This window comes from uncultured Acinetobacter sp., assembly GCF_947626835.1.
Lineage (GTDB): Bacteria > Pseudomonadota > Gammaproteobacteria > Pseudomonadales > Moraxellaceae > Acinetobacter.
Genome location: NZ_CANQTS010000006.1, coordinates 1 through 57,671 on the forward strand (window position 1 = coordinate 1; position 57,671 = coordinate 57,671).

At 41.2% G+C, this 57,671-nt stretch carries 57 protein-coding genes and 1 other RNA gene (1 of these 58 running past the window's edge); 37 read left to right on the forward strand and 21 right to left on the reverse strand.

Annotated elements, in window-relative coordinates; all coding sequences use genetic code 11:
* The first annotated feature begins 462 nt into the window (after positions 1–462).
* From Q0Z55_RS04495 to Q0Z55_RS04510, 4 genes are all read left to right on the forward strand, one after another.
* On the forward strand, positions 463–1,470 hold the full coding sequence (locus Q0Z55_RS04495; RefSeq protein WP_297424732.1) for an AraC family transcriptional regulator: 1,008 nt from the start codon (positions 463–465) through the stop codon (positions 1,468–1,470).
* A gap of 68 nt (positions 1,471–1,538) precedes the next feature.
* The gene (zapE, locus tag Q0Z55_RS04500; RefSeq protein ID WP_297424735.1) at positions 1,539–2,675 is read left to right on the forward strand and encodes a cell division protein ZapE; all 1,137 of its coding nucleotides are present in this window, start codon (positions 1,539–1,541) and stop codon (positions 2,673–2,675) included.
* A gap of 273 nt (positions 2,676–2,948) precedes the next feature.
* Complete coding sequence (locus Q0Z55_RS04505; protein WP_297424738.1) at positions 2,949–5,114, forward strand: malate synthase G; 2,166 nt, start codon at positions 2,949–2,951, stop codon at positions 5,112–5,114.
* 127 nt (positions 5,115–5,241) lie between these two features.
* On the forward strand, positions 5,242–5,913 hold the full coding sequence (locus tag Q0Z55_RS04510; RefSeq protein WP_297424741.1) for an SOS response-associated peptidase family protein: 672 nt from the start codon (positions 5,242–5,244) through the stop codon (positions 5,911–5,913).
* On the opposite strand, the gene Q0Z55_RS04515 is transcribed toward Q0Z55_RS04510, so the two are convergent.
* A complete protein-coding gene (locus Q0Z55_RS04515) occupies positions 5,910–6,374 on the reverse strand; it encodes a MarR family winged helix-turn-helix transcriptional regulator (RefSeq protein ID WP_297424743.1) in 465 nt (154 codons plus the stop codon). The two genes, Q0Z55_RS04510 and Q0Z55_RS04515, sit on opposite strands and share 4 nt — an antisense overlap.
* 415 nt (positions 6,375–6,789) lie before the next feature.
* Here Q0Z55_RS04515 and Q0Z55_RS04520 point away from each other — a divergent pair, with 415 nt between their 5' ends.
* Positions 6,790–8,313, forward strand: coding sequence for a TerC family protein (locus tag Q0Z55_RS04520; protein ID WP_297424747.1), 1,524 nt, complete (start codon positions 6,790–6,792; stop codon positions 8,311–8,313).
* Between the two features lie 38 nt (positions 8,314–8,351).
* Here the strand turns inward: Q0Z55_RS04520 and Q0Z55_RS04525 are convergent, their stop codons facing one another.
* Both Q0Z55_RS04525 and brnQ read right to left on the reverse strand, forming a co-directional pair.
* Positions 8,352–8,570, reverse strand: a complete 219-nt coding sequence (locus Q0Z55_RS04525; RefSeq protein ID WP_297424750.1) for a hypothetical protein — start codon at positions 8,568–8,570, stop codon at positions 8,352–8,354.
* Between the two features lie 258 nt (positions 8,571–8,828).
* Positions 8,829–10,121, reverse strand: coding sequence for a branched-chain amino acid transport system II carrier protein (gene brnQ, locus Q0Z55_RS04530; RefSeq protein ID WP_297424753.1), 1,293 nt, complete (start codon positions 10,119–10,121; stop codon positions 8,829–8,831).
* 351 nt (positions 10,122–10,472) lie between these two features.
* On the opposite strand from brnQ, the gene map reads away from it, so the two are divergent.
* On the forward strand, positions 10,473–11,279 hold the full coding sequence (map, locus tag Q0Z55_RS04535) for a type I methionyl aminopeptidase (protein ID WP_297424755.1): 807 nt from the start codon (positions 10,473–10,475) through the stop codon (positions 11,277–11,279).
* A 14-nt stretch (positions 11,280–11,293) separates the two neighbouring features.
* Here the strand turns inward: map and Q0Z55_RS04540 are convergent, their stop codons facing one another.
* The gene (locus Q0Z55_RS04540; protein WP_297424758.1) at positions 11,294–12,202 is read right to left on the reverse strand and encodes a LysR substrate-binding domain-containing protein; all 909 of its coding nucleotides are present in this window, start codon (positions 12,200–12,202) and stop codon (positions 11,294–11,296) included.
* Positions 12,203–12,359: 157 nt separating this feature from the next.
* On the opposite strand from Q0Z55_RS04540, the gene Q0Z55_RS04545 reads away from it, so the two are divergent.
* Positions 12,360–12,686 carry a hypothetical protein gene (locus tag Q0Z55_RS04545; RefSeq protein WP_297424761.1) on the forward strand — a complete coding sequence of 109 codons (327 nt, stop codon included), beginning with the start codon at positions 12,360–12,362 and terminating at the stop codon, positions 12,684–12,686.
* 38 nt (positions 12,687–12,724) lie between these two features.
* Here the strand turns inward: Q0Z55_RS04545 and glnG are convergent, their stop codons facing one another.
* Together glnG and glnL are read right to left on the reverse strand one after the other, a co-directional pair.
* On the reverse strand, positions 12,725–14,194 hold the full coding sequence (glnG, locus tag Q0Z55_RS04550; RefSeq protein ID WP_297424764.1) for a nitrogen regulation protein NR(I): 1,470 nt from the start codon (positions 14,192–14,194) through the stop codon (positions 12,725–12,727).
* Entirely contained in the window at positions 14,181–15,290 is a 1,110-nt protein-coding gene (glnL, locus tag Q0Z55_RS04555) for a nitrogen regulation protein NR(II) (protein WP_297424767.1), read from the reverse strand. Before glnL ends, glnG begins: the two co-directional genes overlap by 14 nt.
* A gap of 354 nt (positions 15,291–15,644) precedes the next feature.
* Here glnL and rimO point away from each other — a divergent pair, with 354 nt between their 5' ends.
* The 12 genes from rimO (at position 15,645) to lpxA (ending at position 27,796) form a co-directional block, all read left to right on the forward strand.
* Entirely contained in the window at positions 15,645–16,985 is a 1,341-nt protein-coding gene (gene rimO / locus Q0Z55_RS04560) for a 30S ribosomal protein S12 methylthiotransferase RimO (protein WP_297424770.1), read from the forward strand.
* Positions 16,986–17,024: 39 nt separating this feature from the next.
* Complete coding sequence (pyrH, locus tag Q0Z55_RS04565) at positions 17,025–17,756, forward strand: UMP kinase (RefSeq protein ID WP_297424773.1); 732 nt, start codon at positions 17,025–17,027, stop codon at positions 17,754–17,756.
* A 62-nt stretch (positions 17,757–17,818) separates the two neighbouring features.
* Positions 17,819–18,373, forward strand: a complete 555-nt coding sequence (frr, locus tag Q0Z55_RS04570) for a ribosome recycling factor (RefSeq protein ID WP_297424776.1) — start codon at positions 17,819–17,821, stop codon at positions 18,371–18,373.
* 3 nt (positions 18,374–18,376) lie between these two features.
* On the forward strand, positions 18,377–19,126 hold the full coding sequence (gene uppS / locus Q0Z55_RS04575; RefSeq protein WP_297424779.1) for a polyprenyl diphosphate synthase: 750 nt from the start codon (positions 18,377–18,379) through the stop codon (positions 19,124–19,126).
* Positions 19,127–19,129: 3 nt separating this feature from the next.
* Complete coding sequence (locus Q0Z55_RS04580) at positions 19,130–19,957, forward strand: phosphatidate cytidylyltransferase (protein WP_297424782.1); 828 nt, start codon at positions 19,130–19,132, stop codon at positions 19,955–19,957.
* Positions 19,958–21,151, forward strand: a complete 1,194-nt coding sequence (ispC, locus tag Q0Z55_RS04585; RefSeq protein ID WP_297424785.1) for a 1-deoxy-D-xylulose-5-phosphate reductoisomerase — start codon at positions 19,958–19,960, stop codon at positions 21,149–21,151.
* 3 nt (positions 21,152–21,154) lie between these two features.
* Positions 21,155–22,507 (forward strand): RIP metalloprotease RseP, encoded by a 1,353-nt coding sequence (gene rseP / locus Q0Z55_RS04590; RefSeq protein WP_297424788.1) that lies wholly within the window; start codon positions 21,155–21,157, stop codon positions 22,505–22,507.
* Between the two features lie 38 nt (positions 22,508–22,545).
* Complete coding sequence (bamA, locus tag Q0Z55_RS04595; RefSeq protein ID WP_297424791.1) at positions 22,546–24,927, forward strand: outer membrane protein assembly factor BamA; 2,382 nt, start codon at positions 22,546–22,548, stop codon at positions 24,925–24,927.
* Between the two features lie 27 nt (positions 24,928–24,954).
* Positions 24,955–25,440: an OmpH family outer membrane protein gene (locus Q0Z55_RS04600; RefSeq protein WP_297424794.1), complete on the forward strand. Its 486-nt coding sequence runs from the start codon at positions 24,955–24,957 to the stop codon at positions 25,438–25,440.
* 3 nt (positions 25,441–25,443) lie between these two features.
* Entirely contained in the window at positions 25,444–26,514 is a 1,071-nt protein-coding gene (lpxD, locus tag Q0Z55_RS04605; RefSeq protein WP_297424797.1) for a UDP-3-O-(3-hydroxymyristoyl)glucosamine N-acyltransferase, read from the forward strand.
* Between the two features lie 11 nt (positions 26,515–26,525).
* Entirely contained in the window at positions 26,526–27,011 is a 486-nt protein-coding gene (fabZ, locus tag Q0Z55_RS04610) for a 3-hydroxyacyl-ACP dehydratase FabZ (RefSeq protein ID WP_297425027.1), read from the forward strand.
* Entirely contained in the window at positions 27,008–27,796 is a 789-nt protein-coding gene (gene lpxA / locus Q0Z55_RS04615; RefSeq protein ID WP_297424801.1) for an acyl-ACP--UDP-N-acetylglucosamine O-acyltransferase, read from the forward strand. The genes fabZ and lpxA overlap by 4 nt, the downstream gene beginning before the upstream one ends.
* A 39-nt stretch (positions 27,797–27,835) precedes the next feature.
* Here lpxA and Q0Z55_RS04620 read toward each other — a convergent pair whose 3' ends face one another.
* A complete protein-coding gene (locus Q0Z55_RS04620) occupies positions 27,836–28,669 on the reverse strand; it encodes a YbgF trimerization domain-containing protein (RefSeq protein ID WP_297424804.1) in 834 nt (277 codons plus the stop codon).
* 241 nt (positions 28,670–28,910) lie between these two features.
* On the opposite strand from Q0Z55_RS04620, the gene ffs reads away from it, so the two are divergent.
* Positions 28,911–29,007, forward strand: an RNA gene (ffs, locus tag Q0Z55_RS04625) — signal recognition particle sRNA small type.
* A 41-nt stretch (positions 29,008–29,048) separates the two neighbouring features.
* Here the strand turns inward: ffs and Q0Z55_RS04630 are convergent.
* The 4 genes from Q0Z55_RS04630 to Q0Z55_RS04645 all read right to left on the reverse strand — a co-directional run bounded on the left by Q0Z55_RS04630 (position 29,049) and on the right by Q0Z55_RS04645 (position 31,967).
* Positions 29,049–29,636 (reverse strand): regulatory protein RecX, encoded by a 588-nt coding sequence (locus Q0Z55_RS04630; protein ID WP_297424807.1) that lies wholly within the window; start codon positions 29,634–29,636, stop codon positions 29,049–29,051.
* Positions 29,637–29,692: 56 nt separating this feature from the next.
* On the reverse strand, positions 29,693–30,733 hold the full coding sequence (gene recA, locus Q0Z55_RS04635; RefSeq protein WP_297424809.1) for a recombinase RecA: 1,041 nt from the start codon (positions 30,731–30,733) through the stop codon (positions 29,693–29,695).
* A 126-nt stretch (positions 30,734–30,859) separates the two neighbouring features.
* Positions 30,860–31,300 (reverse strand): S4 domain-containing protein, encoded by a 441-nt coding sequence (locus Q0Z55_RS04640; RefSeq protein ID WP_297424812.1) that lies wholly within the window; start codon positions 31,298–31,300, stop codon positions 30,860–30,862.
* Positions 31,293–31,967, reverse strand: coding sequence for an HAD hydrolase-like protein (locus Q0Z55_RS04645; RefSeq protein ID WP_297424814.1), 675 nt, complete (start codon positions 31,965–31,967; stop codon positions 31,293–31,295). The genes Q0Z55_RS04640 and Q0Z55_RS04645 overlap by 8 nt, the downstream gene beginning before the upstream one ends.
* A gap of 170 nt (positions 31,968–32,137) precedes the next feature.
* Here Q0Z55_RS04645 and Q0Z55_RS04650 point away from each other — a divergent pair, with 170 nt between their 5' ends.
* Both Q0Z55_RS04650 and Q0Z55_RS04655 read left to right on the forward strand, forming a co-directional pair.
* Positions 32,138–32,989 (forward strand): 3'(2'),5'-bisphosphate nucleotidase CysQ, encoded by an 852-nt coding sequence (locus tag Q0Z55_RS04650; RefSeq protein WP_297424816.1) that lies wholly within the window; start codon positions 32,138–32,140, stop codon positions 32,987–32,989.
* 54 nt (positions 32,990–33,043) lie between these two features.
* Complete coding sequence (locus Q0Z55_RS04655) at positions 33,044–33,775, forward strand: phosphoglycerate mutase family protein (RefSeq protein WP_297424819.1); 732 nt, start codon at positions 33,044–33,046, stop codon at positions 33,773–33,775.
* A 38-nt stretch (positions 33,776–33,813) separates the two neighbouring features.
* On the opposite strand, the gene rpsT is transcribed toward Q0Z55_RS04655, so the two are convergent.
* The gene (rpsT, locus tag Q0Z55_RS04660; RefSeq protein ID WP_053580135.1) at positions 33,814–34,080 is read right to left on the reverse strand and encodes a 30S ribosomal protein S20; all 267 of its coding nucleotides are present in this window, start codon (positions 34,078–34,080) and stop codon (positions 33,814–33,816) included.
* 214 nt (positions 34,081–34,294) lie between these two features.
* On the opposite strand from rpsT, the gene Q0Z55_RS04665 reads away from it, so the two are divergent.
* The 10 genes from Q0Z55_RS04665 to Q0Z55_RS04710 all read left to right on the forward strand — a co-directional run bounded on the left by Q0Z55_RS04665 (position 34,295) and on the right by Q0Z55_RS04710 (position 45,481).
* The gene (locus Q0Z55_RS04665; protein ID WP_297424827.1) at positions 34,295–34,963 is read left to right on the forward strand and encodes an NAD-dependent epimerase/dehydratase family protein; all 669 of its coding nucleotides are present in this window, start codon (positions 34,295–34,297) and stop codon (positions 34,961–34,963) included.
* Between the two features lie 16 nt (positions 34,964–34,979).
* Positions 34,980–35,486 carry a ribonuclease E activity regulator RraA gene (gene rraA, locus Q0Z55_RS04670; RefSeq protein ID WP_297424830.1) on the forward strand — a complete coding sequence of 169 codons (507 nt, stop codon included), beginning with the start codon at positions 34,980–34,982 and terminating at the stop codon, positions 35,484–35,486.
* A 134-nt stretch (positions 35,487–35,620) separates the two neighbouring features.
* Positions 35,621–35,977 (forward strand): hypothetical protein, encoded by a 357-nt coding sequence (locus tag Q0Z55_RS04675; protein ID WP_297424833.1) that lies wholly within the window; start codon positions 35,621–35,623, stop codon positions 35,975–35,977.
* A 94-nt stretch (positions 35,978–36,071) separates the two neighbouring features.
* The gene (mfd, locus tag Q0Z55_RS04680) at positions 36,072–39,539 is read left to right on the forward strand and encodes a transcription-repair coupling factor (RefSeq protein ID WP_297424836.1); all 3,468 of its coding nucleotides are present in this window, start codon (positions 36,072–36,074) and stop codon (positions 39,537–39,539) included.
* A gap of 146 nt (positions 39,540–39,685) precedes the next feature.
* On the forward strand, positions 39,686–40,120 hold the full coding sequence (locus Q0Z55_RS04685; RefSeq protein WP_004976660.1) for an HIT family protein: 435 nt from the start codon (positions 39,686–39,688) through the stop codon (positions 40,118–40,120).
* Between the two features lie 25 nt (positions 40,121–40,145).
* Complete coding sequence (locus Q0Z55_RS04690; protein WP_297425030.1) at positions 40,146–41,630, forward strand: adenylate/guanylate cyclase domain-containing protein; 1,485 nt, start codon at positions 40,146–40,148, stop codon at positions 41,628–41,630.
* Positions 41,631–41,820: 190 nt separating this feature from the next.
* On the forward strand, positions 41,821–42,324 hold the full coding sequence (locus Q0Z55_RS04695; protein ID WP_297424853.1) for a low molecular weight protein-tyrosine-phosphatase: 504 nt from the start codon (positions 41,821–41,823) through the stop codon (positions 42,322–42,324).
* 7 nt (positions 42,325–42,331) lie between these two features.
* Positions 42,332–43,366, forward strand: a complete 1,035-nt coding sequence (murB, locus tag Q0Z55_RS04700) for a UDP-N-acetylmuramate dehydrogenase (protein ID WP_297424856.1) — start codon at positions 42,332–42,334, stop codon at positions 43,364–43,366.
* A gap of 6 nt (positions 43,367–43,372) precedes the next feature.
* Positions 43,373–44,452 carry a YdcF family protein gene (locus tag Q0Z55_RS04705; RefSeq protein WP_297424859.1) on the forward strand — a complete coding sequence of 360 codons (1,080 nt, stop codon included), beginning with the start codon at positions 43,373–43,375 and terminating at the stop codon, positions 44,450–44,452.
* Positions 44,453–45,481 (forward strand): alpha/beta hydrolase, encoded by a 1,029-nt coding sequence (locus Q0Z55_RS04710; protein WP_297424862.1) that lies wholly within the window; start codon positions 44,453–44,455, stop codon positions 45,479–45,481.
* Positions 45,482–45,506: 25 nt separating this feature from the next.
* On the opposite strand, the gene Q0Z55_RS04715 is transcribed toward Q0Z55_RS04710, so the two are convergent.
* From Q0Z55_RS04715 to Q0Z55_RS04730, 4 genes are all read right to left on the reverse strand, one after another.
* A complete protein-coding gene (locus tag Q0Z55_RS04715) occupies positions 45,507–47,177 on the reverse strand; it encodes an FMN-binding glutamate synthase family protein (protein WP_297424865.1) in 1,671 nt (556 codons plus the stop codon).
* A 161-nt stretch (positions 47,178–47,338) separates the two neighbouring features.
* Positions 47,339–48,508: a cupin domain-containing protein gene (locus Q0Z55_RS04720; protein WP_297424868.1), complete on the reverse strand. Its 1,170-nt coding sequence runs from the start codon at positions 48,506–48,508 to the stop codon at positions 47,339–47,341.
* 191 nt (positions 48,509–48,699) lie between these two features.
* Complete coding sequence (locus tag Q0Z55_RS04725) at positions 48,700–49,290, reverse strand: Maf family protein (RefSeq protein ID WP_297424871.1); 591 nt, start codon at positions 49,288–49,290, stop codon at positions 48,700–48,702.
* Positions 49,290–49,673 (reverse strand): DUF2237 domain-containing protein, encoded by a 384-nt coding sequence (locus tag Q0Z55_RS04730; RefSeq protein ID WP_297424873.1) that lies wholly within the window; start codon positions 49,671–49,673, stop codon positions 49,290–49,292. Before Q0Z55_RS04730 ends, Q0Z55_RS04725 begins: the two co-directional genes overlap by 1 nt.
* A gap of 141 nt (positions 49,674–49,814) precedes the next feature.
* Between Q0Z55_RS04730 and Q0Z55_RS04735 the strand changes: the two genes are divergently transcribed.
* The 4 genes from Q0Z55_RS04735 (at position 49,815) to Q0Z55_RS04750 (ending at position 53,479) form a co-directional block, all read left to right on the forward strand.
* The gene (locus Q0Z55_RS04735) at positions 49,815–51,002 is read left to right on the forward strand and encodes a phosphoglycerate kinase (RefSeq protein WP_297424876.1); all 1,188 of its coding nucleotides are present in this window, start codon (positions 49,815–49,817) and stop codon (positions 51,000–51,002) included.
* A 129-nt stretch (positions 51,003–51,131) separates the two neighbouring features.
* The gene (locus Q0Z55_RS04740) at positions 51,132–51,389 is read left to right on the forward strand and encodes a hypothetical protein (protein WP_297424879.1); all 258 of its coding nucleotides are present in this window, start codon (positions 51,132–51,134) and stop codon (positions 51,387–51,389) included.
* A 119-nt stretch (positions 51,390–51,508) separates the two neighbouring features.
* Complete coding sequence (gene fba / locus Q0Z55_RS04745; RefSeq protein ID WP_297424888.1) at positions 51,509–52,549, forward strand: class II fructose-bisphosphate aldolase; 1,041 nt, start codon at positions 51,509–51,511, stop codon at positions 52,547–52,549.
* Between the two features lie 78 nt (positions 52,550–52,627).
* Positions 52,628–53,479: a DMT family transporter gene (locus Q0Z55_RS04750; RefSeq protein ID WP_297424891.1), complete on the forward strand. Its 852-nt coding sequence runs from the start codon at positions 52,628–52,630 to the stop codon at positions 53,477–53,479.
* Here Q0Z55_RS04750 and Q0Z55_RS04755 read toward each other — a convergent pair.
* From Q0Z55_RS04755 to Q0Z55_RS04775, 5 genes are all read right to left on the reverse strand, one after another.
* On the reverse strand, positions 53,442–53,672 hold the full coding sequence (locus tag Q0Z55_RS04755; RefSeq protein WP_297424893.1) for a hypothetical protein: 231 nt from the start codon (positions 53,670–53,672) through the stop codon (positions 53,442–53,444). The two genes, Q0Z55_RS04750 and Q0Z55_RS04755, sit on opposite strands and share 38 nt — an antisense overlap.
* Positions 53,673–53,778: 106 nt before the next feature.
* Positions 53,779–54,432 (reverse strand): oxygen-insensitive NAD(P)H nitroreductase, encoded by a 654-nt coding sequence (gene nfsB / locus Q0Z55_RS04760; protein ID WP_297424896.1) that lies wholly within the window; start codon positions 54,430–54,432, stop codon positions 53,779–53,781.
* Between the two features lie 246 nt (positions 54,433–54,678).
* Positions 54,679–55,140 (reverse strand): super-infection exclusion protein B, encoded by a 462-nt coding sequence (locus Q0Z55_RS04765; protein WP_297424899.1) that lies wholly within the window; start codon positions 55,138–55,140, stop codon positions 54,679–54,681.
* A gap of 19 nt (positions 55,141–55,159) precedes the next feature.
* Positions 55,160–55,882, reverse strand: coding sequence for a UDP-2,3-diacylglucosamine diphosphatase (locus Q0Z55_RS04770; protein WP_297424902.1), 723 nt, complete (start codon positions 55,880–55,882; stop codon positions 55,160–55,162).
* 87 nt (positions 55,883–55,969) lie between these two features.
* The gene (locus Q0Z55_RS04775; RefSeq protein WP_297424905.1) at positions 55,970–56,479 is read right to left on the reverse strand and encodes a peptidylprolyl isomerase; all 510 of its coding nucleotides are present in this window, start codon (positions 56,477–56,479) and stop codon (positions 55,970–55,972) included.
* A gap of 168 nt (positions 56,480–56,647) precedes the next feature.
* On the opposite strand from Q0Z55_RS04775, the gene Q0Z55_RS04780 reads away from it, so the two are divergent.
* Positions 56,648–57,671, forward strand: partial view of a glutamine--tRNA ligase/YqeY domain fusion protein gene (locus Q0Z55_RS04780; RefSeq protein WP_297425032.1) — the 5' portion only. It continues 686 nt past the right edge of the window; only the first 1,024 of its 1,710 coding nucleotides appear in the window; its start codon is at positions 56,648–56,650; its stop codon lies off the right edge, out of view.

A 57,671-nucleotide genomic window follows, 5' to 3' on the forward strand; every position in this document is an offset into this window, starting at 1 on the left:
AGGACAATAGAAATCTCCCACAAGCCTTAGACATTGCATTTAACTTAATGTAGCTTATGTTTTTTATTTAGCTATAAAAGATAAAGTCAGTGCAGGAATGAGTAAAGTCCAAGGATTGGAGATCGAATTTAGTACTTGAGAAAACTCGATAGCAATGGCGACTAAAATTAAATAGCTGCAATAAGGCAGCAGTTTGAAGGCATATTGTTTAAATATCTGAGGCAGATAGTGTGAACTGAGAAAGCCTAAACTCAAACAGAGTAGTAATTGTAAAATCAGCCCAATGGATTGCATAACATACACAGATAAACACGCTGCCGCCATGATACGTCGCTTTTGGTCTAAATCGAATAGATTTAGGCATATCATCTATAGCTTTAACTGCAAAGTGATCATTTCGGCAATGTTCAAACGCAATGAAATAGCGTAAAAACGTGATAGTTGTGGGGCAATGGCAAGATTATGAAAAGATCTATTTTAGGACTGATGTACTTAATTCAAGGGATGCGTAAAGCTGGTCTTGAGGTGGATCCTAAATTACAGGCAGTGGGTTTGCGAAGTGAAGCTTTAGACAGTGGTGCTGTGATTCATCCAAGTTTAGAATGGAATTTGCTCGAAGTGATAGGTAGAAATGTCAACCCTGCACTGGGTTTATGGATTGGACAGCACTATACCTTGGTCGGCTATGGCCCATTATTAATGCTCTTAGTAACCAGTCCAAATGTTGATATTGCACTGAACAAAGCTGTGCAATATCAAAGACTCACCCATTTAACAGGTGATTTAAGTTTAAAATTTGAAGATCATCGCGTCGGGCTATGTTATCAACCTGAGAATTTAGATACCGATTTAGGTTTATTGCGTGCGCATTGTGAAATATCCAGTACATTTAAATTTTTATCTGATTTATATAAAACCATGGGACTTAACGTACCTGAATTGAGCATTGAGTTGCCATTTTTTGCACCAGAAACTGATGATCTGATGGAAAACTATGCTGCTGTGTATGGGGATCATGTGCTATTTGACGCAGAAGCAGCCATTTTTTGGTGTGATCGTAAGGTATTAGACAAAGCTATTCCTTCGGCCGATGCGATTACCTTTAAGGCTTATGAGCATAAATGCTTAACTGAAATGCATCGTTTGCGTATTGATACAAAAATTCCTGTGCTATTACAACGGGTGTACGATTATTTAGAATTACAACAAGGCATGTTACCCAGCATGGCACAAACTGCACAAGTATTACAAATGCCTGAGCGTACCTTACGCCATCAGTTGCAGCAGTTGGGCAGCAGCTACAAAGAAATTCGTGAACAAATCATGAAAGATAAAGCCTTACGTTTAATTGAATACAAAGAGTATTCCATTGAAATGATTGCAGAATTATTGGGATATTCAGAGCCTGCGGCTTTTAATCATGCCTTTAAACGTTGGTTTGGGCAAAGCCCACGCCAGTATCATAAATAATCCAAAGTGTTATAGCACCATGCTCAATCTTGGTTATACTCTTGTAAGCTCAAAACAGTATGAATGATATGTCTGACTTAAATTCAAACCCATTATCGCCCGCAGAGCGCTATGCCCAAGCACTCGCATCTGGGCAATTTATGCCTGATGAGGCACAAGCACAGGCCGTGCATGAGTTAGATCGTGTTTGGCAAGAACTCATACAGCGCTATAAAGCGGCAAAAAAACCGTTTGCGCGTTTTCGTCGTCAAACACCACCACAAGGAGTATATATGTGGGGTGGAGTTGGACGGGGTAAAACATGGCTCATGGATCAATTTTATAATTCAGTGCCATTTCGTCGTAAAACGCGCATGCACTTTCATCACTTTATGCAATATGTACATAAAGAGCTGAATAAATTATCGGGTCAACAAAATCCACTTGATACTGTGGCAGATCAAATTTATAAAGACGCAGTGATTATTTGTTTTGATGAATTTTTTGTCTCCAATGTCACCGATGCCATGATTTTAAGTGATTTATTTCAAAAACTCTTTAAGCGTGGCATTACTTTGGTGGCAACGTCTAACATTGCACCCGATGGTTTATATAAAAATGGTATTCATCGTGATCGCTTCTTGCCAACCATTGAAATGGTCAAGCAAAACTGTGTGATTTTAAACGTGGATGCTGGTGTGGATTATCGTTTACGCGTCTTAAAACAAGCACAACTGTTTAAATATCCATTAAATGCAGATAATCAAGTATGGATGCAACAGCGTTTTGATGCGTTGACGCAAACCCAAAGCAAATCAAGTGATGATATCACCATTAATAATCGTCAAATTACCACCATTTCGCATACAGAAGATGTGTTGTGGTGTGATTTTGCTGATTTATGTTTAAAGCCACGTAGCCCTGCAGACTTTATTGAAATTGCCAACATTTATAACACCGTGTTGGTGAGCAATATTCCGCACCTGACTGATTATTTAGCTGACGGTACACGTCGTTTTATTTATCTGGTTGATGAGTTTTATGATCGTGGTGTCAAGCTATTATTAACCTCAGAAGACAATATTATTGACATCTATAATGGTGAAAAACTCGCCTTTGAGATTGAGCGAACCCGCTCACGTTTGCTTGAAATGCAGTCGGATGATTACTTAAATTCAGCACACCGACAGATTCAAGATAGTCGCCCTGAAAAAGCAGAAATTTAAAATGAAGCGTCCTCGGACGCTTTTTTATACACAATTCAACGCAAAAAAATGCTTTCGTTGTTTTTTTAAACGAAAATCTGAACTTAAGTCTAATTTAGACATTTCAAAAACTTTATACACTATAAAAGAGCATTCATTCTGATGATGTTAGTAAACAAATACTGTGTTTAAAAAATGCCCATTATTTTGTTTATTAATAATCCTATTCAGAACAGTATAAATGGGTATACTCAGAAGCTCTTGGAATAAAAAATAGCAATATCAGGAAAGACAATGACTGCACGTATTCAAAAAGGCAAGTTAGCGATTGCTAAAGAACTGTATGATTTCATCGAAAATGAAGCACTACCAGGTTCAGGTCTCGACAGCGAGACTTATTGGAGCAACTTCGAACAAGTCGTTGTCGATCTTAGTCCAAAAAATACAGCACTCTTGGCTAAGCGTGACCAAATTCAAGCACAAATTGATGAATGGCACCGTAATAACACATTTGAATTAGAAGCTTATAAAGCCTTCTTAACTGAAATTGGCTACTTATTACCAGAAGTAGAAGATTTCCAAATTACGACAGAAAATGTAGACGAAGAAATTGCACTGATTGCAGGTCCACAGTTGGTGGTACCTGTACGTAATGCGCGTTACTGCTTAAACGCAGCCAATGCGCGTTGGGGTTCTTTATACGATGCCCTTTATGGCTTTGATGTGATCTCTGATGAAGATGGCGCAGAAAAAACCAAAGGCTACAATCCAAAACGTGGCGAAAAAGTCATTGCGTTTGCAAAGAACTTCTTAGATGAAACTTTCCCACTTGCGGCAGGTTCACATGCCGATGCAACTCAATATGCTGTTGAAGGTTCAGCTTTGGTGGTCAGCTTAAAAGATGGTTCAACGACCACTGTCGCAGATGCATCTAAATTTGTAGGTTACAACGGTGAAGCTGCAGCACCAACAGAAGTAGTGCTTAAAAACAATGGTTTACATGCCATCATTCAAATTGATGCAACAAGTGCGATTGGTCAAACTGACGCAGCAGGCGTTAAAGATGTTGTATTAGAAGCGGCAGTCACCACGATTCAAGATTTAGAAGATTCGGTTGCAGCAGTAGATGCTGAAGAGAAAGTTGAAGGCTACCGTAACTGGTTAGGCTTAATGCGTGGCGACTTACAAGAAGCGATTGAAAAAAATGGCAAGACAGTAACACGTACTTTAAATGCTGACCGTAGCTTTAAAAATCTTGAAGGCGGTGAAACTAAAGTTCACGGTCGTTCACTGATGTTACTGCGTAACGTGGGTCACCTCATGACGAATCCTGCCATCCTTGTAGACGGTCAGGAAATCTATGAAGGCATCATGGATGCATTGGTTACACCGTTATTAACACTTGCAGATATTCGTGGTGAAAACACCATTAAGAACTCGCGTAAAGGTTCAATGTATATCGTTAAACCAAAAATGCATGGTCCTGAAGAAGTGGCATTTGCAGTTGAATTGTTTGAGCGTGCTGAACAAGCGCTTGGATTACCTGCAAAAACGTTAAAAATCGGTATCATGGATGAAGAGCGTCGTACATCTGTAAATTTAAAGAACTGTATCGCGCAAGCTAAAGATCGTACTATCTTTATTAATACTGGTTTTATGGACCGTACCGGTGATGAAATCCATACCTTTATGGAAGCTGGTCCATTTGTGCGTAAAGCTGAAGTGAAAGCCCAAATTTGGTTCCCAGCGTATGAAAACCGTAATGTCATGGTGGGTCTACAAACGGGTCTACGTGGTAAAGCACAGATTGGTAAAGGCATGTGGCCAAAGCCAGATATGTTGCGTGACATGTACAATACTAAAGCTGAACATCCGCAGGCAGGTGCAAGCTGTGCATGGGTACCATCTCCAACAGGTGCAGTAATCCACGCGATTCATTATCATCAAACAAGTGTGTCAAATCGTCAGCAAGAATTGTTGTCTGAAGAGGCACTACCACTAGATGATTTATTAACGCCACCACTTGCAACCAATACCAATTGGACAGAGGAAGAAAAGCGCAAAGAGCTTGAAAACAACTGCCAAGGGATCTTAGGTTACGTAGTACGTTGGGTAGACTTAGGTGTAGGTTGTTCAAAAGTACCCGATATCAATGATGTGGGCTTAATGGAAGACCGTGCCACATTACGTATTTCTTCACAACATGTGGCTAACTGGTTGCGTCATGGCGTGGTCACACGTGAGCAAGTTGAAGAAGTGATGCAACGTATGGCAAAAATTGTAGATCAGCAAAATGCCAATGACCCACTTTATACCCCAATGGCGTCTGACTTTGACAACAATATTGCTTTCCAAGCAGCATCTGATTTGATCTTTAAAGGTGGCGAGCAGCCATCAGGTTATACAGAGCCGCTATTGCATGCAGCACGTTTAAAGTTAAAAGGTTATACAGGTGACTAAGCCTGTGACTTAAAAAAAAGCGCCTACGGGCGCTTTTTTTATGCTTCAAGGTATCGCCAAAATTTAAGCCAGCTTCAACTGCTTCAGGTTATAATAAAACCTGCTTTGTGATTGAGGTGGCGAAACAATGTGTGCAAATTTTAAACCTTTAACGCGTAGCCAACAGCAAGCCTTAAATTTGCCTGAAATTACTTTTGAGTATCGTGAGGAAGTTTATCCCAATTATAGTGCGCCTTTATTATTTCAAGCTCAACATGGCCTAGAATGGCGTGAAGTGAATTTTGGTTTAATTCCTAAATGGGCGGAAGATAAGACCATTGCCACGCGCACGTATAATGCCCGTAATGAAACTTTACTACAAAAACCAAGCTTTGCCGAAGCTGCTGCCAAATGTAAATTTGGTGTCATTGCTGTAGATGAATTTTATGAATCAAAATACATTGATGGTAAACCACAGCGTTGGGGAGTACGCCGCCGTGACGGGCAGGCATTTTATATTGCTGCTTTATACGAAATTTGTAGACTGGGTGATGAGGTGGTGCGCTCAGCCAGTATGATTACCATGGATGCCATTGATCATGCTATGATGAAAGACTTTCATGAACCAGGACCGATTAAACGCTCGGTGATTGTCATTCCGCATGCTCGTTTAAATGCTTGGCTTAATTTAAAGCAGCCCAACTTACACGATTTTGTGTTGGGTTTTCCAGTAGAAGAATTTGAATGTTCACATGTTCCCAAAGCGAAAATCGAAAAAGTGAGTCCGCAACTCAACTTTTTCGATAGTGGACAGGCTTAATGGGCGAGGTTTTTGAAAATTTGTTTTAAGCTTTCCATCATTTTTTCAATCTGGAGCGGTGTAAGACCTTCAAAAGATTGCTCCAGTACAATACCAGTTAAATCATTAACTTTTTCGGTCATCTCTTCGCCTTTTTTGGTCAAAATGACCCGAGTAATACGCGCATCATCCTCACACGAATAGGTGTCAACTAAACCTTCATCTTTTAAGCGGTAAATGATTTTGGTGGTGGTTGACATTTTAGACACCACCATTTGCGACAGATCAGACACGCTGGCATTGGGTTTACTTTGCAGTGCCACTAAAATACGACGGCGTGAATTATCAAGTCCATATTTTTTTAAGGCATGATCAACATTATTCACATATTGTGCATGCACTTGCATAATCCAATAAAAAGGAAAATCTTCAAAATGCGTATTTTGAGCAGAGGGCAAAAATTTTGAATATTTTTTAGTCATGTGGTGTTCTTCCTGTTACCTAATTTTAATTTTAATTGCATCACAATTATTTGTTATTTTATGTGAAAACTCAAGTTGCCTGATCTGTTTTTTATTTGTTTCAAGCAGTTTTACTGGGTTTTAAACTGTATAAATATAATACTATAAAAATAGCTTTAACCTGTAAGTAAATATCATATAACCATATAGCCAGAAAAATATCGCGACATAACGCCATGACTTAAAAATCGAGTATAAAAATGTTGACTACATCACCTAGATCAACAAAAAATATCAAAAAATTAATTACAACGACATGAGTTTGTGCATAATGAAATTATCTTAAGTTACATAGGTCAGATTAAATGGATCCGTCGTCGGGGGCAAAGTTGCTCGCATTTACGATTTCGCTAACTCACGCAGGAGTGATTAACTAATGGAATTTTTATTAGATCCTGGCATTTGGGTTGGTTTAATTACTTTAATTATATTAGAAATCGTATTAGGTATTGATAACCTAGTCTTTATTGCTATTTTGGCTGATAAACTTCCCCCAGAACAACGTGACAAAGCACGTGTTCTTGGTCTAACGCTCGCCTTGATTATGCGTTTAGGTTTGCTGTTTGCCATTTCTTGGTTGGTCACCTTAACCCAGCCACTCATCACCATTTTCGAACATAGTTTTTCAGGACGTGACCTCATCTTATTGGGTGGTGGTTTATTCTTATTGTATAAAGCTGTGTCTGAATTGCATGAGATGATGGAAGGTAAGCCTGAAGTTAAAAGTACAAACAGTAAAGTCGTTTATGCAGGGTTTGCCGCTGTTGTTGCACAAATTGTTGTACTCGATGCTGTATTCTCACTCGATTCGGTGATTACAGCCATTGGTATGGTCGATGATATCCGAATTATGATGGTGGCGATGGTGGTTGCCATGGTGGTGATGTTAGTGGCATCTAAACCCCTAACCACATTCGTGAATCGTCATCCAACTGTGGTCATTTTATGCTTAAGCTTCTTGTTGCTGATTGGTATTAGCTTAATTGCCGAAGGTTTTGGTTTCCACATTCCAAAAGGTTATATCTACTCAGGTATTGGTGTTGCCATTTTAATGGAAGGCTTTAATCAGTATCGTTTACGTAATACCCAAAAACATGCTGCGAAAATTCCATTGCGCCATCGTACTGCTGATTCAATTTTAAAATTGATGGGTGGTAAGCTAGAAACTGAAGATCAATCAAGCAACTCACAAGCACAAGAAACATTTGCCGACGAAGAGCGTTATATGATTGGTGGAGTGTTGACTCTTGCTGAGCGTTCAGTAGCCTCAATTATGACGCCACGCAGTCAAATTTCATGGGTAGATCTCAATGATTCAGCTGAAGAGATTCGTGAAAAGATTTTATCCGTACCACACAGCTTATTTCCAGTATGTCGTGGTAGCTTAGACAAAGTTATTAGTATTGTACGTGCCAAAGAATTATTGGATGTATTAGACGATGAAGAGCAAATGAAAGCTTTAATTCGTATGCATCGTCCAATTTATATCTTTGAAACCATGAAAGTGATTGATGCGATTAATACGCTACGTAGCTCAAAAGGCTCATTGGTATTGGTCAGTGATGAATTTGGTAATGTACAGGGCTTGATTTCACCGTTGGATGTATTTGAGGCCATCGCGGGTGAATTCCCTGATGCAGATGAACAGCTTGATTTAATTAAGCTTGAAGATGGTCAGTGGAAAGCCACCGGTATGCTGGATTTATATCAACTTGAACTTGAGTTGGGGATGTTGGATTTGGTAGAAGAAGATGCCAATTATATTAGTGTTGCAGGCTTAATTTTGGATCAAACCCAAGGTGAAGTGACAGTGGGCACTGAATTAGATTATAAAGGCGTACATTTTACCGTGACTGAACTCGATGGAAATCGAATCAAAACAGTGATGATTCAACACTAAATAAAAAGCCTCACTACTGTGAGGCTTTTTTTATGCATTTATTTGCGATAGCTATGGTCAATGGCAGCCCATATAAAAAACACCAAAGACACGACTAAGGCATAAATGAAATATTCGGCTTTGAGATTACCTTGAATACTGCCATAAATGATCAGTGTGAGCATTAAAGCCACGGTGGTGCAGATATAGATAAGGCGGTCGCTATGATGCTTAAGCGCTTGGTTGAAGACTGTTTTTGTAAAATGTTGAACTGACATCTCCACGTCTCCTTGTTGGATAAACCCTATTGTTTTAGTTGGTTAGGTTTATATGGTTGTACGTGGATTTTATTAAAATTGCAAGTGTCTTTTGTTTAAGTGGTGATACTACGCAATGTTGCTGATTTACAGCGCTATGCACATGCTGAAAATGGAGTAAAACAATAAAAGCCCGTTTGGGTAAAACTTGACCATTATTGCAAGATGACCATATGAGGTTTGGGTAAAACCACCATGGTAAAACGTGTGAAAAAAAGCTTATTTTTTCACTTTATCGATCACAATACAGATCACCAACACCATGATAGAAGGAATCAACCATGCTAAGTTCTGTGCACTTAAAGGTAAATTTGCTAATGCAGTAGGTAATGCATCGCCAAAGCCTGCCACTTTTAAGCCATCCAAAATACCAAAGAGTAAGGCAACTGCTGTTACAGGCGCAATGACACGACTAGGTTGATGGAAGAAATTCCAACAAAAGCCCAATAAAATCACGGTAATTGCAGGCGGATAAATGGCACTTAATACTGGTACAGACACTGCAATTAATTTAGTTAAACCTAAATTTGAAATCACAAATGCAAAGCCAACTAAAATTAACACCCACGCTTTATAGCCAAGTTTGGTAATACGTGAAAAATATTCAGCACACGCACATGTTAAGCCAATTGCAGTGACCATACAGGCAATAAAGATCATCGCGCCTAAAAATACTGAACCTAAGTCACCAAAGGCATGTTGTACATAAGCGTGTAAAATAACTGCACCATTGCTGGCATTGGCTGCAATGTCATGACTGCCTAAGCCGAGTTTAAATAAGCTTAAGTACACCAAGGTTAAGCCAATACCCGAAATTAAACCGGCAATCACTGCATATTTGGTAATTAATTTTTTATCAGTCACACCACGTGAGCGAATGGCATTAATAATTACAATACCAAACACCAAAGCGCCTAAAGTATCCATGGTCAGATAACCATTGACAAAACCTTCAGACACCGGACTATTCACATAATTACCCACAGGTTCGGCAATAAAGTTGGCAGGAATCAAAACAGCACTGCCCCCTAAAACCACCAAAGATAAAATTTTAAGTGGTGATAATACATAGCCAACCGTATCTAAAATTTTGTTTGGATATAAAGACACTAAGGTGACAAAACTAAAGTAGATCGCACTATAAATAAATAAACTTAAAGACGATGTACCAAAGTAAGATGAAAAACCAATTTCATAAGATACCGTTGCAGTACGTGGCGTTGCAAATAATGGTCCAACAGCTAAGTAACACACAATCGTCAATAGCAAACTTGCGACTTTACCTAAAGGTGAACTTAATAATTGAATCGAACCTTCTACACGCGATAGGGCAATAATGGTCAGTACAGGTAGACCAACTGCCGTGATTAAAAAGCCAAAAGCTGCGAGCCAAACATGGTCACCGGCTTGTTGTGCAACAATGGGTGGGAAAATAATATTGCCCGCACCAATAAACAGTGCAAAGGTCATAAACCCTAAAGCAATAATGTCCCGAGTACGTAAGTGAGTCATAAGGGGAGAATGCAAGTAGAAAAAGGAAGCAATTTTAGAGCAAAGTTGGCTTTTTTGGTGATTAATTTTATATCACCTATCAGTGGTTCTGATATAAGGCATGTTGATTTTATTCAAGTGATCTATTTTGGTTTAATTTATAAGTTTGATTAAAGAGTAAAAAAAATGAAAAACTCAATTTTTAACGAATAGTGATTTGCCAAACGGTTAAAGATAATTAAATGATCAGATGTACAATAAATCATCACATATAAAATGAAGTGCCTGAATGTTAAACGATTAAAAGCCAAGCACTGTATGGCATGTCAAAAAGGTCTATACTCATTGCACCCTTAAAGAGGACAATAATTGATGCGAGCCCCTGCTATAACGCTTAAAAATGAACAAGACTTAGAACACTTACGTATTTCTGGCCGTTTGGCTGCACAAGTTTTAGAAATGATTGCGCCCTATGTAAAACCCGGTGTTAGCACAGAATATTTAGATGATTTGTGTTATGACTTTATTGTCAATACCTTAAACGTAACACCTGCCAATATTGGTTACTATGGTTACACCAAAACCACCTGTATTTCGCCCAATCAAGTGGTCTGTCATGGTATTCCTGCTGCGAATATCATCTTGAAAGACGGTGACATCATTAATATTGATGTGGCAATTATTAAAGACGGTTATTTTGGTGATACCAGTCGCATGTACTTTGTAGGTGAGATAAAACCCGAAGCAAAACATTTGGTCGAAACCACTTATGCTGCCATGCTTGCCGGTATTCATGCTGTAAAACCAGGCGCCACCTTAGGTGATGTAGGACATGCCATTCAAACGGTGGCAGAACGTGAGGGTTATAGCATTGTGCGTGAATATTGTGGGCATGGGATTGGCCGTATTTACCATGAGCAACCCAACGTGGTGCATTATGGCCGAGCAGGGCAAGGTCTTAAATTAGAAACGGGCATGGTGTTTACCATTGAACCGATGGTCAATGCCGGCGGTGCAGGGGTCAAAGAGTTGGCGGATGGTTGGACGGTGGTCACGCGTGATGGTAATTGGTCAGCACAGTGGGAACATATGGTAGCAGTGACTGAAACAGGCTTTGAAGTTTTATCGCCGTGGCCTGAGGGTACAGGTGATTATCCTAGTCTTGACTTAGAAAACTAAAGTCAAAAAGCTGATCATTGATCAGCTTTTTTTTCACTTAAATGTTCAACTAAATAATTAATAAATACTCGCACTGCCGGCAATTGCCCACGTCTTGATGGATACACTGCATGGAAAATCCCATGAGCAGCACTCCATTCGGGTAAAACCCGTACTAATTCACCCGATGCCAAATAATCTTTGACGATACTATCTGGTAACAGCGCAATCCCGCAGTTTTGACAGGCAAGTTGTGCCAATAGCATCAGATCAGAGCCCATAACCGTTGGATTGACTTTAATTTTCTTTTGTTGCCCTTGATGATGCACCACAATATATTGATCTAAATGTTCATCCGACATACTTAAAATATGATGCTGCATCAAATCTTCAGGTATTTTAAGTTCACCAAATTGATTTAAATAGGCTTGACTGGCAAACAGGTGTTGTTGGATATGGGTAAATTGGCGAATGATCAGGTTGGGGTCAGTGTCTAAATTAGAGCGTACCCGTAGCGCGACATCAATGCCCTCATTAATTAAATCAACACGTCGATTGCTGACCAATAACTGTACTTTGATTTCAGGATACATCTTTAAAAATTGCGGTAAAATCTTGGCGATTTCATTTTGCGCAATGGATACAGGTAAACTGACTTTAATCACACCGCGTGGTTGAACGCTTAAATGATCCACCAAATCATGCGCAGCTTGTGCAGCATTGATCATCACTTGTGCATGCCGATAGATGTTCATCCCAATGTCAGTCACTGCAAAATGACGTGAACTGCGTTGGATTAAACGTACCCCTAAGCGTTCTTCAAGTTGATAAACGCGGCGACTGAGTTTAGATTTAGGAATATCAGTGGCACGCTCGGCAGCGCTAAAACCACCATGTTCTACCACTTGAGCAAAACAATAAAAATCATCGAGATCGGATAACATAGCTTATGCCATTTATGCAACAATACTTTGATTAAATGTTGATTGTTGCAAATTGTCAATTTAATTTAAGCCCTTAAAATAGCCTAAGTGTTATTTTATGATGTTTATCAGGCTTCATTCGTTTTAAACTAATCTGGTTTTTATTTGAGTCTTTATTATGGCCTATCAACTAATTCAACTTGAGCATCAAGCCACAGATTCGATTCAATGCCCACATTGCGGTCATTGGGTGATCAATTGGCAAGAAGAGCAATATGTGCAACCGTGTGAACATACTTTATTTATTGCCATGGATATTGGCTTTGAATATATCACCGACGAATTTGAAGCCACGATGGCACATAGCGTAGATGAGTTACATGCCAATGACGATCAAATGAATATGTTTGATGCTATTAAAGCTGCCGATTATCCACAATTTTTGGTGCTACAAGCCGATTTAGGTCTGCAAGGCTATTCACGCTATTTAGGTTTTAGCATGTAAGATCGCTATAAAAAAAGCACCCTAGGGTGCTTTTTTGTTTAACCGTCAATTTCTTCTTCAATCTCATCTTCGGCAGTGTCCATGCCCAGTTCTTTGAGTTTGCGGGTGAGGGTGTTGCGACCCCAGCCTAAAAGCTCTGCAGCATGGCGTTTACGACCGCGGGTTTGTTGCAGGGCAGCATTAATTAAGGTGCGTTCAAACATAGGTGTGGCAATGTCTAAAATTTTCATTTCGCCATTTTTAAGTTTTTGTACCGCCCACTGCGCCAAGAGTTCATCCCAATGATGGATGGCCAAACGATCCAAAGCAGCTTGACCTTCACCCAATTTATCAATCGGAATTTGTTTAAGTTCAGAAGGTAAATCTTCAGGATATACTTCACGACCGGTGATCATCACCGTCAGCCAACGACAGGTATTTTCAAGCTGACGTACATTGCCTTGCCATGGTAATTGCTGCATATATTCTTGCGTTTCACGGCGTAAAATTTTTGGACTCACGCCCAACTCTTTGCCAGCGCGAGCTAAGAAATGCTGTGCCAACATCGGAATATCTTCAGCACGGTGGGCCAGTTTTGGAATATGAATGCGAATCACATTCAGGCGGTGATATAAATCTTCACGGAAACGACCGTCATGCACCAACTTTTCTAAATCTTGATGGGTAGCCGCCACAATGCGTACATCAACTTTAACAGGAATATGACCGCCCACACGATAAAATTCACCATCGGCCAAGACACGCAATAAGCGAGTTTGGGTTTCAAATGGCATGTCGCCAATTTCATCTAAAAATAAAGTCCCACCATTGGCTTGTTCAAAACGCCCTTGACGTTGCGTATTGGCACCGGTAAAGGCACCTTTTTCATGCCCAAACAATTCAGTTTCAATTAAATCTTTGGGAATGGCGGCCATATTTAAAGCAATAAATGGCTTGGCACTACGCGGTGAATGGCGATGCAGCGCATGTGCCACCAACTCTTTACCTGTACCTGATTCACCGTTAATCAGTACCGTAATATGCGATTGCGACAAACGACCAATCGCGCGAAATACTTCCTGCATGGCAGGTGATTCACCAATAATTTCAGTCGACTGAATCGGTGGCGCAGTTTTAGCCGATTCTTGTTGTTGTAATTTATTGAGATGCAAAATTGCACGGTTCACCAAGGCTAAGGCTTCATCAATATCAAAAGGCTTAGGCAGGTATTCAAAAGCGCCCGTTTGATAGCTCGATACTGCCGACTCTAAATCTGAATGTGCGGTCATAATAATGACCGGTAAATCGGGATGACTGGCTTTGACTTTGCCTAAAAAGGCCAAACCATCCATCCCCGGCATACGAATGTCGGTTAAAATCACATCTGGGGCTTCTTGGGTCAGCTGATCAAGCGCAGATTGTGCTTCTTCAAAACTGGTAACATCTAAACCTTCTTCTTTAAAGGTTTTTTCCAAGACCCAGCGCATGGCGCGATCATCATCAATCACCCAAATTTTATTTCGCGACATGGTTTGACTCCCAAGGTAAATATAAGCTAAATGTGGTTTTGCCTCGCATCGACTGACATTCGATCATGCCTTGATGCTGATGCATAATATTTTGCGCAATGCTCAAGCCTAGGCCTGTACCTGCGGCACGACCAGTGACCAATGGATAAAACACCGATTCAACAATGTCTTCAGGTACCCCTGGTCCATTGTCTTCAATATCAATCCGCACCATAGAACGATGAATGACACCATTAATGGTGACTAAGCGTTGAATACGGGTTCTTAAAATCAGTTCAGGCTGGGTATCAACAAAAAATTCTTTATTTTCATTCATGGCCTGTACAGCATTGACGCTGATATTGAGCATCACTTGAATCAGTTGATCACGATCGGCCAACACCTCTGGTAAGGATAAATCGTAATCGCGGGTGAGTTTGACCCGTTTTTTGGTTTGATTGGCAATTAACGAGCGCACCCGTTCAAGTGGTTCATGAATATTGACGGGTTGGTAACTTGGCAATTGGCGTGAACCGAGCATGGTGTCGGCTAAGTTTCTTAAACGATCGACTTCATTAATAATAATATCCGTAAATTCGGTATATTGGGGATCGTTTAAACTACGTGCCAATAACTGAGTTGCCCCACGAATTCCCGCCAATGGATTTTTAATTTCATGCGCTACACCACGAATCAGTTGGCGTGCCACTTGATGTTGCTGAATAAAGTGCTCTTCTTTAGAAATTTTTAGCATACGATCGCGTGGATTAAGCTCAATAATTAATAAAGGATGATACGGTTTATCGTAATTTAAAGCCGATACGGTGTAATCAACATGAATGTCTTTAAAATTCACGGTAATGGTGGCTTCGCGGCGCGTATAGGGTTGGCCAGTGGTTAAAGTGTTTTTCAGTGCATCTTCGGTATGGAATTCATCATTAGGACGATGGAGTAAATTCAGCACGGGTTGACCGGAGGCACGTAATAAGCTGACATCAAACAAGGCTTCACAAGCTGAATTTAAATAAAAAATATTCAGATGACGATCAGCCAATAAAATTGCCGTGGTCATATTGTCCACTAAAAGGCGGTAATCAATTTGGTTGGGTTGATCCATGTGAGGTACAGTCCTGTATAAAAATAGCGCAGCAATAGTGGTCTAAAACCCTTATTTTCGAAATAAAAGTGCTGAATTGAGGCAGTTTAAGCAAGATACGCGCCAACTTTTTAAAAAGTGCGACACATTGGGTAGTTCAAGACAAACGGCTGCGCTTAAATTGTTCTGAAGTCAAAAAGATATACCCAATTCAAAGCAGCTGGTAAAGTGTTTTTGAACCAAAATGGTGCATAGGGGTTTATATTGTTGAAATAATGGTTGTATTTTGGTGCATTATGCAAAGAGTGCTTGAAGCAACTATTTTTATAGACAGAAAAGACATACAATACGCCCATTCTAGTGGAGCGCAGATTCATGAAATCCCCCAAAGTCGGTTTTGTTTCTTTAGGTTGTCCTAAGGCATTGGTCGATTCTGAACGAATTCTAACTCAGTTAAAGACTGAAGGTTATGATGTAGCATCAGATTATGACGGTGCTGATTTAGTCGTTGTTAATACCTGTGGTTTTATTGAATCTGCAGTACAAGAGTCTTTAGACGCAATTGGCGAAGCCATGAGCGCGAATGGTCGTGTGATCGTAACAGGTTGTTTGGGTAAAGATGAAGATAAAATTCGTCAAATGCACCCCAATGTCTTAAAAGTCACTGGCGCTGCTGCTTATGAAGAAGTCATGGATGCGGTTCATCAATATGTACCTGAACCGCCAAAACATAATCCATTTATTGACTTAGTGCCTGAGCAAGGTATTCGCTTAACGCCAAAACATTATGCTTATTTAAAAATATCAGAAGGCTGTAACCACCGTTGTACTTTCTGTATTATCCCGAGCATGCGTGGCGATTTAGTCTCTCGTCCTGTAGGTTCTGTGCTGTCTGAAGCACAAGCACTGAAAAAAGCCGGTGTAAAAGAAGTGCTCGTGATCTCCCAAGACACTTCTGCATACGGCGTTGATACCAAATACAAATTAGACTTTTGGAATGGTCAACCGGTCAAAACTAAATTCTTCGACATGTGTGAAGCTTTAGGTCAACTCGGTATTTGGGTACGTTTACATTATGTTTATCCATACCCACATGTGGACGCGGTCATTGACTTAATGGCACAAGGCAAAATCTTGCCGTATTTGGATATTCCATTCCAACATGCTAGCCCTAAGATTTTAAAACTGATGAAGCGTCCTGCGCACAGTGAAAATACTTTAGAGCGTTTAAAAGTATGGCGTGAAAAATGTCCTGATCTTGTAATTCGTTCAACCTTTGTGGTGGGCTTCCCAGGCGAAACTGAAGAAGACTTCCAAATGTTGCTCGATTGGCTCAAAGAAGCAGATCTTGATCGCGTGGGTTGTTTTACTTATTCACCTGTTGAAGGTGCGACGGCAAATGATTTACCAGATCATGTGCCAGAAGAGATCAAACAAGAGCGCTATGAGCGTTTTATGCAAGTGCAGCAAGAAATTTCTGCGGCGAAATTGCAAAAACGTATTGGTCAAACCATGACAGTACTTGTGGATGATTTAGAAGACGAATTCCCAGTGGCTGTGGCGCGCTCATATGCAGATGCCCCAGAAATTGATGGCAACGTTTTTGTTGAAGACATCGATAAGAGCTTAATTAAATCGGGTGATTTACTTGAAGTTGAAATTACCGATGCAGATGAATACGACCTGTACGCCAAGCTGATTCGTATTAAAGCTTAACCCATACCGATAACAAGATTAACTTTGGAGTTTATTCACATGCTAACTGATTCTAAAAATCCACGTTATGGCCGTATTTTGCTGAAACTTTCGGGTGAAGCATTAGCCGGTAACAAAGACATGGGGATTGATGCACAAGTCTTAGACCAAATGTCTTTGGCGATTGCACACCTTGTGGGCTTAGGCGTGCAAGTGGGTATTGTTGTCGGTGGTGGTAACTTATACCGTGGTAGCCAATTGCAAAAAGATGGCTTGGTAGGTCGTGTAACAGGCGACCAAATGGGCATGCTTGCAACAGTGATGAATGGTTTAGCACTACGTGATGCTTTGGTACGTCGTAACATTAAAACCCGTTTAATGTCAGCATTGCCGATTGGTACTGTGGTGGAGTCTTATGCCAGCCGTGATGCAATTCGTCATTTAAACAATGGTGAAGTCTGTGTATTTGTGGCAGGTACAGGTAATCCATTCTTTACCACCGATACAGCAGCATGCTTACGCGGTATTGAAATTGAAGCCAACTTGATTTTAAAAGCCACTAAAGTTGATGGCGTTTACAATAAAGATCCAAGCAAACATGACGATGCAGTTAAATATGACACCTTAACATTTGACCAAGTGTTAGATGAAAAATTAGGGGTGATGGATTTAACGGCAATTTGTTTATGTCGTGATCACAATGTGCCATTACAAGTGTTTGATATGAACAAATCAGGCGCTTTATTGTCTGTGGTCATGGGCGAGAAAGAAGGCACACACGTCACCAATTAATGACGTGTGCGCTAAAGCACTTTATACTAGTTTTTATTTTAGAATTTACTCAGGAAGATCATATGATTAACGATCTGAAAAAAGACGCTGAAGTTCGCATGCAGAAGTCTTTAGAATCTTTAGAACAAGGTTTTAACAAGGTTCGTACGGGACGTGCGCATCCGTCAATCTTAAATGGTGTGATGGTGCCATATTACGGCTCTGATGTACCCTTAAACCAAGTGGCAAACGTAGGTGTTGAAGACTCACGTACCCTATTGGTACAACCGTTTGAGCGTAATATGGTGGCTGCCATTGATAAAGCTATTCGTGAATCAGATTTAGGTTTAAACCCAATCACAGCAGACGCAATTCGTGTTCCACTGGCAGCGTTAACTGAAGAAACCCGTAAAGATATGCAAAAAGTGGCGCGTACTGAAGCAGAAAATGCCAAAGTTGCGATTCGTAACATTCGTCGTGATGTATTGGGTGATTTCAAGGCTTTATTAAAAGACAAAGAAATCTCAGAAGATGATGAGCGTCGTGCAAGTGATGATGTTCAAAAAATCACAGATAAATATGTAGCAGAAGTAGACAAACGTTTAGCTGCGAAAGAAGCTGAATTGATGAAGGTCTAATCAATGACCGCTGAAGACATCACACCTCTTCCGAAACATGTTGCCATCATTATGGATGGCAACAATCGTTTTGCCAAAAAAAATCAGATGCAAAAAGGCGATGGCCATCGAGAAGGGAAAACCGTCCTTGATCCGATTGTTGAATATTGCCGTCAAGAGAAAATTCGTGCGCTGACGGTTTTTGCTTTTTCAAGTGAAAATTGGAATCGTCCGCAATTTGAAGTTGATTTGCTGATGAAACTGCTTGAAGACACCATTCACGAACAAATCCCACGTATGGAAAAATTTGAAATTTCCTTACGTTTTATTGGGGATCGCGCGCGTCTTTCGCCACAATTGCGTGATTTGATGGCTTATGCAGAGCAACGTACGGCACAATTTACTGAAATGACGTTGTGCATTGCAGTAAGCTATGGTGGGATGTGGGACATGGCAGAAGCTGCAAAGCAATTGGCAGCAGATGTTGTAAATAATAAACTGAGCTTAGATGACGTTAATACTGAAAGCTTTGCTCAATATATCAGTATGTCTGATTTGCCGCCTGTGGATTTATTAATTCGCACCGGTGGGGATTTTAGACTGTCCAATTTCTTGCTGTGGCAAGCCGCTTATGCAGAACTATATTTTACTCAGACACTTTGGCCTGAGTTTACGGTGGATGAGCTGCAAGATGCCTTTAACGTGTTCGCTGGACGTGAACGCCGTTTTGGTAAAACTTCTGAGCAAATCCAACTAGAGAAAAATGAGAATTAATCGATGTTAGAGCGGATCATCACCGCATTGGTATTGGTCGCAATTGTATTGTGTAGTATGTTTGCGACAACTTCACCTTATCCAATGTTAGTGTTAATGACGACAGCTGCGGGGGTTGCAGGCTATGAGTGGTATAAACTCATGCCGCAAAAAGCAGAACGTCTGATCAATAAGCCACTGGCTTATGGATACGGAATTTTAACAGCAGGTTTATCTGCTTTAGCACTTTATTTTAATGATATTATTATTTTACTGTGGTCAGCCTCGATCATGTCATGGTGTTTAAGTCTTTATTGGGTAAAATCTTATCCAAGCTATGACGGTTGGTACAATCCAAGTTTAAAAATTATCGGTTTGATTTTGGTGGCGGCTGCGATTACCGCGATCTATAGCCTATGGAGCAGTTCACCTTGGTGGTTGATGTATCTGTTTTTATTGGTGTGGGGTGCTGACAGTGGGGCTTACTTTGTAGGGCGTAAACTGGGTAAGAAAAAACTTGCGCCATCGGTGAGTCCTAATAAGTCGATTGAAGGGTTATATGGTGGTGTCGTCACCGCCATGCTGATTGTGATTGCAGTAGAATTGTTGTATTTAGAATTAAGTTTACTCGAACATGCACTGTTCTTAGGTTTGTCTGTAATTACCGTGTTTAGCTCAGTGTTAGGGGATTTATTTGAATCGATGATTAAACGCCGTGCTGGCATTAAAGATTCAGGGCGTATTTTACCTGGGCATGGTGGCGTTTTAGATCGAATTGACTCATTATTGTCCGCTGCACCGATTTTTGCAGCAGGGCTTTATATTTTAAAACTTACTGGCGTAGATTTATAAATGTCACAAACTGTTTGTATTTTAGGTGTTACAGGTTCAATTGGTCAAAGTACCTTAAAAATTTTGCAACAACATCCTGAACAATATTCTATCTTTGCAGTCACGGCACACAGCCGAATGGATGCCTTGGTAGAGATTTGCAAACAGTATCAGCCAAAAATTGCCGTTGTCCCTCAAGATAAAGTCGATGAATTGGCTCAAAAACTCCGTGACGCAAAGCTGAATCATATTGAAATCTTAAGTGGTGAAGCAGGTCTAATAAGCGTAGCTGAACATCCATCGGTTGATGTGGTGATGGCTGCTATTGTGGGTGCTGCAGGTTTATTGCCAACCCTTGCTGCGGTAAAAGCCGGCAAACGTGTATTACTTGCCAATAAAGAAGCCTTAGTGATGTCAGGCGATCTTATGATGAATGCGGCGCGTGAGTATGGCGCATTGTTGTTGCCGGTAGATTCTGAACATAATGCAATTTTTCAGTGCTTACCGAGTGATTACATCAATGCTAAACGCAATGGACAGCCACAACTTGGCGTGAAACAAATTCTACTCACCGCCTCAGGTGGTCCATTTTTAAACCACAGTTTAGAACAATTACACCATGTAACCCCGGCACAAGCCTGCAAACATCCAAATTGGTCAATGGGGCAAAAAATTTCCGTTGATTCAGCCACCTTAATGAATAAAGGTCTGGAATTGATTGAAGCGTGTCATTTATTTGCTGTTTCAGAAGATTATATTACTGTGGTCGTGCATCCAGAGAGTATTATTCACTCGATGGTGCAATATGTAGATGGCTCAACCTTAGCACAAATGGGTAATCCCGATATGTGTACGCCCATTGCGCATGCTTTAGCATGGCCTGAGCGTCTGACCACGCATGTACCACCTTTGGATTTATTTATTCATCAACAACTGAATTTTCAAGCGCCAGATGTGATACGTTTTCCTGCTTTAAAACTGGCACGTTGTGCAATGCAGGCCGGTGGTACAGCACCTACTTTGCTCAATGCAGCAAATGAAATTGCAGTGGCAGCATTTTTACAACAACAAATTAAATTTACACAAATTCCACAAGTAGTTGAGCATACCTTAAACCAAATTGCTTATGCTCAAGCAGATACCCTTGAGGCAATTTTGGCCGCCGATCAACACGCGCGCCGTGTTGCGTTTGATTATATTGAAATAGGAAGCTAAAACATGAGTGCCTTATTTATGATTGTGGCGGCAATTTTGTTGCTTGGGCCGTTAATTGCGATTCATGAATTTGGACACTATTTTGTGGCACGAAAACTTGGTGTCAAAGTTTTAGTGTATTCGATTGGTTTTGGGCCAACACTGCTGAAATGGACCTCAAAAAAATCAGGGATTCAATACCAACTCTCGGCTTTGCCTTTGGGTGGCTATGTCAAAATGCTCGATGAGCGTGAAGGTAACGTAGCGGCCGAAGATTTACCCAAAGCCTTCAACCGTCAACATCCTTGGAAAAGAATTGCCATTGTAGCAGCAGGTCCATTGGTCAATTTGGTTTTTGCGGTATTGTTGTTTTGGGTGTTATTTTTACCAGAGCAAACCCAACTTAACACTCGAGTAGGTAAAGTCTTAGACAACACACCGGCTGCCAATGTGTTACAAGTGGGAGATAAAATTCAAGCGGTCGATGGAACCCAAACTCCAAATTGGGAAAAATTGAGTTTTGCTTTGGTTGATCGTGCCGGTGAGACTGGACATATTACTTTAAATGTTGATCGTGCAGGACAATCACAAAATGTTCAATTGCCGATTGAGAATTTTTTAAAAGATCAAAGCCAATCGCCGCTTGATGAACTGGGCTTTTTACCTTATAGACCCTCAATTCCTGCTGTAGTGTCTAAGCTGACCGAAGATGGCGCAGCCATTCGTCAAGGGATGCAAGTGGGTGATCAGATCATTGCCATTGATGGGGTAATTATGCCTGATTGGTACGCAGTGGTTGAAAAAGTACAAGCTTCCCCTGAAAAGCTATTAAAGATTGAAGTATTACGCGATAATAAAACCGTAATGCTTGAGGTCATGCCGCAAGGTAAACGAGATAACATGGGACGTGTCACTGGAATGCTTGGTGTTCAAAGTGATCCGGGTAAAATTCATATCCCAAATGAATATCAGCAAACCATCCAATATAGTCCAATCGAAGCACTTGGTATGGCTGCAGATAAAACTGTGCATATCTCCAGTATGATCTTAAACTCTATGGTCAAAATGGTGAAAGGACTGATTGGCTTAGATAATTTATCAGGGCCAATTACCATTGCTAAAGTCGCAGGTCAAAGTGCTGAAATGGGATGGCAGACCTTTATTGGCTTTATGGCTTTGATGAGTGTAAGTTTGGGTATTTTAAATTTATTACCGATTCCTATGCTCGATGGTGGACATTTAGTCTATTATTTTATTGAACTGCTTCGGGGTAAACCTGTTTCGGAACAAATACAATTAGTTGGCTTAAAAATTGGTATGGTACTGCTCGGAAGTATGATGCTTCTGGCATTATTTAATGACTTTATGCGTTTATAAAAACGTAATGGAATAAACTAACAGCGGAAAAGACTGGCATGCAGCACAGAGATTTATTTATGCCTTTGGCACTGATTAGTGCAATGGCAGCAGTACCACAAGTATATGCAGCACAAGAGTTTGTCGTACGTGACATTAAAGTCGATGGTCTGGTACGTTTAACCCCCGCGCAAGTTTATAGCGCACTGCCAATTCAAGTGGGACAGCGTGTTGACGATGCTGCAATTGCAGAAGCAATTCGTGTTTTATACGCCACAGAAAATTTTGACGATATTAAAACGGCACATTTAGACGATGTGCTTGGTTTTCAAGTGGTCGAACGTCCTTTAATTTCAAGTGTTGAACTTAAAGGCAATAAGCTGATTCCAAAAGAAGCCTTAACTGAAGGTTTATCTAAAATGGGCTTGGCTGAAGGTCAGGTCTTAAAAAAATCGTTATTACAAACCGTAGAAGCCGAACTTGAACAGCAGTACATGCAGCAAGGTCGTTATGATGCTGATGTAAAAGTGATCAGTACACCGCAACCAAATAATCGTGTCGCGGTGACCTTAGAGTTTATTGAAGGTAAAGCCGCTAAAGTTTTTGACATCAATTTAATTGGCAATAGCGTATTTAATGATGATGAAATCAAACGTGTTTTTGCAGTTAAAGAAAGTGGCTGGAATTCGATTTTATCTAAAAATGATCGCTATGCACGTGAGAAAATGGCGGCAAGTTTAGAAGCATTGCGCGCTTTGTATCTCAACAAAGGTTACATTAATTTTGATATTAGCCATTCAAGCTTAAACTTAAGTGAAGATAAGAAAAATGTCTTTATTGAAGTGGCTGTAACTGAAGGCGAGAAGTTTCAATTTGGTGAAACCAAGTTCTTAGGTGATGCACTGTATAGTACCGAAGAACTTAAAGCTTTACAGCTGTATAAAGAGGGGCAGACTTACTCTCAAGAAAAAGTCAATTCTGTTAAGCAATTGCTGCAGCGCAAGTACAGCAACGCAGGTTACTACTTTGCTGAAGTGAATGTGGTTCCGCAAATTGACAACGAAAACCAAACAGTTGGCTTAAATTATTACGTTAATCCAGGGCAGCAAGTTACTGTTCGTCGTATTAACTTTAGCGGCAATATTAAAACCGGTGATGAAGTTCTGCGCCGTGAAATGCGTCAGATGGAAGGTGCACTCGCCAGCAGCGAAAAAATTGATTTATCTAAAGTCCGTTTAGAGCGTACCGGTTTCTTTAAAACTGTAGACATGAAATTGGCACGTGTGCCCAATGTTCCAGATCAAGTTGATATTAATGTCAATGTTGAAGAACAGCATTCCGGCACAAGTACTTTAGCGGTGGGTTTTTCGCAAACTGGTGGTGTCACATTCCAAGCAGGTTTAAGTCAAACCAACTTCTTAGGGACAGGTAATAGTGTTGCAATTGATTTATCTCGCTCTGAAACACAAGACTATTACAACTTAAGCGTAACCGACCCTTACTTTACCATTGATGGGGTACGTCGCGGTTACAACATGTATTACCGTAAAACCAAGCTTGATGATGACTATAACGTCAATAATTATGTAACAGACAGTATTGGTGGTGGCTTAACTTTAGGTTATCCAATTGATGAAAATCAAAGTATTAGTTTTGGTTTAAATCTGGATCAAACGGATATCTCTACAGGTCCATATGCTTCGACCTATGTGTATGATTATCTAGAAGATCAAGGCACAGATAGCTTTTTGACCTACAATATCAACTTAGGTTGGTCATATAACACATTGAATCGTCCAATGTTCCCAACCCAAGGTTCATTGCATCGTGTGAATGCAGAAGTGGCTTTACCCGGTGGTGATGCTGAATACCAAAAAATTACTTATGAAGCTCAAACCTTCTTGCCTTTAGGTCGAGATTTTGTGTTACGTGGCTATGGTAAGCTTGGCTATGGTAATGATCTGCCATTTTATAAGAACTTCTTTGCCGGCGGTTATGGTTCAGTACGTGGCTATGAAAACAGTACACTCGGTCCCAAATACATTACTCAATTTGATTCAAATCAACAAGCTGCTGGCGAGCCAAATTCAAACCCGTACTATGAAGAAGTTGGGGGTAATGCCTTAGTTCAATTTGGTACAGAATTAGTTGTTCCATTGCCATTTAAGGGAGATTGGACCAGTCAAATGCGTCCTGTCGTGTTTGCTGAAGGTGCACAAGTCTTTGACACCTCTTGTGATGTACCGAATGATCCGCGTGATCAAAAACTCTGTACAGACAACTATGAGTTTGACTTAGAAAATATGCGTTATTCGGTGGGTGTTGGCTTTACTTGGATTACCATGATTGGTCCGTTATCACTGAGCTACGCGTTCCCACTCAATGAAAAAGATGGCGACGAAACCAAGAATATTCAATTTGAGATCGGTCGTACCTTCTAAGGACGACCTCAAATTTAGGACATAACAATGAAAAAAATATTGATCGTGGCTTTAGCGACCTTCAGTCTAAATATCGCCCATGCTGATGACTATGCTGTTGTAGATTTACAAAAGGTGGTACAAAGTAGTACTTACCTGAAACAGCAAAATGTGACCTTGCAAAACACCATTAAGCCGCAAACCATGCAAATTGAGCAATTGCAAAAGGACCTCAACGTAATTCAGCAAAAGGGTCAAGCTGCAAAAACTGCAGTCGAGCGTGAAAAACTCGCCAAGGATTTTGATGCTAAGGCTGAACAGTTAGCAACATTGCAACAGCAAGTGCAAAATACCGTACAAAGCAGTATGCAAAACGTCAATAAAACCTTCGATGCACGTTTGAAAGCGACTGCTGAGCAATTACGTTTAGAAAATAAACTGGATCTGGTATTAAATAAAAATGCTGTACTTGCTTATGAGGTAAAAGCTGATTTAACTGATAAAATGATTCAAAAGGTTAATGCAATTAAATAATATATGAATCATTCAGTCTTTACCCTGCAAGATTTAGCTCGCCGTGTACATGGCGAGTGGATCGGGCAAGCTGATCTGACCCTAGTGGGTTTGGCAAGCCTCGATCAAGCACAAGCTCAGCAGCTTGGTTTTGTCAACGGTGATAAATACTTAGCACAAGCTAAAACTTCTCAAGCAGGTGCATTAATTGTCACTGCAGCCTTACGTGAGCAATTGCCACCCGAGGGAAATTATATTGTAGTGGCGAATCCTTACCTAGCTTTTGCGATCTTAACGCATGTGTTTGAACGTAAACACAGCAAACGTGGTATAGAAAGCACGGCACAGATTGATCCTTCAGCCATCATTTCAGATAGTGCCTATATTGGGCATTATGTGGTGATTGGTGAGCATTGTGTGGTTGGTGACAACACCATTATTCAATCGCATGTCAAAATTGACGATTTTGTCGAAATTGGCAAAGACTGTTTTATTGATGCTCATGTGACCATTACCGGTGAAAGCCATTTAGGCGATCGAGTGCGTATTCATGCCAATACGGTCATTGGCAGTGAAGGCTTTGGTTTTGCACCTTATCAAGGTAAATGGCATCGTATTGCGCAATTGGGCTCGGTGCGTATTGGCAATGACGTACGTATTGGTTCAAATACCAGTGTAGATCGTGGCGCGCTTGATCATACTGTAATTGAAGATGGGGTGATTATTGATAACCTTGTGCAAATCGCACATAACGTGAAAATTGGTGCAGGAACCGCCATTGCCGCCAAAAGTGCTATTGCTGGTAGCACCACAATTGGCAAAAACTGTGTGTTGGCTGGGGCTGTTGGGGTTGTAGGCCATATAAATATTGCTGACAACGTGACTTTAACTGCAATGTCAATGGTCACAAATAATATTTCTGAGTCAGGCAGTTATTCGTCAGGTACAGGCATCTTACCGAATCAACAATGGAAACGTACAGTTGTTCGCCTCAGACAATTAGCAGATGTGCCATTGACCCAAGTTATGAAAAAACTTGATCATATGCAGACTCAAATTGAGTCCCTTGAATCAACTTTAAAATTGCGTAAATAAATATGAATATGATGACAGAGTCAAATGCTCCAGCATTCTCGAAAGTTGAATTGCCAATGACGATTCAAACCATTCGTGAATACTTACCACATCGTTACCCATTCTTATTGGTTGATCGTGTGGTTGAAGTAACAGACAATAGTATCGTCGGTTATAAAAATGTATCGATTAACGAAGAATTTTTGCAAGGCCATTTTCCTGAATATCCAATTATGCCGGGTGTCTTAATTGTTGAGGCGCTGGCACAAGTTTCAGGTATTCTTGGTTTTATTATGAACGATCAGAAGCCAACTGCAGGTTCTTTGTTCTTATTTGCGGGTGCTGAGCGCGTTCGTTTCAAAAAACAAGTCGTAGCCGGCGACCAACTTGTATTAAAATCAGAGTTGGTGATGCAAAAACGTGGCATTTACAAGTACAATTGTACAGCCATGGTTGACGGCGTCGTTGCAACCACAGCGGAAATTATGATTTCGCATCAGAAAACAGAGCAGGCATGAGTAATCCCGATTTAATCCATCCAACCGCTATTATTGATGCATCGGCTGTTATTGCAGCTGATGCGCAAATCGGTCCTTACTGTATTATTGGTCCGCAGGTCACTATTGGTGCCGGCACCAAATTGCACTCCCACGTTGTGGTGGGAGGATACACCCGTATTGGCGAGCATAATGAAATTTTTCAGTTCGCAAGCGTGGGCGAAGTTTGTCAAGATTTGAAATATAATGGCGAAGAAACTTGGTTGGAAATCGGGGATCATAATACCATTCGTGAACATTGCAGTTTGCATCGTGGTACGGTACAAGATCAAAGCTTAACGAAGATTGGCAGTCATAACCTACTGATGGTCAATACTCATATTGCACATGACTGTGTAGTCGGTAGTCATAATATTATGGCCAACAACGTGGGCGTGGCAGGTCATGTACATGTCGGTGATTATGTGATCTTGGGTGGCAACTCTGGGATTCATCAATTCTGTAAGATTGGTTCTTATAGTATGGTGGGGGCTGCATCTTTAATCGTGAAAGATGTGCCGGCTTATGTTATGGCTTCAGGTAATCCTGCCCATGCATTTGCGATGAATTTTGAAGGGATGCGTCGTAAAGGTTGGTCAAAAGATGTGATTCAAGCCTTGCGTGAAGCATTTAAATTGGTCTACAAAGCGGGTCTTACCAAAGAGCAGGCTTTGGAAAAAATTCGAGCAGATTTATTACCTCAGCATGCTGAAGTGGCTTTGTTCGTTGATTCAATTGAACAGTCTGAGCGTGGTATTGTACGCTAAAGATACTTAAAATAAAAAAGACACCTGAGGGTGTCTTTTTTATTTTAAAAAACCAGCTTCTTCAGATTTTGGATAGTTATTTTTAAGCATATCTGCGTATTGGGTAGCCAGTTGTATATTTTGATCTACATTTTTTGCCATGCTATATAAGCGATATATAGCGGTTGCCGCTTTAGCGGATTGTGGAAAGCGATTGACCACCTCAGCATAATTGGCTTGAGCACGTTTATAATTCACAGGCTCAAGCGCTAAATAAAATTCACCCATCCAAAAATAAGCATTACTTACATAAATACTATTGGGGTGGTTTTTAATAAAATTACGCATGGGATCAATGGCTTTTTTGGCACCACCTTGCTTATAGGCTTCTAAAGCAATGGTATACGCTGCACGATCAAGCTCGTTATCATAATTATTTTGCGTAATGACAGGTGCAGGATTGAGTGGTTCGGGTGCTATAGGGGTGATTAGACTGGGTGGTGTATCCTGTTGGTTATCCTCCGTATTGTCTGGGGTGGCATCTTGTGGTGTGTCTTGGTTTTCATTGGCATCTAGTTTTTGTTGTAGCAGCTCTAAACGTTGATCAAGATCCGTGTAACGGTTATTGAGTTCATGATTGAGCTTGTCATTGGCATTTTCTAGTTCTTCAATCTTGCCACGTAGGGTACGTAACTCAGTTTCGAGTTGCTGGTTTTTTTGAATCAATTGCCAATTCATATTAGTTGCCACGGTGTCTACACCTGTATGGGTGGCAAGTGGTGTCATGATCTGAGTATTTTGTTGGCTCAGACCATGTGACTCAATGGGAATATTGGCCAAACTTGCACCACTCATGAGCAGGGCAGTGGTGAATAAGAAATGCTTATAGAGCATGACGTTGTATATCCATATCAGGTTAAAAAGAGCTTAGCTCATTAAAAACACATGATATAAGAAAAGCAAGTGCATGCGGTGTGGATTATCAAGTATTGTGTAGAAAAATGTTGGTGGCGAAAGCCTACAAACCCTAGATTGTTTTTAATTTAATCAATTAGATAGCTTTTTTAGGTTTTTGGCATGTGAGAGCTTGCATGTGGTGTGAAAATCTTTATAATCGGTCTTGCAATGGTAGCCCTGCCGGTTACTTCGCAATTGTACTCTATGAACCCCGCCAGGACCGGAAGGTAGCAACGGTAATAGAAATATGATGTGCCGGAGTCTTGCTGGTAGGGTTGCCACCATATTCTTATAATTATTACATTCTCTCAATATTTTATTCGTCATCCTCACGCCGACTGATCGCTTTAAAAATTGTATCTAAATCAAAACCTCGATATTGTAAAAACCGAATTTGCTTGGCTTTAAGCTTTGGATCTTTAGTCACCTCTAGACCGTATTTTTTCAGTTTTAATTGGTAAGCTTGTTCTGCCCAATCAATTTCTTGCATTTCCTCTAAAATTAAATCACTGTCAATTTTCTTATTTTTTAAAGCCAATTTAATCCGTGCAGGGCCTTTGCCTTTACGCTTTTGACTGGATAACACGGTTTCAGCAACCCGTTGATCACTTTGATAATGTTGCGTGGCAAGTTCTTCGACCAATTCAATCACTTCATCACGACTTTCAGCATATAGGGCTAATTTTTCAATCAGCTCTACTTTGGAATATTCTTTACGCGTTAAGACGGCAAAGGCATAAGAGCGTAAACGTGAGCCTTTGAGTAAACTGCGTTCAGTTTTGGGTTTTTGAGTATCTGAGAAGCTTAAGGCATCATAGCCTGAAGCAGTTGCTGCCTCTGTGTCACCATAGGCTTGTTTTAAGGCATCATAGTCAATGATTTTGTTGAATTTAGCATCGCTCATTTGAGATCCTCAGCATAACAAAAACGCCCCGAAGGGCGTCTTGGTAGTGGTGTTATTTATTTAGCCGGTGCTAATTCAGGGTCTTGATCATCATCGGCGGGTACTTGATTGGTGGTTAAAAGTTGTTCGCGAATCAGGCGCTCAATTTCTTCTGCCATTGGCTTGTTTTCTTCTAACATACGAATCACGTTATTTTTACCTTGACCAATTTTGCTGCCTTGGTAAGAGTACCACGCACCGGCTTTTTGTACGATGTCTTGCTGTACTGCTAAATCAACCAATTCACCTAAGTGGTTAACACCCTTGCCATATAAGATTTGGAACAGCGCTTCACGAAATGGCGGTGCCATTTTGTTTTTCACCACTTTGACTTTGGTTTCCGAGCCAATGATTTCATCGCCTTCTTTGACTTGACCAATACGACGGATATCTAAACGTACCGAAGCATAGAATTTTAATGCATTACCACCTGTGGTGGTTTCTGGGCTACCAAACATCACACCAATCTTCATACGAATTTGGTTAATGAAGATCACCATACAGTTTGAGCGTTTGGCATTACCTGTGATTTTACGTAAAGCTTGGCTCATAAGACGTGCTTGTAGACCCATATGCGAGTCGCCCATTTCGCCTTCAATCTCCGCACGTGGGGTTAGTGCAGCCACGGAATCCACCACGATCATGTCAACTGCGCCTGAGCGTACTAACATATCGGCAATTTCTAGTGCTTGCTCACCGTGGTCAGGCTGTGACACTAACAAATTGTCAATATCAACGCCTAATTTACGCGCATATTGTGGATCAAGTGCATGTTCGGCATCAATAAAGGCACAGGTACCACCTCCTTTTTGACACTCGGCAATGGCTTGCAAAGTCATGGTGGTTTTACCAGAAGATTCAGGACCGTAAATCTCGATAATACGACCTTTAGGCAAACCGCCAATCCCAAGGGCGATATCCAATGTCAACGAGCCGGTTGAAATGGCTTCTACCGCTTGTACGGTGTTTTCACCCAAGCGCATCACTGTATTTTTACCAAACTGTTTTTCAATTTGGCTTAAAGCCGCATTAAGGGCTTTGCTTTTGTTCTCATCCATCTTACAACCTCAAAACTGTAGATTCACGATTCACCCAAGTGGATGTCTATGGCATGAATAGTGACAGATTTTATTTTAATGTTCTAGTGTATTTGGGCTTGATGCGACATTGAATGACGCACTGTGTTAGTCATCTGAATAGGACCATTGTTGGTCAAATTGGCTATCATTATCCTGCCGAAAGCGCTGAATGTCACGTCGATCTTTTTTGCTTGGACGATGATCGGGGCGCGCCAAATTGTGCATTTTGCGCTGTGCTGCAAACAATTCACGTTTGGCAAGGCTTGCGGCTGTTTCTTCATACAGTAATTGTGCTACGGGTGCAGGACCACGTACATCAGAGAGTGCTTTAATCACTACGGTTTTCTTTTCAATGCCTTGAGCAATGGTGAGTTCCATGCCCACACGTACTTCACGCGATACTTTAACGCGCTCGCCATTTTGATGCACCTTACCGCCTTCAATGGCATGTTTGGCAATTGAGCGCGTTTTAAAAAAACGCGCTGCCCAAAGCCATTTATCAATACGCATGCCCACGGCATCTTCGGCTAAAGAAGATTTACGCATATATGTTGTGTTCCTCAACCTGTTGTAACATTGTGATCAAATCTGTCAGTTGCACCAACATTGGATAACGCGCCTCACGTCGAGGGGTTTTACCAGATGAAGGTTGTGCAATGGTAATTAAATTTTCAATTCCAAAGAGTTTTGCGATGTCTAAAACTTTTTCGGTATCATCAATAAAATAGCAATTTTTGACGTCAAATGGATGCAGATTTTGTAAATGTTGCCAAAATTCAATCCGTTCTTTTTCATAGCCAATGCTCTCTGAGCTGACAATCACCTCAAAATAATGGCTCATTTGCATGGCTTTAAGCTTAAATTCCAAGCCTTTGCAATCGGCATTGGTGGCTAGCCAACATGGGTAACCTTCTGATTTTAAAAACTCAAGTAATTCAATACATCCGCTACGCTTGGCAACTTTGTGCTGAAATTCAATTTGCATGGCAAGTACGTCTATACCGACCTTATTGCTCCAAAAACGCGATGAATACCAATTCAAAGTATGTTTATAGTCATGATAAAACGAGGTCAATTCGGTTTGACTGTGTTCCAGTGAACAATGGTGATGGCTTGCATGGCGCTGTGGCAGAAGCTCATTCCAAATAAAATCGTCATAGGCCAAGTCCAATAAAGTACCGTCCATGTCGAAAATGATGGTGGGTTTTTGCATCACAGAAAGCCTCATAGCATGATCTAGCTTAGACTAGAAAAATAAACATGCGAGTATACCCGATTTGAGGCTAAAACTAAGTACGCAGGCAGCCGAACAGCAAAGCTGTTGTGCGATTGCAGCCAAAGCGCGTTACAATCTTTATTATTGTGAATAAAAACAGGTGTTGCATGTTTATTGAAACCCAAGCACCACAAGATGCTCTAATTCAACAATTGCTGCCCATCATGACACAGGCTTGTGTAATTTTACGTGAAGAATACCAAGCCTATTGTTCTGGTCAGGCCTTTGATGTGGAGCGCAAAAGCGATGATTCGCCGGTGACCCAAGCAGACTTTCGGGTTAACCATTATCTGAGTGAACAATTACAGCGGATATCTGAGTTACCGCTTTTATCTGAAGAAGGGGAGCAAACCGAGCGCAGCGCATGGTCAACGTTTTGGTTGCTTGATCCTTTAGACGGCACCAAAGAGTTTTTGCATCAGCGTGCGCAATTTACCATTAATTTAAGCTTAATTGAGGGTGCGCATACGGTTTTTGCCATTTTAGCAGTGCCAGAAGAACATACGCTATATATTTGTCCCAAGGTGGGCATGCCACTCAAATATGACGCTCAACTTAAGACTTGGTTTGGCTACCTAGCTCCAGATAAGCATACTGATGTTCAGATTGGATTAAGTCATAGTCGTCAGCAAAAAGCGCAGTATCAAGAATTTTTGGCAGTGCTTGAACATCTCACGCCTTATACAACTTTTCAGGCTGGCAGCGCTTATAAATTTTGTATGATGCTTGAAGATAAAATTGATATTTATCCACGTTTTCATCCAACCTCAGAGTGGGATACCAGTGCTGGGCAATGTCTGTTAGAGCGCATTGGGGGGGGCTTAATTGATTTTTCCGGACGTGCCTTTGTTTATAATCAGCGCGCAACTTTATTGAATGGTGGATTTTTAGCCTACCGCAATGATCAAATGAAACGACTTGCCTTACAAGCACTTGGACGAATGTCGAACATGCATTGAGCTCTTGGGGCAACGTGGTATAGTGAGCTTTAACCTTTCAATTGTGACAGTATTATGGCACTTGATTTGCTTCCGACCAGTATGTTGCATGCAATGGATTTGCTGCCAGATCCAAAGACTCCTGTAACATTATTTACCCGTCACTCACTACGTGAAGAGGTAAAAGGACAGGGCTTAGCGGGCTATGACTTGCAATTGACCCACCAAGGCCGCGAATTGGCGCAAGCATGGGGGGAATACCTCATTGCCAACAGTGAGCGTCGTATTCAACACTGTATCTCTAGTCCAATTCAACGCTGTATTGATACAGCAGCTTTGATGATACAAGGGGCAGATGATGTAAGCCCGATCAATACACATAATATCGAGATCGTGGAACAAGGTTTATTGGTTGAACCAGGCAGTTTTGTACTCGACATTCAGCAAGCTGGGCCTTACTTTAAGCGTCAGGGTGCATTAGGCTTTATCAATAGCTTTGTGAATAATGCACTACCTGGTATGAAACATCCCATTGGTGGCGTGGTGGATGTGTTAGAGTTAATTTACAACACACATCCAAGACATAGCCATGGTTTAAGTTTGGCGGTCAGCCATGACACCATTATTGCGGCTATTTTGGCGATCATCTCACAGCGCAATGAAGTCACATCTGAAGATTGGCCACAGATGATGGAAGGTTTGTTTGTATGGTTTGAAGGGGATGAATTTTTAGAGTGTCAACTTAAGTGGATTTGGCGTGGCAAATTACATTGTTTAGATATTGCTAAATTTAATGCCGAACAATAAAAAAAAGCCCTATAAAAGGGCTTTTTTTTATGCATAAATTAGTTAGCTAACGCTTTAATTTGTGCATTTAAACGGCTCTTATGACGAGCAGCTTTGTTCTTATGGATGATGCCTTTGTCAGCCATACGGTCGATTACTGGAACCGCAGTTTTGTAAGCTTCTGAAGCAACAGCATAATCGCCAGCAGCAATAGCAGCTACTGTACGTTTAAGATAAGTACGAACCATAGAACGTAAGCTTGCGTTGTGTTTGCGTGCTTTAACGTTTTGACGAGCACGTTTTTTAGCTTGAGCAGAGTTTGCCACTCGTGCACTCCTTGAAATAGATTAGTCTGGGCGGGCTGCAACTCAACTGAAAACCAACATCAGAAGAACTATACCCAGCCCGTAAACAAGTGCCATATTTTGAGTTAACATTGCTGTTAAGTCAAGCCTTGACACGCCGTGATGCCATTTTAGCCGTATAAAAAACTGAAAGAAAACCTAAGATTAGTCAAATTTCTTGGAGATTGTACAAAAAATGATGCATTCGTTAAAAAAAGTATTGGTTGTGGGGGCAACAGGATTGGTGGGCAAGACCTTGGTTTTGTTGCTAAATCAAGCCTCAGACTGGGAGCAGATTGACGTGGTTGTGCGTCGTAAAAATGATCTATTTTTAAATCAAAAAAAAATTCAACAAATTGTACTAGATGACTTTTTATTGCTCAACTCACAAGATTTAGCTGGCTATAGTCATGTATTTAGCTGTTTAGGTAGCACATTAAAGCAAGCCGGTTCGAAATCTGCCTTTTACCACGTCGACTATGAAATGAATGTGCACATAGCGCATTTACTGCAAAATACCACCACACATCTGTTGATCGTTAGCAGTATGGGGGCCAACGCTGCATCGCCATTTTTTTACAATCGTGTGAAAGGTAAATTAGAAAATACCTTACAAAACCTGAATTTATACCGTTTGTCGATTATTCGACCATCTTTGTTGATTGGGCAGCGTGAACATGGGCGTTTTCTTGAAGATTTGGGGCAAAAAATTTATCAAACATGCAGCAAGGTTTTGCCAAAGCAGTTTAAATATTTACCGGTGACTGCCAATCAGGTGGCTCATACTATGGTCGATGCTGCGCGAAATCAGACTCAATCGTGTGAAATGTATGCTAATTTAAAGATACAACAATATCCAAGATAAAACAGAGGGCAACCCCGTGACAGCATTTGTAACTTGCGACTTACTTGATAACTATCCCCAACTAGATTTACAGGTTATGTCACCTTGTATAGATGGCAAATCTTTTAAGAGTTATGGTGCACGCCACACCTTTGGTGGGCAAGTGGTCACTGTAAAATGTTATGAAGACAATTCGCGTGTCAAAGAGCTACTTGCCACAGACGGTACTGGTAAAGTATTGGTGGTGGATGGTGGTGCATCCATGCGTTGTGCCTTGATGGGCGATCTAATTGCCGAATCAGCCGTGAAAAATCACTGGAATGGTGTGGTAATTTATGGCTGTGTACGTGATGTCGACGCCATTGCACAACTGGATTTAGGTGTACATGCTTTAGCGGCCATTCCACAAAAAAGCACCCGTAAGGGCGTAGGTGAAGTGGATCTGACTTTAAGTTTTGGTGGTGTTACCATTCGTTCAGGCGATTATTTGTATGCTGATAACAATGGCATTGTACTGTCACGTCAAGCATTGGTTAAACTGTAAAGACTTTACACTCATGTTTTACATGGGTGTTGTTTTGCTGATTTTGTCTAAAGGTATCAAAATAGCCTAAGTTAGGTTTTTTCTAAGCAAAACATGGTTAAACTACGCCAAGTGAAGTGTTTAGGACCTTGAAGATGTTTGATAAAGTTCGTCAGTTGTTTAAAACCAAAGAAGACCCACGTCTGCAATTTATGCGTGAGCATGGGATAGAGTGGAATGAAGCGCAAGGTTATATTGTGCAAGGTGTGGTATTAAATGAAAGCTTGTCTGAGCGCTTAGAATATTTTTCCAATCGCCGTTTAAATCAATTTGATGACCTAAAAGCCCTTTATTTTGCCGCCATGCTGATCAATGAAAAAATTGATTTAGAAATTGCCACAGGACAGTATGTGGCACGGTTAGGTAATAATCAGCACAACTTACAAGAATTTAAAGCCATTGTTGGCTTATTGGGCGAATATTATCGTCATTTTTTACGTGAAAAACGTTAAACGACATCATTCGACGCTGTGCACATAAAAATTACATAAAGCTTGAAAAACATCATGTTAAGATGATGCTCTGTCTTTCATGCTTAGAATGGCCATGTTTCAAGATTCCATCGCACAGCTTCAATTTAAACAACTTAAAGTCGGCGAAAAACGCTGGATCGGTAATTTACAAGGTTCAGCCGCAGCGCTTTTATTTAAAGAAATTGCCAAGCAAAGCCAACAATTGTTGGTGATTGTGGCGCGTAATAATCAACATTTGGCGCAGCTTGAAAGCGAATTTGAGTTTTACGGCATCACACCGACCATTTTCCCTGATTGGGAAATTTTGCCTTATGATCGTTTATCGCCACATCAAGATATTGTCTCTGAACGTTTGGCGATTTTATCTAACATGCCAAGCCAAGGCATTTTGTTGCTCTCGGCGTCTACGCTGGCACAACGTGTTGCCCCGACTTCTTGGGTATTGGGAGAACACTTTGATATTCAGTTAGGGCAAAAATTTGTCTTAGAACAACAAAAAATGCGTTTGGTGCAAGCCGGCTATCAGTTGGTGGATACCGTCTATGATCATGGTGAGTTCGCGGTGCGCGGCAGCATCATGGATATTTATGCCTCAGGTCAAGCCGCCCCCATTCGTATTGACTTATTTGACGATGAAATTGACACCTTAAAATTCTTTGATCCAGAAACACAGCGTACCACGCAAACCCTAAGCCGTTTTACCGTGTTGCCTGCCAAAGAATTTCCGCTTAAAGAAGCACGTACTTTATTCCGTGATCGTTATGCTGAAAGCTTTCCCAATGCCAATCCAAAGAAAAATCAAATTTATCAAGATGTATTAGATGGGATTGCATCGCCAGGGATTGAGTTTTATTTGCCGCTGTTTTTTGACAGCCAAGCCATGCAAAATCACAGTACCTTGTTTGATTATTTGCCAAAAACGGCGGTGATTATTACCGATAAAGATGCCGAAACTGGTTGGAATCAATTTTATCAAGAGGTGTTGCGTCGCTATGAAGATCGTCGTTATAACGTTGATCAACCGATCTTGCCACCTGAGGATTTGTTCTTAGCACCCCATCGCGTGTTAGAGCACATTAACCGCTTTCCACGAGTGATTGCATCGCCTGATGCTTTTGAGACAGACAAAGCCGGCCATTTTGACCTAAGCACGCACACCCCGCCACGCCTAGCGGTCGATCCAAAACGTGAGCAACCGTTTAGTGAAGTCAAAGCCTATATTGATGCTGCTAATCATCCGGTGTTATTGGTGGCTGAAAGCGCAGGGCGCCGTGAAACCTTAAAAGATGCCCTGCGGGCAAGTTTAGGTGAAATTCCGGTGGTGGAGAGCTTTGAAGCCTTTCAAGCCTCTTTATTTGCCATTGCAATTACCCATGCCCCTTTAGATCGTGGTTTGGTCATTCATGATCAATTGAGCGTGATTTCAGAAAATCAGCTCTATGAGCATCGCGTGGTGCAACGTCGTCGTAAACGTCAGCAAGAGATTTCTGAAGAATATTTAATTAAGAGTTTAACCGAACTCTCGATTGGTGCGCCTGTGGTACACATTGATCATGGGGTGGGGCGTTACGCCGGTTTAGTCACCTTAGAGATTGATCACCAAGAGCATGAGTTTTTACAACTCGATTATGCCGATGGCGCCAAAGTCTATGTGCCGGTGACCAATTTACACTTGATTAGCCGTTATAGTGGTGGTGATCCTGATGCTGCACCCTTACATAAAATTGGCTCAGAAGCATGGAATAAAGCCAAACGTAAAGCCTTAGAGCAAATTCATGATGTCGCCGCAGAGTTATTACATATTCAAGCACGTCGCCATGCCAAACCGGGCTTTGCTTTTGAGCTCGATGAAAAGCTGTATATGCAATTTGCCGCAGGCTTTGCTTATGAAGAAACCTTAGATCAAGCCAACGCCATTGAAGCGACTCTATATGACATGCAGCAAGCCAAACCGATGGATCGTTTAGTCTGTGGTGATGTAGGCTTTGGTAAAACTGAAGTGGCAATGCGAGCCGCATTTTTAGCTGTACAAAACAATAAACAAGTGGCTGTTCTTGTACCCACAACTTTATTGGCGCAGCAGCATTATGAATCGTTTAAAGATCGTTTTGCGGATTGGCCGGTACGCATTGAGGTGCTGTCACGTTTTGGCTCAAGTAAAAGCCATTTAAAAACCTTAGAGGATCTTAAAGATGGCAAAGTCGATATTGTGGTCGGTACGCATAAAATCTTACAAGAAAATGTAGAATTTTCTGATTTAGGTTTAATGATTGTTGATGAAGAGCATCGCTTTGGGGTGCGCGATAAAGAGCGCATTAAAGCTATGCGTGCTGATGTGGATATGCTGACCCTCACGGCAACCCCAATTCCACGGACTTTGAATATGGCCTTTGGCGGCATGCGTGATTTATCCATTATTGCCACGCCACCTGCACGTCGTTTGGCGGTTAAAACCTTTGTGCAAGAACACACCGATGAATCTGTCAAAGAAGCGATTTTACGTGAGTTGTTGCGTGGCGGTCAGGTCTATTTCTTACATAACGAAGTCGACAGCATCGAACGCATGGCAGAGAACATCCGTCAGCTTGTGCCTGAAGCCCGAGTTGCCGTGGCACACGGGCAAATGCGTGAACGTGAACTTGAACAAGTGATGCAGCAGTTTTATCATAAAGAATACAATGTCTTGGTCTGTTCAACCATTATTGAAACTGGGATTGATGTCCCGAATGCCAATACCATTATTATTGAACGTGCCGACAAATTAGGCTTAGCACAATTGCATCAATTACGGGGTCGTGTGGGACGTTCGCATCATCAAGCGTATGCATATTTACTTGTGCCATCTATTAAAGCTTTAAAAGGCGATGCTGAAAAACGTCTAGATGCCATTCAACGTGCCTCGACTTTAGGTGCAGGCTTTATGCTTGCTACGGAGGATTTAGAAATTCGCGGTGCGGGTGAATTACTTGGTGAACAACAAAGTGGTTCGATGCATGCCATTGGCTATAGCTTGTATATGGAGATGCTAGAAAAAGCCACCAAAGCCATTCAAAATGGAAAAACGCCAAACTTTGATGCACCACTTGCACTGACCTCAGAAATTAGTTTGCACCTGCCGGCCTTAATTCCCGATGAATATTTAGGCGATGTGCATCAGCGTTTATTGTTCTATAAGCGCATTAGTCATGCTAATACCCAAGAGAAGCTGGATCATATCCGTATGGAATTGATTGATCGTTTTGGGGTGGCGCCACTTGCGGTCAAACATTTGTTTGCTGTGCATCAAATTCGTTTAAAAGCCGAAACGTTAGGGATTACCAAAATTGATTTAAGCGCGCATGGCGGACATTTAGAGTTTTCACCAGATACCCCAGTACAGGCAGGCAGTATTATCCACATGATGCAGCAACACCCTACCTATTTTAGGATGCAAGGCGGGCAGCGCTTAAGAGTCATGCTGTTAAAAGAGGAGCCAGACAAGCGTTTAACTTTTGTCAACGATGTCTTAGATCATCTACTCAAAGATGTTGCAGGCACTTAACTGGTATAGATATACAACGGGTAAAACTTAAGCTTTGCCTGTTGTATTTTGATAATTATAATGAAAGCCTTGATGGGGCGTACTCAGAGCGAAATTGATGTGATAGTATTAGCCATCATTTTCATTTTGCGTCATAAATAAAGAATATGTTTAGTTTGCATCCACAACTTGCTCAAGATACATTTTTTGTCGGCGATTTCCCGCTTTCTACATGTCGTTTAATGAATGATATGCAGTTCCCTTGGTTAATTCTAATTCCACGTGTACCAGGGGTAACTGAATTATACGAACTCAGCCAAGCCGACCAAGAACAATTTTTACGTGAATCGAGCTGGCTATCAAGTCAATTATCTCGCGTTTTTCGTGCCGATAAAATGAACGTTGCGGCCCTAGGTAACATGGTACCGCAATTACATTTTCATCATGTGGTGCGTTATCAAAATGATGTGGCATGGCCAAAACCAGTATGGGGTACGCCGGCCGTCCCTTATAGTAATGAAGTATTAGCACATATGCGCCAAACTTTAATGTTGGCGTTACGTGGTCAAGGCGACATGCCATTTGATTGGCGTATGGATTAACTTGTATCCATAGGCGACAGCTGTGCTGCCTTTAGAGTATTGGTTGGACCGAGAACCCAAACAGTTTAGCTATTTCCATCGTTTGATGGGCTATAGCATGTTGTCTTTGGGTTTGTTGGTCTACACTTTCACCACTCAAACCACACATATTCAATTGTACTTACCGCTGATTTTTGCGGTGGTTTTGTTTGTGAGTCCACGTCTAGAGCAGTGGTTAAAATATCGCTACAATGTACAAGTGCAGCGTAATGTCTTATTTTTAATTGATATCGCGATGGTCGCCGCAGCTTTGTCTGCCGTACACCTTAATTTAGTGCTGACCTTATGCACTTTTGCAGCATTAATTTATAGCACCATCAATAGCCGTGTCTCATTTTTTATGATGTCGTTGGCGGGTTTATGGGGCGTGACCATCTTTTACTTGGCCAATATTTTAGTATTTGGTTTTGGGCATTATTTTGCTCCCACTTCGACTGAGCTCACAGTCTTAGCCTTCATGTGCTTGATTGCTTATTTTGCCGCAGGATCAGTTTACCAAGCGCGCCGTGTCTATGTTGCCTCACAAAAACGTGAACATTATTACTCACAAATGAATCGCTATATGGAATTTGCCAATCAGCTGAGTCGTTATGCCCCACAGCAATTGTGGCAGTCTATTATGAAAGGCGAAACTGAAGCAAAAATTGAATATAAACGTAAAAAAATGACCATCTTTTTTTCAGACATTGAAGGTTTCACTGAGCTGTCTGAAAGCTTAATTCCAGATGATCTTGCCTTTGTTTTAAATGACTATTTAAGTCATATGACTGAAGTTGCCAAACAATATGAGGCGACAGTTGATAAATTCATGGGCGATGCAATTTTAATCTTTTTTGGTGATCCCACTACACAAGGCGTTGAGCAAGATGCCAAAACTTGTGTTGAGATGGCCATGGCCATGCGACAGCAAATGAAAATCCTGCGTGAACGTTGGGTGAAAATGGGCTATCCGGCTTTGCATATTCGTATGGGGATTAGTACAGGTTATTGTCATGTAGGCAATTATGGCGCTGCACATCGTATGGCATACACCATTGTTGGGCGCGATGCTAATTTAGCGGCACGTTTACAAAGTGCCGCAGATGTAGATGAAATTTTAATTTCTGATGACACCTATCAATTCATTAAAGATGATTTTTTGTGTGCGCCAAAACAGCCTATGGAATTAAAAGGGATTCAGCAGCCGGTGAAAACTTGGCAGGTCATGGAAAAAACTAATGCGCGTCAAACTGAATACCAACGCTGGTTTGACTATGAATATAAAGGCTTTCATTTATTACTTAATTTAGATGAAGTACAAAATTTTGAATACCCTCAACTCATTGCAGTATTAGAAAAAATCATTCAGCGTATTCAAACTCAACAAACCTTAATTAATGCTCAAGGCGTGGTACGTCTACACCTTGAAGATGAAGTCATCAGCGAAGTGGATATTCTACCTCAAGAGGGCAATAGCACTTCGCCACACTAGATTGACTGACCTTAGAAGATGATCGATGCAGGTTTGGCGCATTGCGCTAGTTATGCTGAGGCTCATATGATTTTTACAATAAAAAACAAATGCAAATTATTGCCAAATGCAGTTTTATACCCAGCCAAGCAATAGGATTTTAGCTGCAAATCTCGTAACATAGACTGCTCTATGTATTGTGAGGTTTTCTATGTCATCTCAAGCGCCCTATCAGGTGTTATGTGTGTGTTTAGGTAATATTTGTCGCTCTCCTACGGCAGAAGTGGTGCTTAGACAACATTGTGAGGCAGAAAATCTCAATATCGTGATCGATTCTGCAGGAACCAGTAATTATCACCCCGGTAAAGCTCCAGATCTACGCAGTCAAAAGCATGCTAAATTACGTGGTTACGACTTATCTCAACTGCGTGCGCGTCAAGTACAGCTGCATGATTTTATTGAATTTGATTTAATCTTGGCAATGGATCATGACAATTTACGTGATTTAGAGGATTTAAGTCAGCAAGCTTGTCAGCAGTTTGGTCATGTACGGGCAACACTTGCCTTAATGAGCGAGCATGATCCTGTATATGCACAGCAAGCTGTGCCGGATCCTTATTATGGGGGTGAGGCTGGGTTTGAGCATGTGCTTGATCAATGTGAATCAAGTAGTCGTGCTTGGGTTCATTATTTTCAACAACATTCACAGGTTTAAGATGGCCATGAATATTCAAAACAACGTGCAACTTAAACCTTTTAATACCTTAAGTTTAAATTCTATTTGCTCACACTATGTCAAAACTCAAAGCGTAGCGGATGTGTTAGATGCTGTGGCCTATGCGCACCTTGCTGATCTTAATGTATTGGTGCTGTCTGGTGGTAGCAATATGTTATTGCCTGAGCATGTGCATAGCTTAGTGCTACATATGGACATTCAAGGCATTGAAGTACTGGAAGACAATCCACAGAGTCAGGTTCTACGTGTTGGTGCTGGGCAAAATTGGCATGAGTTTGTCCTGTGGAGCACTACGCAGCAACTGATTGGTCTACAAAATTTAGCTTTGATTCCCGGCTTAGTGGGCGCTTCACCCGTGCAAAATATTGGCGCTTACGGGGTTGAGGTGGGTGAGTTTATTCAATCGGTGCAAGTGTATGATCAACAGCTGCAAAAATTACGTTCAATTGCAGCGCAAGATTGTCACTTTGCCTATCGACACAGCATTTTTAAAGAGCAGCCGCAACGTTATATTATTACCCATGTGACCTTTAAACTGCCAAAACATGCAGCACTCAAACTTGGTTATGGTGATTTAAAAGCAGCAGTTGGAGATGATTTAACGGCTGAAAACCTGCAACGCCAAGTGATTCACATTCGTCAAAGTAAATTGCCGGATCCTCAAGATTATCCTAATGTTGGCAGCTTTTTTAAAAATCCTGTGGTCACGTCTCAAGTGTTTGCACGCATTGCGCATGAATATCCGCAACTGCCGCATTATCCACAAAATGATGGGAGTGTTAAGCTTGCTGCAGGTTGGTTAATTGAACAAGCCGGTTGGAAAGGTAAGCAGTTGGGTTCAGTCGGGATGTTCCATAAGCAAGCTTTGGTGTTAGTGAACTATGCCGAGGCCACATTAGCAGATGTACAAGCCACGTATCGTGCAGTACAGCAGGATGTGTATGGTAAATTTCATCTGATGTTAGAGCCAGAACCAGTGTTATGGAGCAAGCATGGTCTTTTATTGGCACATACGGATTAGTGGTTAATGTTGCAGCTTGTACGCTTGGTGGCAGTGAGTTTTACAATTTTAGTGCTCTGTGTGCTGTTTTTATACTCGCCTTTTTATTCACAAACCGTGTTAAAAGCACTACATCAGTTTGTGCCGGTGAATGTAAATCCTGTGGCAGCCAATAGCCAAAAGGCTGGCGGCTTAAATGCAATTAATACTTTAGAGCCGGGTTCTGAGCTTTGGATTGCCCGCCAAGCCTATTTAAAAGTTATGCAACAGCAAATGCAGAGTCAACAAGCAGATACACTCAGTCTGGTGCATGCCCGTTATCAATTGTTGCAACAACAAATCAAAACTCAGCAAGACAGTGAAAGCGAAGCAGAAATTCAGCTCCCCTTAATGCTTGATGAACCCGCGGCATCCACAGTAGAGATGCCGTATGTCTTTGTGCGTGATGAATCACATAGCCAAGCCCTCATGCAGCAGTATCTTGAGTTTTTAAGCGCATATCCGATCGATGTTGAAGCCACAGCAGTCGATGACGATATTTTTCAAGATATTGCGTTTATCCAACAACAAAATGCACAATCTACACAGAACCATGATTTGCCTTATGCCATTGTTGTGCTTGGAGGAGGCTTAACTTTGGCTGAAAATGGGCAGGATATTGTGGTCAATCATTATACGCGCTTGCGTTTAGAAACTGCTTTAGCCACTGCTGCCAAATATCCAACATTACCGATTGTACTTAGTGGTGTAGAAGCACCCTATATGCAAGATTGGTTAAAACAATATGGCGTCGATGCACAACTGCTTGAAAACCGTAGTATGAACACTTGTGAAAATAGCCGTTTTAGTGCCTTGTTATTACAAAAAAAAGGCGGGGCACCTCGGGTATTGTTAATTACCGATGCTTATCACATGCCGCGTACACGACGTTTATTTGCCCTCAATGGAATTGCCACAGTACCTGTAGAAGCCCCGATGCCCACACCTTTAACCAAGTGGCAACCGAGTGTCAAAAATTATGATCATAGTCGCCGTGCTAACTATGAAATGCTCGCAACCTTACGTGATGTGGTGTTAGGTTCAAGCGATTGTCGTGAGGTGCCTTAAATGCCCAATATCCCATTTTTAAATCCCAGTATTTTAAAGCAACTTGAATTACCAGTACCCAGTCGGGACACCACACCACACTATTTAAGTCCTTTAGATTTAAGCCAGCCTTATACGCCATCGCTTGAAGTACAAGCTTATCGACGTTTATACGGTTTAGATCAGTTAGAGTGTGAACATTGGCAAGGTTTTATTGACATGCCCTTGTTTAAATTGCATGTGCAGGTGTTTGCTCCAAAAGTTACACCCATCAAAGGCACAGTGTGGATCTTACATGGTTATTTAGAACACAGCGGCATTTATCAGCCAATTTTTCATGAATTGTTGGCACAAGGTTTTAGTGTTTTAACTTATGATTTGCCAGGGCATGGTTTAAGTAATGGATCACCGGCCAATATTCAAAACTTTGACCACTATCAACAGGTATTACATGCGGTGTATGCCGCAGTTAAAGGCGCTCCCCAACTGAGCGGTCCATGGTTAGGCATTGGGCAAAGCACAGGTGGGGCAATTTGGATGCATCATCTACTCGATTTTGCCCAAAAACGTAAAAATCCTTTTGTACAAAGAGTTTTGTTGTTATCGCCCCTGATTCGTCCGGCTAAATCGGCATGGTGGCATAACCCAGTCGGGCTTGGCATTATTCGTCGTATTAAACGTCAAGTGCCACGCCATTTTAGACGCAACAATCATAATCCAGAATTTTTACGCTTTATTCGTCTTAAAGACCCATTGCAGCCGCGCATGATGGGCATGGATTGGATTTTAGCCATGTCTAAATGGATGCAAGACATGGAGATGCGACCGGCCTGTCGTATTCCGGTATGGTTGGCGCAAGGTGCACAAGATCAAACAGTCGATTGGCGCTATAACATCGAATTTATTCGGCGCAAATTCCGGTTACAAACCTTGCTGATGTTAGAAGAAGGCTCACATCAGCTCATTAATGAACGTGCGGATATTCGAGCGGCACTGACCGGTTTAATTCCAGCATTTTTACATGCTCAAAACAGTGGTGATTATTACTAAATAAGAGGCGTCATACGCCTCTTATTTAAAAGCGATCGACTTTGGCAAGATTCCACATCCGATAATAAAAATTATCATCATCTTGTAATTGTAGATTGAGTAACTCATTGGGTTTTAACCAAAAATGCAATTGGGCATAGTTTTTAATTTCACGGTCATTGACGCGTTGTGCCAAATGATGTGATTTCACTTCATTGGGATGACATAAGCCTGCTGAAGCTAACATTTCGGCTAAAGCGTGCAATGTGTTTTGATGAAAATGGAACACGCGCTCAGCTTTAGTGGCTACATGCAAAGCTTTTTGACGATCATGGTCTTGGGTGGCAATGCCAACCGGACATTGGTTGGTATGACAGCTTTGCGCTTGAATACACCCTAAAGCAAACATAAAGCCTCGGGCAGAATTACACCAATCCGCTCCCATCGCCAACATGCTGGCAATATCAAAAGCACTAATGATTTTACCACTGGCACCAATTTTAATTTGATCACGTAAGCCGGCACCAATTAAGGTGTTATGTACAAACAGCAAACCTTCGCGTAGTGGGGTGCCCATATGATTAATTAATTCAACGGGGGCCGCTCCGGTACCTCCTTCTGAGCCATCTACTACAATGAAATCTGGCACAATTTGGGTGTGTAACATGGCTTTGACAATACTCATAAATTGCCATGGTTGGCCAATACAAAGTTTAAAACCCACCGGTTTACCCTGAGATAAATCACGTAATTGCTGAATAAAATGCATCAATTCAATCGGGTTGCTAAATGCAGAATGGCTTGCAGGGGACACACAATCAACATCACGACGCACGCCACGAATCATGGCAATTTCTTCACTAATTTTATCTTTGGGTAAAATACCGCCGTGACCAGGTTTTGCACCTTGTGAAAGTTTAATTTCAATCATTTTGACTTGAGGAAGCGCGGCTTGTTGGGCAAATTTCTCCGGATCAAATTGACCATCTAAAGTCCGACAGCCAAAATAACCACTGCCCAATTCCCACACCAAATCACCGCCATGCTCAAGATGATAAGGGCTAATACTACCTTCACCCGTGTCGTGATAAAAATTACCCAGCTTTGCCCCTTGATTTAAAGCACGAATGGCATTGGCACTTAAACTACCAAAACTCATGGCTGAAATATTAAAAATTGAAGCTGAATACGGCTGGCGACAGGCCAAGCTACCAATTTGAATGCGAAATGTTTCAGGGTCAGCAGGTGTGCAGGGATTTACAGCATGGGTCATAAAGCGATAGTCAGCTTGATAGACATCAATAATTGAACCAAAAGGTTTGTCTGCATTTTCATTTTTGGCACGCTGATACACTAAACTACGTTGCATGCGGGAAAACGGCAGCGCATCTTGATCGGACTCAATAAAATATTGGCGAATTTCAGGGCGAAATTCTTCAAATAGATAACGAAAATGCCCCATAATTGGGTAATTCTTTAAAATTGAATGTTTATTTTGTAGTACATCATATAAACCCACAAAACTCAGTAAGGTGGTCAGCAACCAAATAAGATTAATCACACTATCTGACATAAAATAATACAGATAATGTGGGGCATAAAATAAGCGTAGCCCAGTTAAAAACAAGGCAATAAAGATACATGCAAACCAAATTGAATGGCGTGAAAAAAAAGTGTTGAGCAGTTTATGTCTGACTAATTGTGCCGGTCCTGCCATGGCAGTATTCCTATTGTTCTTGTTGTGGCTAATGTGCCAAGATTTTAAGACAAGCTCAAGTCATAAATTGTGACATGCGTGTTGCTTACTGCTGAGAGTAATGGGCAATAGGTTTTTATGATTCAATTAAAAATGCCCAAGTAAACTTGGGCATCATTTGATTATTCAGCGTCTTCGGCAGGCAGCAGCATAATGATTGATTCATTCAATAAAGTGGCAATGTCTTCTAATAAATCAGCATCATAAAAACGCTCATCCATGACCACAATTTCACCATCAGCAAGTTGCTTAACAATTGGTGTTGCAGCATCGCTTAAACATAAGCCTTCGCCATTGGCCCAAAACAGGGTTTGTTCATCTTCTTGGCTATACAGTAAACGTGAAGCCGGCTCCAGCATAAGTGAATAGCCTAAGTCTAGGACTTGTTCTAAATCGGCAGTTCCAATTTCTTCCACTTCAGGAATATTCTCAGGGTACTTCGCTTCAGACATCAAACTCATAATGGCATCTTCTAACACATTTGAATTTTGCAGTTGTGCCATCAGTTTATCTTTTAAATAAGCCAATTCATTGGCGGTGATTTCACCGGCACAACTGAGTTCATCACGAATAATATCGGTTAAAGGTTGGCGTAAAACTTCATTGGCTGAAAATTTATCGCTTACACGATCCATCATATCGCTGACGTTGGGCATCCGAAAACCAAAAGAGAAGGTTAAACATTCATCTTCTGCCACGCCATAATGCGATAGGCCCGGTGGTACATACAGTAAATCGCCCGGTGCTAACACTTCATCAAAATGTACGTCCATTTCGGCTAACAGTTTTAAAGGTTGACCTGCAACCAGTTCGCTATCGGCATCACACATTTGACCTAACTGCCAACGGCGATGGCCATGACCTTGGACTAAAAATACATCATAAAAATCAAAGTGCTTTCCTACAGAACCGCCTTGAGGTGCATAAGACACCATGATGTCATCACGGCGCCATTGCGGAATAAACGCAAATTTTTTCCACAGTGCAGCCAAATCAAATGAATAATGATCGACCGCTTGTACCAAGATGCTCCACAGTTTGGGCATTTTTTGGAAATCAGCTTTAATGAGTGGTGATGATTTGACCGACCACTGATTTGGGTCACGGTCTTTTTGCTTAATTAAACGCGCGTTGACGTTTTCATCAAGTGCCAATTCCATGACATCGTTAGGCTCTAGTAAATTCACAATCTCAGGCATGGCATTACGCACTAAAAGTGGTTTTTTTTGCCAATATTCTGCTAAAAATTGCTCGGCAGTAATGCCGCCTAAAACCTCTAAAGGAGAAGACATAAGTTTTAATCCAAAAAATTTGTACTATTGTCGCCACATAGACTTAAACGGGCAAGTTTATTCTGCATATTTACGCTCATCACAGGCTGCAATCAGTGCTGTATGGCAAACTATGATATGGTATAGAGCTGTTAAAGCAGATAAATTGCTACTATTGGACTGAGTTCAATCAACTTGTACCCATTACAGCCTTAAGGAACTAAAACCTTAAGCTCACGTAAAATATGACATAGTTGAATCATGGGCATTCCCATGAGTGTGGTTTGGTCTTGCCCCATCATGTGCTCAAATAAACTGATGCCAAGCCCTTCACATTTAAAACTTCCCGCACAATATAAAGGCTGTTCAAGTACCACATAACGCTCAATTTCAGCATGGGATAAATCACGAAACTTGACTTGATAATGCTCAACTAAAGTCCGTTCAAAGCCGCTCGATTGCTGTTGTACACTTAAGGCAGTACTAAAATACACAATTTTATTTGAATTGGCTTGTAGCTGACGAATAGCGTTTTCAGTTGTTAAAGGCTTGCCAATAAATACATGCGGTGCATGTTCACGCCATGCCACTTGATCAGAACCAATCACAATCGCATTGGGGTGTAATTGGCTCACGGCCTGTGCTTTTTCAAAGGCTAAACGCCGTGCTAAATCATCGGCATGGGTTTCACCTTGCGGTCGCTCGTCAATCTCAGGTGCAATAGCTTGATAATCAAGTAATAAACGATCCATCAAATCTTTACGGGTTTGGCTAGAAGAGGCCAAAATGATCGAAGGCTGCATTAAATTGCATACTCCATTAAAATATGTAAAGGCACATAAGACAACACGGCTTGATGACAAGCCTGTAATTTCACTAAAGGTGCAGCACCAGCTTGATAGGCCTCAACCCAACGTGTCACGCACATGCACCAAAAATCTCCCGGTTTTAAACCGACAAAACCCACCTCAGGCACAGGTGTGCTCAGATCATTGCCTCTGTTTTTAGAAAAATTTAAAAACGCTTCTGTCATTTGCGCACACATGGTGTGCTGACCTAAGTCGCTGCTGGCTGTATGGCAAAAACCATTACGAAAATATCCAGTAATCGGATCAAAGCAGCAACTGGCTAAAGGCTCACCAAAGACATTAAAACGATTAAGTTCAGGATTTGGGTGAATCGACATAAATGCTCAAGGCTCATCAAGGGCTTAACGCTATCATAGCAAATCTTTGCATTTCGGTAGCTTTTGTACAAAAGAAGCTAACCTTTTTTTGAATAATCATTTAAAATCATCGCGTTTTTATATTTATAAAGTGAGCTATACATGAACTTTCAGCGTATGACTGACCTCGATTTAGCAGGGAAGCGTGTTTTAATTCGTGAAGATTTAAACGTACCTGTGAAAAATGGCGTAATTACCAGTGATGCACGTTTACGTGCGGCATTACCTACCATTCAGGCAGCTGTTGCAAAAGGCGCTGCGGTGATGGTGTGCTCACATTTAGGTCGCCCTGTTGAGGGTGAAGCAAAACCTGAACAGTCATTGCAACCTGTGGCTGCTTATTTAACGCAAGCTTTGGGGCAAGAGGTACAATTACTCACTGACTATTTAGAAGGTGTTGAGGTTGCAGCAGGTCAAGTAGTACTACTTGAAAACGTGCGCTTTAACCATGGTGAAAAGAAAAATAATCCAGAACTTGCACAAAAATATGCAGCGCTGTGCGATGTATTTGTAATGGATGCATTTGGTACTGCGCACCGTGCTGAAGCTTCAACAGAAGGCGTAGCACGTTTTGCTCAAGTGGCTGCAGCTGGTCCTTTACTTGCAGCAGAGCTTGATGCTTTAGGTCGTGCGCTACAAACTCCTGAAAAGCCAATGGTTGCCATTGTTGCGGGTTCTAAAGTATCAACGAAACTTGATGTATTAACCTCATTGTCTGATATTTGCGATCAATTGATTGTCGGTGGTGGTATTGCCAATACATTCTTGGCGGCTGCCGGTTACAACGTCGGTAAATCACTGTGTGAACACGATTTAATTGATACAGCAAAAGCCATTGCGGCCAAAGTGTCTGTACCATTACCAACTGACGTTGTGGTGGCTGATGCAGCAGAAATTAATTTTGATGACTTCTTAGGTTCACTCGCTGCTGCAAAAGCGGTGGTGAAAAAAGTAGCCGATGTATCTGACAACGACATGATTTTAGATGTGGGGCCTGAAACGGCACAAGCCTTTGCTGAGATCTTAAAAACCTCTAAGACTATCCTTTGGAATGGTCCAGTTGGCGTGTTTGAAGTGGATCAGTTTGGCGAAGGTACCAAAGCTTTATCTTTAGCGATTGCTGAATCGGCAGGTTTTTCAATTGCAGGCGGTGGTGACACTTTAGCTGCGATTGATAAATATCAAGTTGCAGATCAAATTGGTTATATCTCAACCGGTGGTGGTGCATTCTTAGAATTTGTAGAAGGCAAAACATTACCTGCAGTGGCAGCATTGCTTGAGCGTGCTTAAGCCATAAATCGCGGCAAGATCAAAAAGGTTGACTTAAGTCAGCCTTTTTTTATGCCCCTTCATCAAAGTGTCATATTGAGCTTTTAGAATCTGCTCAACTTAAAGCATCTTTGTTGCTAGGAAAAATAGATGAAATTGAAAATCACGCTTGCAGCACTTATCCTTGGTCCATTACTGTTAACTGGTTGTGGTAAAAAAGAAGCCCCTGCTGAGACAACTGCAGCAGAAGTTGCAACCACTGAAGCGGCCAGCATTACGCCTGAACAACAAGCCGCGATTGATGCAATTGATCAACCGATTATGGATGAAAATAATACAGATGTAGCTGCAGAAGTTGCAAATGCTGCACCAAGCACAGCAGAAGCGTCAGCTGCAAGCGCACCATAAATTTGATGTTGTTATAAAAGTCCCCGTTATAGCGGGGATTTTTTATGAAATAGTGTTTTTTATTGCTGAATTAGATAGTTTGAACATGTAGAATATGCTGCATTACCTGGGAGGACATTATGGCTCTTATTTCATTGCGCCAGCTCTTGGATCACGCCGGCGAACATGCTTACGGCGTACCAGCATTTAACGTAAACAATTTAGAACAAATGCGTGCCATTATGCTCGCTGCAGATCAAACCAATTCGCCTGTCATCGTACAGGCATCTGCAGGTGCGCGTAAATATGCAGGCGCTCCATTCTTACGTCACTTAATTTTAGCGGCAATTGAAGAATGGCCACATATTCCTGTGGTAATGCACCAAGATCATGGGACCAGCCCGGATGTGTGCCAACGTTCAATCCAATTGGGCTTTTCATCTGTAATGATGGATGGTTCATTGGCAGCAGATGGCAAAACACCAACGTCGTATGAATATAACGTGGATGTTACACGTCAAACCGTAGCAATGGCACATGCCTGTGGCGTATCGGTAGAAGGTGAAATTGGTTGCTTAGGTAGCTTAGAAACGGGTATGGCAGGCGAAGAAGATGGCGTAGGCGCTGAAGGCGTTCTTGACCATTCTCAATTGTTAACTTCTGTTGAAGAAGCAACTCAGTTTGTAAAAGACACCAATGTTGATGCTTTAGCGATTGCAGTCGGTACTTCACATGGTGCTTACAAATTCACGCGTCCACCTACAGGTGATATCTTAGCGATTGATCGCATTAAAGAAATTCACGCGGCACTTCCAAACACCCATCTTGTGATGCATGGTTCAAGCTCTGTACCACAAGAATGGTTGGCAGTGATCAATCAATATGGCGGTAACATCGGCGAAACTTACGGTGTACCAGTTGAACAATTGGTTGATGCAATTAAACACGGTGTACGTAAAATCAACATCGACACAGACTTACGTTTAGCATCTACAGGCGCAATGCGTCGTATGATGGCTGAAAAACCATCTGAATTCGATCCACGTAAATTCTTTGCAGCAACTGTTGATGCAATGAAACAAATCTGTGTAGATCGCTATGAAGCATTTGGTACAGCTGGTAATGCCGATAAGATCCGTCCAATTTCGTTAGAAAAAATGGTTGGTTTCTACGGTAAATAATTTGCCATAGATTATCTATAAAAAAAAGCCCACACTGATGTGGGCTTTTTTTTGTCAACAAGGATGACTTAACCAGATATGAGCTTTATTTTGGCAGCTGCCTTATGCAGCGTATGCGTTTCGATTTTAATTAAAATAGCCAAGCAAAAAGGCTATCAGTCCCTTGAGATGATCACTTGGAATTATCTCTCGGCCAGTGTGTTGTGTGGTCTGTGGTTTGAGCCACAGTTTAGTCAATTGTCTTGGGCAACGCCGTGGTGGCTCATCGTGAGCTTAGGGTTTTTATTACCGAGCATTTTTTTGTGCTTGGCACATGCGCTTAATCAGGCCGGTATTTTAAAGACTGAAATCGCGCAGCGTTTGTCGGTGGTATTGTCTTTAACTGCGGCATATTTTATTTTCAATGAAAGTTTTAATGCGCTTAAATTGTTAGGGATTGGTTTAGGCGTGGTGGCTATTGGGCTGATTTTATATTCACACCAAAAAGATCAAGCCTCAAAAAACCAAGGCTTATTGTATTTGGCTTTGGTCTGGGGGGGATATGCCTTAATTGATGTGCTGCTAAAATATAGTACTGGTCTTGGGCTACAGTTTGCACTGACCTTAAACCTCATCTTTGTTTTTGCCTTTGTCGTGTCACTGGGCTTTATTCGTTGTCGTTATGCTACTTGGGGCAGTGCTAAAAATATTTGGGCGGGTTTAGGTTTAGGTGTGCTTAATTTCGCCAATATCGCCTTATATCTGCAAGCACATAAGCTGCTTAAAGACAGTCCTGCTGTGGTATTTGCAGGTATGAATATTTTGGTGGTGGTTTTAGGTGTCATCGCCGGTGTTGCGATCTTTAAAGAGCAGTTGAAACCAAGTTCAGTCTTAGGCTTAAGCTTGGCTTTAATTAGCGTATTTTGCCTAGCATTTGCAATGTCATCTTAATATAACTTTGCATGAAAGTACGTGGGTGCTTGACTGCATCAACTGCTTCGGCATTGCCCAATAAACGCCCATGTGCACCGCAAGCTGGGCAACTCGGATAATGCTGCGCACAGGCCTGTTGTCCAACATGCATATAAAGATGATGGCAGCTTGTACATTCAAATTTAATTGGTAATGGGGTAATTTTAAACATGAGCAAGGATCGCTTTTTATTTTTGTATAAAATATCGGCTTTTTAGGTCAATCAGCAAGCTCTTTTTTTAAATTTGGGCAAGCGAACTTGCCCAAAGTGTTAGCAGTTATAAGCGCGTAAAGATCAGATCTTCTGCTAAGCGTGATTTAGGTAATTTAGCGTTAAAATCCTGTTCGCTACGATACCCTAAAGTTAAAATGACCGATGGAACCAAGCCTTGAGCAGTTAACTGTAGCTCTTGATCTAAAATTTCTTCATTAAAACCACCAATCGGTGTGGCATCAATATTTTCAATACCTGCTGCAAGTAGCATTTGTCCTAAGGCAATGAAAGTTTGATTTTCAGCCCAACGCTGAATATCACCTTTTTCATTGCGATAATACTCAATGTACCCCGTGCGTGTGTCTTTTTGTCCTTGCTTGGCTTGTTCATCTTTAAAACGACCACTGATTTCATCTTGCGCCAATAATTGCTCTAAATGCTGAGCATCAATATCCGCTTTAGTACAAAATAAAATGGTATGTGAGGAGTCTAAAACTTTTGGGGCATTGTATGCATATTTGCCCACTAAAGCTTTGGTAATGCGCTGTTTGGCTGCCACATGATCAGCAATGATAAAATGCCACGGCTGAATATTAATAGACGATGGGGCTAAACGTAACATAGCCAACAGTTGTTCAAACTTTTCTGCAGGGATGGTTTTATTGGCATCGTAAGCTTTGGTGGTATAACGGCTTTGTAAAACTTTTAACAGATCCATTTTAAGGTCCAACATCATTTTGTGGCTATTTTAAAATAAAGCCGTCAAGTTGACAGTATTATTTTATCTACCTACCGCATTTGCGTGCTGACCCCTTAAAAAGAGCTAGACCTTGCAACATCTATTATAAAGTGCAGAAAAATAGCTGTTTATTTAGACATATTTAGTTTGTTTAAAGGGCTAGAAAGTCTGGAGGCGATCTTAGCAAATCAATAGAGTTGATGCTATGTTGATTTACCTGTCATGTTAATACAAAGAGTTGGGATTTTGGCTTAAATATTTAGCAAGACTGGGTTCAATTCTAAATACGTGTTTATGACGATCAAGCTTGCCTGTGAAATGAATAAATTTGATATTTTGTAACCAAGCGACGGCTTGATCATGTGGATTCAGGCTTTTCTCTTGCACTTTGTCATTCACAAATAAAGCTAAAATATTTTTTTCTTCATAAGATAATTGGGTCAATTTGTGAATTAAAACTTGATGATCTTGCTTTAAATCCAGCATGATTTTTCTTTTTTCACGAATGGAAAGTATGATTTCATAAATTAAAAAAGATAGACTTAGCAGCAGGATAATTAAAAGCAGCGAAAAATAAGCATCAATAAAAGTTGTTAAAGCGGCATCAATATTTAAAAATCCTACAAAGATAAATAGAATTAAGAAAATCAAAAAAATGTGGTTTGCTTTTTTTAATGTGATTTGCATTTAAAACTCCTTAAGCAACTTAATCATAGATCCATGTTGTAAGTTCTATTTTTTGAAAGTCTTTTTGATTATGGATTACTAAAATTTGTGCTTCATCTTCACGCCAATCCCCCAATACAATGCGTGGCTTACCCTGTACAACATGAATGTTTGGACGATGGGTATGTCCATGAATCAGAACATCAACATGTTCTAAGGCCTGTTCTACAGCCTGTTGGTTTACATCCATGACGCTATAGCTTTTGATTTGATTGGTTTGCTGACTTTTTTTGCGAAAACCATCGGCAAGTGCTTGCCGAAAACCTAAAGGGGTGGCTTTTAATAGCCTAAGTAATATAGGGTTGCGAATAATTTTCTTAAAGCGCTGATAGGAGACATCATCGGTACATAAACCATCGCCATGTTCTAGGCGAATAGTCAACCTACCTAAATTTAAGTAACTGATATCAGCTAATAATTTTCCACCAAAACGATCCAGAAATTTCTGCCCTAAAGCAAAATCACGATTACCCACTAAAAAAAAGATCTCGTTGCCCTGAGCACGAAATGCGTTTAATACCTTGATCATCTCATCGAGCCAAGCGCTGTTTTGATCATCGCCAATCCATGCGTTGAACCAATCCCCCAAGATATACAGTTGGGTGTTGCAATGTTGATACTGCTGTAATAAAGCCAAAAACCCTCGAGTTAAGCGAGGATATTGCGGTGACAAATGTAAATCAGCGATAAACAAATAAGTCACAATCTTTTCCTGTATCTAATATGGAGCATTTGGCAGCTTAAAAAACAAAATCCCCCTGTAAAGACAGAGGGATTTAATCCAAATCAATTACTCAGCAATGATTTTTGCAGATTCGATCACCACGTTTTCTAGTGGAACATCAGCGTGGTAGCCACGGTTGCCTGTACGAACGCCTTTAATTTCGTTGACAACGTCCATGCCTTCAACCACTTTACCAAATACAGCATAACCCCAACCTTGTGCAGTTTTGCCGGTGTGGTTTAAGAAGGTGTTATTTAATACGTTGATGAAAAACTGTGCAGATGCAGAGTGTGGCGCTTGTGTACGTGCCATCGCAATCGTACCTACATCGTTGCTTAAGCCGTTGTCTGCTTCATTTTCAATCGCATCACGTGTTGCTTTTTCTTTGAAGTTTTCGTCCATGCCGCCGCCTTGAACCATGAAACCATCAATCACACGGTGGAAGATAACGCCATCATAAAAACCATCACGTACATATTGTAAGAAGTTTTCAGCAGTTTTTGGTGCTTTTTCAGTGTTAAGTTCGAGAACAACACGGCCTTTATTGGTGTTTAATTCAACTTGAGGAAAACTCATTGGGTAATCTCCTAAACATGGACACTAAAGCCATGGGTTTTTTGGTTGAGAGAAGCATAAGCAAACTGTAAACTACATAGCAAGCAAAAAACGTGAATTTCTTTGTGAAAAACTGAAAAACGCGTTTTAATTATCCTAATTTTTTATTTTAGAAGTGATTTTACTGTGATGAAGCCAAATGATGTTGTTGCGTCTTTGCCGAATACCACTGCCTCAGTCGATGCTGCGCAGCAAGAACAACAGCCGGGCTTAGACTTTGTTCGTCAAATCATTACTGACGATTTAGCCGAGGGTCGTACCCAAAAGGTATTGACGCGTTTTCCACCAGAGCCAAACGGCTATTTACATATCGGACATGTAAAAGCAATTTGTTTAAACTTTGGAATTGCCGAAGAATTTAATGGTGCATGTAACTTACGTTTTGATGACACCAACCCAGATGCTGAAGAACAAGAATATGTAGATGGTATTGCCAACGATGTAAAATGGTTAGGCTTTAATTGGGATGGCGCGCCGCGTTATGCATCAAGCTACTTTGACCAATTGTACACATGGGCTGTACAGCTTATTCAACAAGGCGATGCTTACGTTGATTTACAAAGCCCAGAAGAAATTAAATTAAACCGCGGTAACTTTATTGAGCCGGGTAAAAACTCACCACAACGCGATGCGACGGTTGAAGAAAACCTTGAGCGCTTTGAAAAAATGCGCAGTGGTGAATATGCAGAAGGTCAAGCGGTACTGCGTGCTAAAATTGATATGATATCGCCAAATGTGCATATGCGTGACCCAATTTTGTATCGCATTTTACACTCAAGTCATCACCAAACTGGTGATACTTGGAAAATCTACCCAATGTATGACTATGCGCATCCATTGTCTGATGCCATTGAAGGCATTACCCATTCATTATGTACTTTAGAATTTGTTGATCATCGTCCATTTTATGACTGGGTGATTGCAAAAGTTCAATCAAAAAGCGTACCGCGTCAATACGAATCGAGCCGTCTAAACGTCGATTACACTATTACCTCGAAACGTAAACTACGTAAATTGGTTGAAGGTGGCTTTGTGAATGGTTGGGATGACCCACGTATGCCAACTGTTGTGGGTATGCGTCGCCGTGGCTTTACCCCTGAAGGTTTACGTGATTTCTGTAAGCGTGTAGGTGTGACCAAAGTCGATGGCAGTA

Coding starts and splice junctions, on each gene's coding strand:
- Q0Z55_RS04495 (WP_297424732.1), top strand. CDS start 463: ATGAAAAGATCTATTTTAGGACTGATGTACTTAATTCAAGGGATGCGT.
- zapE (WP_297424735.1), top strand. CDS start 1,539: ATGTCTGACTTAAATTCAAACCCATTATCGCCCGCAGAGCGCTATGCC.
- Q0Z55_RS04505 (WP_297424738.1), top strand. CDS start 2,949: ATGACTGCACGTATTCAAAAAGGCAAGTTAGCGATTGCTAAAGAACTG.
- Q0Z55_RS04510 (WP_297424741.1), top strand. CDS start 5,242: ATGTGTGCAAATTTTAAACCTTTAACGCGTAGCCAACAGCAAGCCTTA.
- Q0Z55_RS04515 (WP_297424743.1), bottom strand. CDS start 6,374: ATGACTAAAAAATATTCAAAATTTTTGCCCTCTGCTCAAAATACGCAT.
- Q0Z55_RS04520 (WP_297424747.1), top strand. CDS start 6,790: ATGGAATTTTTATTAGATCCTGGCATTTGGGTTGGTTTAATTACTTTA.
- Q0Z55_RS04525 (WP_297424750.1), bottom strand. CDS start 8,570: ATGTCAGTTCAACATTTTACAAAAACAGTCTTCAACCAAGCGCTTAAG.
- brnQ (WP_297424753.1), bottom strand. CDS start 10,121: ATGACTCACTTACGTACTCGGGACATTATTGCTTTAGGGTTTATGACC.
- map (WP_297424755.1), top strand. CDS start 10,473: ATGCGAGCCCCTGCTATAACGCTTAAAAATGAACAAGACTTAGAACAC.
- Q0Z55_RS04540 (WP_297424758.1), bottom strand. CDS start 12,202: ATGTTATCCGATCTCGATGATTTTTATTGTTTTGCTCAAGTGGTAGAA.
- Q0Z55_RS04545 (WP_297424761.1), top strand. CDS start 12,360: ATGGCCTATCAACTAATTCAACTTGAGCATCAAGCCACAGATTCGATT.
- glnG (WP_297424764.1), bottom strand. CDS start 14,194: ATGTCGCGAAATAAAATTTGGGTGATTGATGATGATCGCGCCATGCGC.
- glnL (WP_297424767.1), bottom strand. CDS start 15,290: ATGGATCAACCCAACCAAATTGATTACCGCCTTTTAGTGGACAATATG.
- rimO (WP_297424770.1), top strand. CDS start 15,645: ATGAAATCCCCCAAAGTCGGTTTTGTTTCTTTAGGTTGTCCTAAGGCA.
- pyrH (WP_297424773.1), top strand. CDS start 17,025: ATGCTAACTGATTCTAAAAATCCACGTTATGGCCGTATTTTGCTGAAA.
- frr (WP_297424776.1), top strand. CDS start 17,819: ATGATTAACGATCTGAAAAAAGACGCTGAAGTTCGCATGCAGAAGTCT.
- uppS (WP_297424779.1), top strand. CDS start 18,377: ATGACCGCTGAAGACATCACACCTCTTCCGAAACATGTTGCCATCATT.
- Q0Z55_RS04580 (WP_297424782.1), top strand. CDS start 19,130: ATGTTAGAGCGGATCATCACCGCATTGGTATTGGTCGCAATTGTATTG.
- ispC (WP_297424785.1), top strand. CDS start 19,958: ATGTCACAAACTGTTTGTATTTTAGGTGTTACAGGTTCAATTGGTCAA.
- rseP (WP_297424788.1), top strand. CDS start 21,155: ATGAGTGCCTTATTTATGATTGTGGCGGCAATTTTGTTGCTTGGGCCG.
- bamA (WP_297424791.1), top strand. CDS start 22,546: ATGCAGCACAGAGATTTATTTATGCCTTTGGCACTGATTAGTGCAATG.
- Q0Z55_RS04600 (WP_297424794.1), top strand. CDS start 24,955: ATGAAAAAAATATTGATCGTGGCTTTAGCGACCTTCAGTCTAAATATC.
- lpxD (WP_297424797.1), top strand. CDS start 25,444: ATGAATCATTCAGTCTTTACCCTGCAAGATTTAGCTCGCCGTGTACAT.
- fabZ (WP_297425027.1), top strand. CDS start 26,526: ATGACAGAGTCAAATGCTCCAGCATTCTCGAAAGTTGAATTGCCAATG.
- lpxA (WP_297424801.1), top strand. CDS start 27,008: ATGAGTAATCCCGATTTAATCCATCCAACCGCTATTATTGATGCATCG.
- Q0Z55_RS04620 (WP_297424804.1), bottom strand. CDS start 28,669: ATGCTCTATAAGCATTTCTTATTCACCACTGCCCTGCTCATGAGTGGT.
- Q0Z55_RS04630 (WP_297424807.1), bottom strand. CDS start 29,636: ATGAGCGATGCTAAATTCAACAAAATCATTGACTATGATGCCTTAAAA.
- recA (WP_297424809.1), bottom strand. CDS start 30,733: ATGGATGAGAACAAAAGCAAAGCCCTTAATGCGGCTTTAAGCCAAATT.
- Q0Z55_RS04640 (WP_297424812.1), bottom strand. CDS start 31,300: ATGCGTAAATCTTCTTTAGCCGAAGATGCCGTGGGCATGCGTATTGAT.
- Q0Z55_RS04645 (WP_297424814.1), bottom strand. CDS start 31,967: ATGCAAAAACCCACCATCATTTTCGACATGGACGGTACTTTATTGGAC.
- Q0Z55_RS04650 (WP_297424816.1), top strand. CDS start 32,138: ATGTTTATTGAAACCCAAGCACCACAAGATGCTCTAATTCAACAATTG.
- Q0Z55_RS04655 (WP_297424819.1), top strand. CDS start 33,044: ATGGCACTTGATTTGCTTCCGACCAGTATGTTGCATGCAATGGATTTG.
- Q0Z55_RS04665 (WP_297424827.1), top strand. CDS start 34,295: ATGATGCATTCGTTAAAAAAAGTATTGGTTGTGGGGGCAACAGGATTG.
- Q0Z55_RS04675 (WP_297424833.1), top strand. CDS start 35,621: ATGTTTGATAAAGTTCGTCAGTTGTTTAAAACCAAAGAAGACCCACGT.
- mfd (WP_297424836.1), top strand. CDS start 36,072: ATGTTTCAAGATTCCATCGCACAGCTTCAATTTAAACAACTTAAAGTC.
- Q0Z55_RS04685 (WP_004976660.1), top strand. CDS start 39,686: ATGTTTAGTTTGCATCCACAACTTGCTCAAGATACATTTTTTGTCGGC.
- Q0Z55_RS04695 (WP_297424853.1), top strand. CDS start 41,821: ATGTCATCTCAAGCGCCCTATCAGGTGTTATGTGTGTGTTTAGGTAAT.
- murB (WP_297424856.1), top strand. CDS start 42,332: ATGAATATTCAAAACAACGTGCAACTTAAACCTTTTAATACCTTAAGT.
- Q0Z55_RS04705 (WP_297424859.1), top strand. CDS start 43,373: ATGTTGCAGCTTGTACGCTTGGTGGCAGTGAGTTTTACAATTTTAGTG.
- Q0Z55_RS04710 (WP_297424862.1), top strand. CDS start 44,453: ATGCCCAATATCCCATTTTTAAATCCCAGTATTTTAAAGCAACTTGAA.
- Q0Z55_RS04715 (WP_297424865.1), bottom strand. CDS start 47,177: ATGGCAGGACCGGCACAATTAGTCAGACATAAACTGCTCAACACTTTT.
- Q0Z55_RS04720 (WP_297424868.1), bottom strand. CDS start 48,508: ATGTCTTCTCCTTTAGAGGTTTTAGGCGGCATTACTGCCGAGCAATTT.
- Q0Z55_RS04725 (WP_297424871.1), bottom strand. CDS start 49,290: ATGCAGCCTTCGATCATTTTGGCCTCTTCTAGCCAAACCCGTAAAGAT.
- Q0Z55_RS04730 (WP_297424873.1), bottom strand. CDS start 49,673: ATGTCGATTCACCCAAATCCTGAACTTAATCGTTTTAATGTCTTTGGT.
- Q0Z55_RS04735 (WP_297424876.1), top strand. CDS start 49,815: ATGAACTTTCAGCGTATGACTGACCTCGATTTAGCAGGGAAGCGTGTT.
- Q0Z55_RS04740 (WP_297424879.1), top strand. CDS start 51,132: ATGAAATTGAAAATCACGCTTGCAGCACTTATCCTTGGTCCATTACTG.
- fba (WP_297424888.1), top strand. CDS start 51,509: ATGGCTCTTATTTCATTGCGCCAGCTCTTGGATCACGCCGGCGAACAT.
- Q0Z55_RS04750 (WP_297424891.1), top strand. CDS start 52,628: ATGAGCTTTATTTTGGCAGCTGCCTTATGCAGCGTATGCGTTTCGATT.
- Q0Z55_RS04755 (WP_297424893.1), bottom strand. CDS start 53,672: ATGTTTAAAATTACCCCATTACCAATTAAATTTGAATGTACAAGCTGC.
- nfsB (WP_297424896.1), bottom strand. CDS start 54,432: ATGGATCTGTTAAAAGTTTTACAAAGCCGTTATACCACCAAAGCTTAC.
- Q0Z55_RS04765 (WP_297424899.1), bottom strand. CDS start 55,140: ATGCAAATCACATTAAAAAAAGCAAACCACATTTTTTTGATTTTCTTA.
- Q0Z55_RS04775 (WP_297424905.1), bottom strand. CDS start 56,479: ATGAGTTTTCCTCAAGTTGAATTAAACACCAATAAAGGCCGTGTTGTT.